Raw genomic sequence first — 53,869 nt, forward strand, 5'->3', positions numbered from 1 at the left:
TGAAAAAGCTACTCGCTCTTTCTACCAAACCGTGGCTTCTTGATGGGCTTATTCAAGGACGAGATTGGCTTGCCCTCATTGTCACATGGCAGCGGCTTTCTCTGGCGAAGTGACCATATGACGCGACCTACCACCACACCGGTTAAGCTCGCAGCTAGGATTGGGAGAAGCGCGTAGCCAGCAGCAACAAGCCAAGCGTAGACCATCATCATGCCGATACCAACGATGATCACCAGAAACTCGACCCAGCCGTTGTCTATCGAGGAAGAATTTGGCCAAACTCCTTGCAGAGAACACTTGTGGGCCCAGAAACACTCAACGAGCATTCTCATACCGACCAGTAAGAGAACGAGCAAAATGAAAGCCGCGACGGCCCGTTTGTTGTACGTTCCACGCGAGCTAGCTCGATAGCCGGTCAGTACAAAAATGCAAAACGCTATAAGCGACGCTATCAAAACCAGCGTGGCAAGTGACTCTTGCATCTGAGACGCTCCCAAACTGAATTCCACGTACGGCGACCAGGGTTGAGTTTACTCTAGTACATAATTCTTAAGGTTGTAGAAAGCCCGCTCTGGGTTGGCAGCCTACGTGGACGGACGACCGGTTCGCCCATGAGCGATCATTGCCACCCCCAGCCGATTTGTTATGTTCCCTCAGCCGGACGTCAGGTCGATAGGTTCAAGAATGCTCTATATTGGCTTGCCGGACGCGGGCGAGATCGAAAAGGTGCTGCGCGCCATCGAAATGCGTGGCCTGTCGTCTCACATGAACGACAGCAAATGGCGGACCCTGTGCACAGCGATCGCTGAGCTTCCGTTCCCGCCAGCTTATCAGGTCAAACTCGTCCTTTCAGACACTCCCGATCCCGAGAAATTCGCCGAATCCCCGTCCTATTATGGTGATTGGGCGACGACGCCTGAAGCTTCCATGGGAATTTTTGTCGAATGGCTCAAAGTAGCACCACGGCACAGCGTTCGGCTTGGACAACTCTCGGCGCCAGGCGTGGGTGATTGCTCGGAGGAGCTTCGCAAGCTATTGAAGCGTTTGCATATTCCATTCAACAGAAAAGACGGCTTTTTCTACATCTATGGGCATACTTCCAGCCCGGAAATTTTCGAATAACCACGGCGGAGGACGGCAGTTTCGTTGGATCGCGTCAATTGGATATCGTCGATCCATTCGGGCCAAGACGCTGAAGCCAGATGCCACGCCCCCCTCACGCGCTCCTCGCCATGTCCCCCGCAAACCCCTCCCCCACAGCCACCCCCACGCACCCGCCACGCGTGCGATTCCGCCCGGCGCTCTTGGCTTCATACAGCAGCTTGTCCGCCCGCTCGTAGATCGCCGCGAAGTCCTCGCTGCCGGCGAGGTCAGTGAGGCCCATGCTGGCGGTGACCGGGCGGCCGAGGCCGGGGACGGTGTGGGCGACGATGGCGGGGATGGCCTGGCGGCGCAGTTCGGCTTGCGTTTCGGCATCCTCGCCGCGCAGCAGGAGGACGAATTCCTCGCCGCCGAGGCGGTAGGCGCGGGCGTGCGGGCCGGGCTGGAGGGCGCGGGCCACGGCTTTGAGCACCTCGTCGCCGGTGCTGTGGCCGTTGACGTCGTTGATCGCCTTGAAATGATCGATGTCGATGACGGCGAGTGCGCAAAAGCCTTCGGCGCGCAGCTCTTCGAACTGGCGCTCGATGGCGCGGCGGTTCAGGAGGGCGGTGAGCGCATCGGTCTCGGAGAGGCGTTCGAGCAGCTCGGCTTCGTTGCGGGCGCGGTCGCGCTCGCGCTTCATAGTGACGAAGCGTTCGGCAACGCCGAGCGTGGTGAAGACGACTTCGCAGACGCAGCCGGCATAGAAGAGCAGCGTCGCATCGGTGCTGTGCAGCCAGGGCACGAGGCCGGTTACAAGCCGGATCAGGCCGACCGCGACCATCGGCGCGTAGCCGATCGCCTGGTAGCGCGCGGCGCGGCTTCCGCGGCGCCAGGCATCGATCATCGACAGCATGAAGATGGCAAGGACCGGGGCGAAGGCGGCCGTATAGGCGCTCGACTGGATGGGGCGGGCGACGAAGGGGAAGGCCGCGTGAAAGACGCTCAGGAAGATCGCCCAGGCGGCGCACCAGGGCAGCACGCGCCTCAGCAGCGGATGCATGAGGCCGGGTTCGACGAAGCTGTAGGTGAACATTGCGCCTGAGGCGACCGTCATGCCGAAGATCACCGTCGTCATCCAGCTCAGCGTCATCGCCGGCGGATCGAAGAGCAGGACCGACAGGCCGGAGGTGACCAGAATGGTGGCCAGCAGCGAGAAGGTGAGCGCCGTGTGCCAGAGAACGAAGGTTTCGCGCAGCGCCCGGTAAAAGGCGGCGTTGAAGATCAGCGGCATGACCAGCATGCCGGCGAGCCCCGCCAGAAGCAGCGCGAAGCGCATGTCGCTGACATCGCCGGCGGCATCGACCGGGGCGAGATAGGCGCGCTCCAGCGTCATCTTGTGGCTCGGCAGGTCGATGGCGGCGACGATCCGGCGGGTTTCGGCCGTGACCTCAGGCAGATGCGCCTTGAAATAGCCGCCGGCCATGGAACTCCGGAGTGCGGCGGCGGGGATGGTATCCTGACGGATCGCGCCATCGCGGTCGATCGCAAGGAGATGGACGGCGTCGAGCGCTGCGCGGCGCGAGAGGAAATAGCGGGGAAGCGGCTCGCCGGGGGTGATCTCGAAGCGCAGCAAGACACGCTCGGCATCGATCGAGAATTCGCGGGTATCGCAGGACCATCGCTTCTCGTCGCCGGCCACAGTGGCGATGTCTTCCGAGAGGCTGGCGGGGGCCCAGCAGGAGCTTGGAATCCCTGATGGCTCCGCTTCGCCAGCCGATGCGGCGGCGAAGGGCAGCAGCATCATCAGAAGCAGAAGGGCCAGCGAAAGCAGGTTTCGAAGTCCACTCGTAGTCATGACTTTCCCTTACGGCAAAAAGCTTTTGATGCCGTTAATCGCGGCCCCAAGAAGCTGCTATCACCGGTGTCATGCGGCAGCGCCGCAGGGGCGGCAAATGGCCTCGCAGGGATCGCCGGATAGTGTCACAATCCTGTTCGATTTGATGTTTAGAGCGCAGAAAAACGGCACAGAGGATCGTCGGATGGCAGAAGAAAAGCCCCTTGAATTCGCAGGCGGCATCGTGGATTTCGATGCCGGGCACGGCGAGGCCGCCACCGTCGAGATGAAGGACTACAGCGACAGCCTGGCGCAGGCCAAGGCGAAGTCGGTGCGCCTCGTCGATGCGATCACGGGTGCTGCGCTGAAGAAGAAGGACGCCATCCACTTCGACGACCTGCGCCCTGCCCTTGCCGACTTCATGCGCCAGAAGCATCCGGGCCTGCGCTCGGACGACTATATCAACCGCAAGGTCGTGGACGACTATCGCGGCCAGTATATCGCCGAGCTGCTGCGCGACGAGCGCGGCGAACTGTCCAACCTCGAGGACGAGGTCGTCGAAAGCCTCAGAAGCCACGATACGCTGGCCGAAAACATCGAAGAGGATTACGAGGAGCGCCGCTCGATCGGCGACCGCGTCGCCGATGTCGTCGCCACCTTCGGCGGCAGCTGGACCTTCATCATCTCCTTCTGCCTGTTCCTCGCCGTGTGGATGGGCATCAACTTCCTGATGGGCGAGCAGCGGGCCTTCGACGCCTATCCCTTCATCCTGCTGAACCTCATCCTCTCGACCATCGCCGCGCTGCAGGCGCCGATCATCATGATGAGCCAGCGCCGCCAGGAATCGAAGGACCGGCTGCGGGCGCTCAACGACTACAAGGTCAACCTCAAGGCCGAACTGGAAATCCGCCACCTGCACGAAAAGGTCGACCACCTCCTGAACCGGCAATGGGAGCGGCTGACCGAGATCCAGCAGATCCAGATCGAGATGATGCTGGAACAGGCCAAGGCCGCCAACCGCGCCCTGAAGCTCAGCAAAGCGCAGAAGACCAAGACCAGCGCGCTGAAGAACCTGTTCAACGCCTCGAAGGCGGACGAGACGGATAGCTAATTGCAGGGCACTCAGGCGGCGACGCGGATGACCTCGGCGGCGCGGCCGTATCGTGCCACTGATGCCGCGTGAAACTTGATGAAATCGGCCGCCGTCAGCGGCTTCGAAAACAGCCATCCCTGTCCGAAGGTCACGCCGTGTTCGCGCAGGTAGCTCGCCTGCTCCTCGGTTTCCACGCCCTCGGCGACGGTGAACAGCCCAAGCTCCTTTGCCATCTCGATGATATGGGAGGTGACGGCGCTCGTTGCGGTGCCCTTGCCGATCGTGTCGACAAAGGACTTGTCGATCTTCAAGGCGTCCATCGGCAGCCCCTGGAGATATTGCAGGCTGGAATAGCCGGTGCCGAAATCGTCGATCGCGACGGAATGCCCGGCTGTCCTGGCGCGATCGAGGCTGATGCGGGCCGCATCGATATCGATGAAGCCCCGCTCGGTGGCCTCGAACCAGATCTGCTCGTTGCGGATGCCGGTCTTCTTGAGTTTCAGCGACACCATGTCGAGGAAGCGGCCGGTCTTGATGTCATCGGCGGAGATGTTGATCGCGACGTGCAGCGAGCGGTCCTGCTCCAGCGTGCGCCCGAGATCGCTGATGACGCCATCGACGACCTGATCGGTGATCGCGGTGATCAGGCCGGTTTCCTCGGCGAGCGGGATGAAGAGGTCCGGGCGCACCATCGTGCCGCTCGGCCATTTCCAACGCACCAGCGCCTCGGCGCCGACGCAGACCCCGGTCGAAAGCTCGACGATCGGCTGGTAATGCACGAGGAATTCGCGCTTGTGGATGCCGATCTCGAGCTCGCCGCGCGGCGAGAGCCTGCGGCGCGAAAAGTAGACGACGATGCCGACGATGAAGGCGGCGATGAACAGGCCGGCCGGGAGCAGCAGAAGCAGCTCGCCGCGCAGCCGCGAATAGACCTTGGTGACGGGCTCGGTGACCACGGCGGCAAGGCCGCCATCGGCAACGGTGGCGAACATGTCGCTGCCGTCGATGCCATCGGCCTTTTGTTCGAGGTGGCGGCGCGCGAAGGCGACATCGGGGCTGTTCTTACCATCGATCAACAGCCCGGTGGAATTCGTGAGCGCGAGCGAGACATCCGGCGGCAGGCCGACATCGACGAAGCGAGACGGCGTCACCAGCACATTGTGGCTTCCCAGATGCAGGGCGACCATCGGCTTTGCATGGGTCACGGCCGGCTGGATGCGAAGCGTCACTTCCACCCCATCAGGGGTGACGTAATCGACGCGAGCCTTGCCGATATCGCCTTCGGTCAGGCCCCAGGATGTGCATTTGAGCTTGCCGTTGTCGAAATAACCGATCTCCTCGACGGAGGGCGTATTGATCGTCAGCGTGCGCATCAGCGCGAGATGGGCGGGAGAGCAGCGGGCGGCGCCGGAGGCTTCCATATCGACCAGCGCCTTGCGGGCATCGGCAAAGGTGAAGTGCGCGCGGGCTATCGCGTCATTGCCGGCTGCGTCGAGAACCCGGAGTTCCTTGTTGATCGCCAGCTTCCAGGAGGCATAGCCCATGACCGCGAGAGGGATGAGCGCGCCGACGGTTGCCAGCAAGACGCTTAGTACGATGACCCTTGAACGCCTTGCCTGCATGCGGACGACCCTCCACAGAGCCCCATTCAGCCACAAATCGCTTAACGCAGGTCTTAGACCGGGATTGCAATTTTAAGTATTTTATCGGGTCGAATTCGCGCGCACTGCGGTTTGCCTCAGCGCTCCGCCTTCTGGAAGATGTGGGCGGCCGATATGCGGGTCGTGAGGATGACCGGGCCGAGAAGCGCGTGAAGGTTTCCGGTCAGCGCCTCGGCGACACGTTCCTGCCGTTCCGGGGCGAGCGCCAGGAAGGGTGAGAGGCTGCGATGCAGGGCGACGAAGCGCTCGATGCCGTAGTCTTCGCCAAGCTCGACATGGCAAAAGAGCCTCTCTTCGAAAGCCTCTGTCTGCAAGGGCCCGGCAAGCCCGCGGAACACCGCGGCGACATCATCCCGCGATTGTCTCGCAATCGGCTGCTTATAGCCGGAGCGCCGGAAGGCCTCCTCCACCGCCTCCGCCTGCCCGGCCACCGGCTGGGGCTCCTTGTTCCACAGCAGCACGGCAAATCCAGCCGGCGCCAGCACTTCGCCGATGCGCCGGACGCCTCTTTGCTGATCGATCCAGTGGAAGGAGGATGCGGCAAGAACGATATCGAACGGGACCGGGAGATCGGCCTGCTCCAGCGTGCTCGTCTGGAAGGAGACATCCGGAAAAGGGGCGAGGATTTCACGCGCAAGCGCCACGAAATCGGCATTCGGCTCGACGCAGGTAAAGCGGCCGCCGAGCGCGGCGAAATCCTGCGTGGCGGTGCCCGGGCCGCTGCCGATCTCCAGAATACGGCTGTCCGGCCGCCACCCCGCGACGGCTGCGGCTGCGGCTATCAGCGCAGCCGGATAACGCGACCGTCCCTCCACGTAAAACCGTGCACCGCTGGAATACCAGCGCGCCTTTTCATCATCGGTTTTTTCGTCGTAGACCGGCAAGCGTGATCCTCCGTGATGCCGCTTCCTACTAACGGCGACATGTGCCGCGAAACTGCGAAAGCAAGGTCCACCTTGATTTGGCTTTCCGGCTGCGCATCTCTGCGGTTAGGCTAGCCCGGAATAGCCCCGCTTATGGAGATGAAACATGTTCACCCACGTTATGATCGGCAGCAACGACCTGGAGCGGTCGCGCCGCTTCTATGACGCCACCTTCACGGCCCTGGGCGGCAAGCCCGGCGAGATGGATGCGCGAGGCAGGCTGATCTATGACCATGAGGGCGGCCGGCTGATGATCACCACGCCGATCGACGGCAAGCCGGCGACCGCCGCCAATGGCGGAACGATCGGCATGGGTGCCGCAAGCGAGGCCCATGTTCTCGCCTGGCATTCCGCCGGTGCCGCGCATGGCGGCACGGCAATCGAGACCCCGCCCACGGAACGCCCGAACGGCGCCTTCGTCGCCTATCTCCGCGATCCCGACGGCAACAAGCTGACGGCGCGCACCAAGGCGGTGAGGTGACGGTTGGCGGGGCGCGATACGCGCCCGCACTATCTCTTTTGGGTGAGCCATGCGTTTCGAGCCAGCTGAAGCAATGCCAGAACCGAAAGAGTGAGACACATGCTTGTCAGCGCGCCGCCGAGATAGAACGCGAAAAACAGCGAATTTTCGGAGCCGAAGAGCGCGTGGCTGTCGACGCATTTCATCGTGCTGTAGCTGCCGTACCCGTCAGAACAGGTCGGCTTCGGGCCGATGAAATAGTTCATCACATTCAAAAAAACCAACACCAGAAGGCTGCCCCTGGCGCTGCCGCGCAGCCTTTCCAGGTCTTTGGGGTCGAGGCGAACGGGAGACCAAATCGGAGCCCAAGTCTGTCGCTTCCTGAGAACGAAGAGGACGACGGTCAGGACGGACGCGATCAATTGTACAGCAACAAACGATGCGACGTAGGAATACCCGTCGAAATATCTCGCCCCTATCGCGGCAGTCGTGAAAATGCCGAGCTGAAATGAACTTGCTCCAAGTGCTATCGGCCTATCTCGACGTGTGAACAGGCAGAAAAGATAGACCGGAGCAGAAACGACTGTCAGAGCGATTGGGACCGGGCCTATTTCCCAAGGTGTTGACATCAGGAGCCTTCGTTATTTCTGCAAGGAAGTAGTGGTGTTCGGTGGTGTTCCCGAATTCTTGTTGGTCTAGCTCTTCGCGATGCTGACGGGAACAAGCTGACACTGCGGACGCAGGCGGCGAAGTGAAGCAGGGCAACTGCGAGCGCAGATATCATCGCGGATGAGCGCTAGGCCAACGCCTTACAACGCATTGATCCGGCTTCTCCGGATTGACCAGGAGAATGATTTTCCGCCCCACGACGAAATCGTTAGTGACGCCAAAAGTGTTGAGACCGATCTTTTGCTGCGTTCCGCGAAATTCATAGGAGAGGTGAAGCAAGACCTGATCCTCCCCGCGAGAGCGGCATAGTAGCACTTCAGCAGGCGTCTCGACCCAAGTCCGGGCCTTCCGCGCATAGAGAGTATTATCAAGGACAAAGAGGAATATGATCCCCGCCACAAACAGATCTGGCCAAAGTGTATTCTGTCCCATCTGTCCAGCGTGATACGGGCTTTCCGCCCGGTCAACGGCCCTGCGAGCGACATCTAGCCACACGCCGCATGCAGGGGCGACACGGCACGGCGATCGAGCCCCTCCCTCGGAGTGCCCGAACGGCGCCTTCGTCGCCTATCTGCGGGATCCCGACGGCAACAAGCTGACGGCGCGCACCAAGGCGACGAAGTGAGATGGAGTGCGGCCCCACCTGGCCGCCTTCCCTCATGCGCGATAGCCGAGGCCCTCCCGGTCGCGGCGCGCGTCCTCGCGGGGGCGCCCCAGCAGGAGGCGACCGCTATTCTGTTTTTGCTCACGAAATCTCGGAATCAAGGAAGCGCATCATATAGACCGACGATCTGAGTTCACCCCACGGATCGACAAAATGTCTCGGCACCACGCCGATCGCCTGCCAGCCGAGGCGGCCATAAAGACGCTCGGCCGGGCCACCTTGAACGGTATCGAGAAGAAGTAGCGTTCGCGCACGGTTCCGCGCCTCAACCTCAACCGCTTTCATCAGCGCCTCGCCAATGCCTCGATTCCTAAATGTCGGGTGGACCAGAAGCTTGTAGACCTCGCCCCGATGCGGAGCATTTGGCTCCGGTGAAAGGTAAAGCTGTACCGTTCCCACGATCTCGCCGTCTACCGTCGCGCAAATCAGCAGACGTTCTCCAACGCCAACGGAGGCAAAAACGCCCTCCCAATAGGAAGCTACGGCGGCGGCATTCACCGGGATTACGTGGCCAACAAGAGCGCCGCCTTCAACGCTGTCGATCAGGATGTCCGAAAATCGAGGAAGGTGCCGGGCGGCCGTGTCAGCATCAAAGATGTCGATCGATGTTGTGGGCATTCAAAGCCGCCTCCGGCACGGCGGCCAGATTAATCGCACAAACATACCACAAAATGAACAGTTCGGAGATCGAGCAATCTTCGCGATTGGTTATAGTTGCGCACGCCGGAACCGCGTAGATCATGCCGACACGACGTTCGAAGGCCACTCTTGCCCTTCGCCTTCGCTACGAGCAGAAGACGCCCACGGAATAGGCGGCAGCGAGCGAACCGCCCGGCCCCTCTTCCGTCCCGACCGTGTCACGATGGACCGCCAAGCCATGTATCGCCATGGAGGAGTTATGCCACAATTCCCCTGCGCTGCACAGATGAGGGCGGCGGCGCGCTCAGCCGCCCTGATCGCGATCCATCTTGATCTGCCGCAGCATGCTGTGGCCGGAGACGAGGAGCTCGAGCAGGAAGGCGGCCAGCGAGGCCATCAGCGAAACGATGGCGCCGCCGAAGAACCACACCAGATTTTCTGGCCTGAGACGCACGGCAAGCGCGCCCGAGAGAAGATTGAGGATTGCGCAACAAGTACAGATACCGGCGAAGACACCAAGGATGACGGCGGCCTCAAGGATGAGGGTCCGGCTGCGGAGATAGACGAGCTGGCGCGAGCGGTTTTCGCGCGGCAGGTGGGTGTCCGTCACCTCGTTCAGCCTGTCCGAGACGCGCCCCAGGCGGGTGACGTAGATCCCGACAAAGGCCGGTGCCGGCGAGCAGGAAAACCGGGGCAAGCGAGGTCTGGATGACCTCTGCATAGTCGACAATGATCGGAGGGGTGTCCATCCGGATTCCCTGACGGTTCGATGCAGCAAGAGCATATCAGGATATGACGGGGGCTTCCACGGAGGCAATGTGAAAGGTGGAGGCTCAGCCAGAGGGGACGTTGGCGCAGCTTGGCTCGCCGGCTAGAAGGACAGGAACAAACGAGGGAGGATTGCGATGACGGACGTGCTCGACGAGGGACCTTTCTTTCATGGCACAGTCGCAGCGCTGCGCGCGGGTGATCTGCTGACCGCGGGGTACAGGTCGAATTACCATCCTGATGTCGTCATGAACCACATCTATTTCACAAGCCTTGTGGACGGCGCCGGGCTTGCCGCCGAAATTGCGGCCGAACTCATCAAAGGCGGCAGCATTCCGCATGTCTACGCTGTGGAACCGACAGGGCCATTCGAGAACGACCCGAATGTGACAGACAAGAAATTCCCCGGAAACCCGACCCGGTCCTACCGCAGCCGCGCACCGCTCAAGGTCATCGGCGAAATCACGCAGTGGACCAGATTGACGCCTGAAGCGCTGCAGGCGTGGAGAGAACGGCTCGCCGTGCTGCTTTCAGATGAACGGGCCGAGATTATCAATTGATGCGGGGTGACGCGGAGGTGTGGGGCGTCAACGGCTGTCGCCAGAGCGCTACGTCGTGCTGTGCGGCCGCCTTCGCGTAAGCGGCAAAAGAGTCGTTTCAGCCCAAGGACTTGGGCTGACTGGATTCCTGTGACGTCCCGTGGGCGCAGCCCTAAGGCAACAGGAATGAGGGAGGTGGGTTGCTCTCCAGGCACAGGGCGGTGGGTAAGCGTCGGGCCCCGCATCTTGGCTCCCGTTTCAACCTTCAGGTGCCCGTCAGGTTCGATCACTAGGTGCCAGCTGCTGGGCTCAACCGAGGAGATTCGTTCGTATGTTCCGATACAAAAGCATTTTTGTCGCGCTTGGTGTGCTGTGCTTGGCAACTCCAACGCTCGCCGCCACAACGATCAAGGTGACTGAAGATGGTGAGGGCGGCGGCCCTATGACCCTGACTGTTGATCAGCCGACAGTGAAGGCAGGCGACGTCGTATTCATGGTCCACAATGACGCAATGACCGAAGAACACGAGATGGTTCTGGTCAAACTCAAGGCATCGAACCAACAGGTTTCCGTTGCGGAAGGCAAACACCGAGTCGACGAGAAGCAACTCAAAAGCTTGGGAGAGGTTTCCGACCTCAAACCAGGTGCCGATGGTACGCTGAAGGCTAAGCTTGCACCGGGCTCCTATCTTCTCCTCTGCAACATCAAGGGTCATTTCGAAGCAGGGATGCATGCCGCGCTAACTGTGGTCAAATGATATCGGTCCGGCGGCGTCTTTGCCGCCGGAATTTCCAAGCCTCCGTGGGCGATCCCCCCACCGCCCCATCTTCCAATGGTCTTCAGGCATTTGCCGGCCCACAACCGCACCAACGCCCTCAATCCCGATACCCCGACCCCTCCCGATCCAGCACCCGGCGCACACTTTCCAGATGCATCCGCGCGCTTTCCGGGTCGCCCTCGCGCATCTGCCTCGCCGCAGCCGCCGCCACCTCGGGCGCAACCGGCAGCAGGCGGCGGCCGGTGCTCATGGCCTTGAGCTGCACTTCAGCGGCGCGTTCGAGGTAGTAGAGATCGTCCCAGGCCTCGGCGATATTGGGGGCGCAGACCATGACGCCGTGGTTCTTCATGAACAGGATGTCGTTGCCGCCGAGGACGGCGGCGATGCGGTCGCCTTCGCGTTCGTCGAGCGCCAGGCCGTTGTAATTCTCGTCGACGGCAACGCGACCATAGAATTTCAGGGCGGTCTGGCCGGCGAAGATCAGCGGCTCGCCCTCGACCATGCTGAGCGCCGTGGCATTCGGCATGTGGGTGTGGAAGGCGGCGCCGACGCGGGGCGACATCTTGTGCAGGCGGGCGTGGATATAGAAGGCGGTCGCCTCCGGCACGCCGTCACCGGCGACGACATTGCCGTCGAAATCGCAGATCAGCAGCGAGGAGGCCGTCGCCTCCTGGAAGGCCCAGCCGAGGCGGTTGACGATGAAGAGATCGGGATGGCCGGGGACGATGGCCGAGAAATGGTTGCAGATCCCCTCCTCCAGGCCGAGTTTCGCCGCCATCCTGAGGCAGGCGGCGAGATCGGCGCGCGCCTTCCAGATCTCCTCGGTATCGAGCGAGACATTGCGCAGGAGGGCAGGCCCGCCCTTGGTGATGTTCAGTTCGTGAGCCATGTTTGCCTCCGCAGCAGTGGTTACATCCAGCCGGCGGCAGCGAGCACGCCGGGTACCTTTTCGAGATCGGGGACGACCGCATCGGCGCTGTAATCGCTGAGCGGCTTGCGCCCCGTGCTGCGATCGACCCAGACCGTACGAAAGCCCAATCTGCGGGCGGCGGCAAGGTCAAGATGCGGGCTTGCGCATATATGGACGAGATCATTCATGCCGATGCCGAGTTGTTTCCAGGCATGATGGAAGATTTGGGTGGTGGGCTTGTAGGCGCCGGCCTGCTCGGCGGTGATGACGCGGTCGACATGGCCGCCGAGCTGGGCGACGTTGCCGGCAATGATCGCATCGTCGGTATTGGAGATGATGGCGAGGCGGAAGCCCGCCGCCTTCAGGCGCCCCAGCGTCTCCACCACTTCGGGGAATGGCGGCATCCTGCCGATCGAGGAGGTCAGGATTTCGGCATCGTCAGGGGTGAAGGCGAGGCCGAATTCACCCATCGCCCGCTCCAACGCGATGGCGCTGACCCCTTTGAACGAGCGGTGCGGACGCTCTTCCTCCAGCGCGTGCTCGTGGCGGTCATAGGTGGCGATGAAGGCGGGCTGGTCGATGTCGCCGCCCTTCGCCGACAGGATCCTGTCCATGGCGGCGAGCAGGCCCTCGTCCCATTGGATGAGGGTCCCGTAGCAATCGAAGGTCAGCCAGCTTGGGCGGTTTCCGGGAAGGGTCATATCCGTCGTCTCCTTGTGTGGGGGCAGATTGACAAAGGCCGGCGCCATTGAGAAATTAAATAAGAAAATTTCCCTCAGTGAAAAATCAAATGAGCTACGGTTTCGATCTCGATCTCCTCAAGACCTTCGCCGCCGTCGTCGATACCGGCGGCTTCACCCGGGCGGCCGAGCGGGTGCATCTGACGCAATCGACGGTGAGCCAGCAGGTGAAGAAGCTGGAGACCAATATCGGCCATGCGCTGCTGTTGCGCGACACGACGGGCGGGGTGCAGACGACGGAGGCGGGCGAGCTGCTGCTCAGCTATGCCCGGCGGCTGCTTTCGACCGCCGAGGAAGCGGCCGAGGCGATGCGCAGGCCGGCGGCGCCGCGCACGGTGCGGCTCGGCGTGCCCGAGGATTTCGCCGGGCGGCGGCTGATCGGGCTGCTCTCGGGCTTTTCGGCCGCCTCCCCGCATATAAGGCTCGATACGGTGAGCGGCTGGAGCACGGAGCTGCGCCGGCTGCTGGAAGCCGGCGAGATCGACCTGGCGCTGATCAAGCGGGAGCCGGGCGATGGCCCAGCACTCGCAAGCTGGAAGGAAGAGCTGATCTGGGTGGAGGGTGAAACGCGGGCGGCGGAGAGCGATCCGGTGCCGCTGGCGGTCTTCCCGGTCGGCTGCATCTACCGCGAGCGGGCAATCCGCGCCATCGAGCGCAGCGGACGGCGCTGGCGGATCGCCTATACCAGCCAGGGGCTGATGGGCGTGCAGGCGGCCGTCGCCTCCGGGCTCGGCATCAGCCTGCTGCCATCGGATGCGGTGCTGCCAGAGCACCGGCCGCTTTCGGCCGCCGATGGCTTCGAGCCGCAACCGGCATCGGAGCTGGCGCTGGTGAAAGGACGGCCGCGGCTTTCGGCGGAAGCGAAATCGCTCGGCGAATTCCTGACCGGCAATCTGGCGCCCTAGGGCCGATTGGCCCGGAAATGCGGCAGGGGCGAGCGTGGCGCCCGCCCCTCAGCCGGTGTCTCAGCCGAACTTTTCCGTCGTATCGGCCTTGCCCTTCACCCAATAGCCGGAGGCCTTGATCCAGGCGAGCGGATAACCGCGCTCCTCGGTGAGATAGGCGCGGATGGCGCGCACGACCGAGGCCTCGGCGGCGACCCAGACGAGGGTCTGCGGGGCGATGTCGATGCCGCTCAGCGCGGCGATCAGCGGCGCGGCATCGGTTGCGGCATCGAGCGGGCGGTGGACCCAGCGGGTGGTGAGCTCAGCCGTTGTCTCGAAGCTCTGCTGCTCCTGCGGCCCGGCGACGGCGCCGAGCACGGTGATGACGGTGCCCTCGCCACTTTCCTCGACGCGCCGGCCGATTGCCGGAAGCGCGGTCTCGTCGCCGACCAGCAGCCAGCGCCTGACCTTGTCGGAGATCACCGCCGAGCCGCGCGGGCCGCCGATTTCGAGCATGGTACCCGGTTTCGCATCGATCGCCCATTGGGTGACCGGGCCGGCCTCGTGCAGGGCGAAATCGATGGTCAGGCTGCGGGCGGCGTTGTCATAGCGGCGCGGGGTATAGTCGCGGCGCTCTTCCTCTCCATCGGCGCCTGAAACGATGACCTTGATATGGTCATCCGGCGCGAGGCTGACGAAATCGGCGAGGTCTTCGCCACGGAGCACGACGCGGCGCATGCCGGGCGTGATGTCGGTGACGCTTTCGGCGACCAGCGAGCGGCGGCGCAGCTCATGCCTGACACGTTCGATTTCGGGGGCGGAAATATCTTTGGCGTTGGTATCCATCTTGTCCTTCAGGGGCTCATAAAGCTCGATCCGCAGGACACAGTCGCGCAGATCGAAGCCGCAGAGCCGTTCGATCATACGCGTTGAGTGACGTTAACGCTTACGTGGCCGGGCAGACGCCCGGACAGTGACGAACCGGCTTAAACCGACAGTGCCCCCCGGCGCAAGAGGCCGCGCGGCGGATATATCCAATGTTGCTAAGATTTAACTTATGCAAGGCGGGTGGGTCCGATGGTCGTCTGAATGGCAATATAGGATGCGATGGCGGATCAAAAAAGATGATGGCTTCAGGTATTTGAGCCGCCCGCTTCCAGCCGATCGCGATAGGCGGCAATCAGCTTGGCGGCGACGAAGACTTCCGTTCCGGCAAGGCCGGCGGAGCAGAACAGGGTCGTTTCGTCCTCTCCCACAGGTCTTGCGGATGAATTTCCGGCAAGCGCGCTCAGATCGGCAAGCGGCACGGCAGCAGCAGCCTTGGAGAGAAAGAACGGTGCGTCATAGGCTGTCGTCTGCTCGATGGAATCGGTGGCGACCATCGCCGCCTTGAGGGCGATATCGAGGTCGAGCTCGTGGCCATCCACCGTCTTGGGGCCGACGGAATTGACATGCGCGCCGGGTTTCAGCCAGGCGGCCTCGATAACGGGAACCCTGCTGTCCGTGGCGCAAATGACGATGTCAGCATCGGCTACGGCCTCGCGCGCCGAACTCTCGGGCAAGACGGGCAGCTTCAACCGGGCTTCCATCCCGGCAGCGAAAGCGCGGCATCTTTCGCTGTTGCGGCTGAAGACGCGGACCTGCCGGAGAGGCCGGACGATCGATGCGGCTTCGAGCTGTGTCCGGGCCTGCAGACCGCTGCCGATCACGGCAACGTTCGCCGCGCTCCCGGAGGACATGCGACGGATGGCGATGCCGCCGATCGCACCGGTTCTGATCGCGCCGAGCTGTTCGCCCACGACGACGCCTTCCAGCCTGGCGGTCGCGATCGACCAGACGGCGACGACCTGATCCTGCCTGCTCCCGGCGAAGGTCTCGTAGGCGCGGAAACCGGCCAGAGCCCGCTCCCCATCGACCCTCCGACGGTGAAGACGAGGCTTCCCGCCCCCGCAAAGGGAACCGCATGCCGTGGGCGCGCGATGAGGAGACCGGCGGCCTTTGCCGCCAGGGCCTCCTCGACCACCTCTATCGCCAATGCCATTGCCGGCATCGCCGCCAGCTGCTCGTCACCAAGAACAATCATTTCCACCTCCGCGCCGATCGGCGCAAGCCTGGCATCTCAACCTAGGTTGAGGTCAAGCGGGCCAGGTCTCCATCCCCGGCCTGTATCCCTCCTCGCCCCAATGCTGCATCCGCGCGCTGCGGCGCGGCGGGTTGTAGTGGCGGGCGAGTGCCAGGAGGGCGGTGCGGAGCATCAGCTTGGCGGAGCGCACCGGCCATTGGCGTTCGCGCTCCACGGTTTCCAGGCCCTTCATGAAGCAGCAGATATCGAGGGCTGCGCCTGCAAGCTCCGGCCCCATCGCCTCGATGGCGCGGTTGACGGCGATGCGGGCGGCGATGGCGCTGTCGGCGAGATCGGCCATGCCGCCGCGCTCGCCTCTGGTGCGGCCGGAGAGGCGCGGCTGCCAGGAGGCGGTGACGCGGGGCTGCAGCTGGGCGCGGGTGAAATCGGCATGCAGGCGCTCGCCGGCGGCCAATGCTTCGGCGGGGAGGAAGGGCTCACCGCCCTTGTCCTTCAGACGGGCGAGCGCTGCGAGCGGCGATTCCGCCTCGTTGACGCGCAGGGTCTGCGGCGTGCCGTCGATCTCGCGGACCGCCGTGGCGATCTCGCCATGCTGTTCGAGGAAGGCCTCCTCGCGGGCGGCGAGCGCGCGCCGCAGATAGGTGCGGGCCGGGGGTGCGAGGCTGAGGCGGGACTGGGTCTCGGTGACGAGGCCGCGGGAGATCGCCTCGGCAAGCACTGCGGCCGGAAGCGCGTGGCGGCTGCCGGCACGGTGGATCACCGGTACCGGCGTCCCCTGCCCCTCCACCTTCGCCTCGCCCCCGGACAGGAAGCGCAGGAGCTTCAGCATCGCCTTGTTATTGGCAGCGTCACTCATGGGCCGAGACCTCCGGAAAGCGGAAGACCGAGACGACGGTGCGCTCGATCGCCGAGACGAAATCGTCGAAGGCGGCATCATCGCGGCGCTGCTCGACGACCATGCAGGCATGCGCCACCGTCGACCGGTGCCGCCCGAAGCCGCCGGCGATGTCCTGTTGCGTGAGCTGCAGCGCGGTGTGGCAGGCATACATGGCGATCTGGCGGACATGGCAGAGCATGCGCCGCCGGTCGCGCCGCTCCAGCATGCGGCTGCCTGTGATCATCACCATCTCGGCGGTGATCTTCTGGGCGATGCGGCAGACGGTGCGGATGGGGAGCGAGACCGATGGCGGGCGCGGCGGCGGAGGCGGCGCCGGCGGCTCGTCGTCGATCAGCGGACGAAGCGCGGTTTCGAGACGGTGGCGGGGTAAAGGGATTTGATTGAGCGGCATCTGAAAACTCCTGGGTAATAGGAATTAATTCATATACCGTAGCTGAAGAATGATGAGGCGGGAAGAGTGGGGTGGGAGAGGATTGGTGGATTTTGGGTTGATTGTGACATAACGTGTTGAAATAGATTGTGGATTATTTTCCTATATTATGGATCGACCGCAAAGCGCCGAGCGTGGAGCCCCCTCATCCGGCCCTACGGGCCACCTTCTCCCCGCTGGGGAGAAGGGGAGTTTCGGCGGTCTCCGGTTTTCCCTTCTCCCCCCCCCGGGGAGAAGGTGCCCGTAGGGCGGATGAGGGGGCGCGGGTGAGACGCTCAATCGGTCGACCTACAACCCCGCTTCAGCCATCCAGATCTCCGCATCCGCCCCACCGGGAATGCGCAGCGGTGCGGCGGGATCGGTGGCGGCGCGCCAGATGGCTTGCGCGACATCCGGCGCATGGGTCACCGGGCCGGTATCATCCTGCACGCTTTTCACGAATTGCTGGAGCAGCGGCGCGTAATCGGGATCGTCGGCGCCGCGCAGATGCGGGCGGGCGTTCTGGCCGAAGCGGGTTTCGGGCGAGCGGCCGGGCAGGACGATATGGACGCGCACACCGAAGGGCGCGACCTCGACGGCGAGGGATTCGCTCAGCGCGTTCACCGCCGCCTTGCTCGCACGGTAGACGCCGATGACCGGCAGCGTCTTGGCCGTCACCGTCGAGGTGACATTGACGATGACGCCCGCCCGGCGCTGGCGCATCTGCGGCAGCACCGCCTGGATCATAGCCAGCGTGCCGATCACATTGGTCTGGAACAGCGACTGCGCCGTTTCGGGGTCGGTCAGCTCGATCGGCGCCGGAGCGCCGAAGCCGGCATTGTTGACCAGCACGTCGACCGGCCCGGCGCTGGCGACCGCCGCCGCGATGCTTGCGGGACCGGTAACATCGAGCGCCAGGACGCGCAGGCGCTCGGACGCCGGGAGCAGGCTGGCCGCGGGCGTGCGCATCGTCGCGATGACGTCCCAGCCGCGTTCGAGAAAGAGTTTCGCGGTCTCCAGGCCGAAGCCGGACGAGCAACCGGTGATCAAAATCGTAGGCATAATCGTCTCCATGTGAAAAGGAATGCCGCAATGCTAGTGACCGTGATCAAGACTTACTATAGGCTGAAGTCTCCATTTCTTTAGCGTTAGTCCTGATCATGACCATCGATCCGCTTGCCGAAATCGTCACCCTGCTGCAGCCGGCGGCGCGCTTTTCCAAGCTGGTGGAATGCGCCGGCGCCTGGCGCATCCGGCGCGAGGCCACCGGCGAGCCGTTCTATTGCGCCATCCTGGAAGGCGCCTGCCGCGTCAGGTTCGGGGACGATCCGCCGTTCATCCTGGAGGCCGGCGACTTCGTGCTGGTGCCGGCGATGCGCGAGCTGGTGAACGAGAGCCTCGAGGGAACAGCCGATCTGCTGGATACGATCCCGGCGCAGCTGAGCGACGGCCGCTTTCGCGCCGGGCGCCCGGAAGGGCCGGCGGATCTGCGCATGCGGATCGGCCATTGCAGCTTCGGCGCGCCGGATGCGGCGCTGCTGGTGTCGCTGTTGCCTGACGTCGTGATCGTTCGCGGTGAGCCGCGGCTGGCGACGCTGATGCAGCTGGTCGGCGAGGAAACCCGGGAGCGGCGGCCGGCCCGCGAACTGGTGCTGGAGCGGCTGCTCGAAGTGTTGCTGATCGAGGCCCTGCGATCCGGCACGGAGACGGCGGATGCCCCCGGCCTCAGCCGCGGCCTTGCCGACGAGCGCCTGGCCGCCGCCCTCCACGCGCTGCATGCGCGCCCGGCCCATCCCTGGACGGTGGCCGATCTGGCGGCGGAAGCCGCGCTGTCGCGCTCCGCCTTCTTCGCCCGCTTCAACCGCGTCGTCGGACTGCCGCCGATGGAATATCTGCTCGCCTGGCGGATGGCGCTGGCCAAACAGCTGCTGCGCAGGCGGGAGATGGGGATGGACGAGGTGGCGGAGCGGGTCGGCTACGGCTCGGCGAGCACGTTCAGCGTTGCCTTCGCGCGCTATGCGGGGTGCCTCCGGCGCGGTATGCGCGGGGTGGGTGAGGTTGAGTGAGACGGGAAGGATACCGTCGTGAGACAGGTGTTGGGTGTGGCCCCCTCATCCGCCTGCCGGCACCTTCTCCCCGCTGGGGAGAAGGGACGTTTCCATCTACTGCCTCAACAGCTCAACAGGAGCATCCGTCGCGACGTCCCCTTCTCCCAGCGGGGAGAAGGTGCCCGAAGGTTTCAGGTGCAACTCGTTGCACCGGGGATGAGGGGGCTCCGGGTGATGGGCTACGGGCGAGGCGTCGCATAGGCTATCGACTCGATCAGGCACCGCCATCCGGACATCGCAACAAAGACCCGAGATAGAGATCTCTCATCTCTCATCTCTCATCTCTCATCTCTCATCTCTCATCTCTCACCCCCTCCCCCTCACCCACCCTCCCTGTCATCAAACCGATACACTTCACTTGCTAATGATTTGCAATTGCAGATCGGATAGCATTTATGACCGAAGACCATACCGAGACCAGTATTCTCCTTCCCCTCGCCGTTCTCTCCATCGCCCAGCTGATCGGCTGGGGCGCGGTCGGCTTTCCGGCTGTCGCAGCGCCGCAGATGGCGGCGGATCTTCAGATCGGGATGCCTGAAGTCTTTGCCGGGACGACGGTGTTTTACGTGGTGATGGGGGCGTGTTCGCCGTTGTTGTCGCGGGTGTTTGCGCGCCTTGGGGCGCGGGCCGTGATGATTGCCGGGACAGCCGGGTCGGCGGCCGGGCTTCTTCTCCTGTCGCTGGCGCATTCGCCGGCCGGCTATTTCCTGGGATGGCTGATCGTCGGCGCCGCAGGGAGCGCCAGCCTGACCATGCCGGCGCATATCCTGCTCAACGAGATTGCCGGGCGCAAGGCGGCGCGGGCGATCGGTACGCTGATGCTGGTGACCGGCCTGTCGAGCACGATCTTCTGGCCGCTCACCTCGTTTCTGCAGGCGGAGATCGGCTGGCGGGGCGCCTGCGCGGTCTATGCGCTTGTCACGGCTCTCGTCTGCCTGCCGCTCTATGTCTTCGGCCTGCCGCGCAGACGCATCGAGGCGGCCCCTTCAGGCGTGGCGGCGGCGCCCGTTGCGGCGCGCAGCCATGACCGGACTTTCGTGCTGATCGTGGCGGCGATCGTCTTCAATGCCTTCATCACCTATGGCTTCAGCTCGGTGCTGATCGAGCTCTTGAAAGGCGAAGGCCTCAGTGCCGCGCAGGCGCTGACCTTCGGTTCGGCGCTCGGCATCATCCAGATCGCCGCGCGCGGCGTGAATTTCGTCGCCGATAACAAATGGGATGGGGTGGCAATCGGCATCGGCTCGTCGGCGATGCTTTGCCTGTCGCTGTTGATCCTGCTTGCGGTGCAGGGTTCACCGGTCGCGGTCGGCATCTTCCTCGTGCTTTACGGCACGAGCAGCGGTGCGCTGGCAGTGGCACGCTCGACGATCCCGCTGGTGTTTTACGACAAGGGTGAATTTGCCAGGGCGTTGTCGCGGATCGCCCTGCCGCTCAACTGGATTTCGGCCGCCTCGCCGCCGGTTCTCATCTGGCTGATGAGCAATTACGGCAATGGCGCGGTGCTGTCACTCTGCCTGTTCTGCTCGCTCTCGGCCATCGTCATGCTCTGCCTGCTGCGCGGGCGGCGGCCGGCTGAAGCGGCGCTTGCGGCATAGCGGCATCCGGAAACGAAAAAAGCCGGGCGGGAGCCCGGCTCTTGGCATCGACAGCGCGCTGATATCAGCCGCGGCCGCGCTTGCGGCGCTGGCCGAGACCCATTTCCTTGGCGAGGCGCGAGCGCGCTTCGGCATAGGCGGGAGCGACCATCGGATAGTCGGCGGGAAGATCCCACTTTTCGCGGTATTCTTCCGGCGAAAGGCTGTGATGGGTCATCAGGTGGCGCTTCAGGGACTTGAAGTTGCCACCGCATTCCAGGCAGGTGATCTGCTCGTCCTGAACGGACTTGCGGACAGAAACAGCAGGCTTCTGCTTTTCTACGATCGCTGCGGCGGGTTGAGGCACGGACGTGTTGCTAAGGGCGGAATGCACGTCGGAAATCAGATTGGCCAAGTCGGTGACCGGGACTACATGATTGCTGACATAGGCCGCTACGATATCGGCCGTCAGCTCTACCAGCAATTCCGGCCCAGTGCCGGTCGCGGTATCCGTCATATTTTGTTTCTCCTGTTCGCATGCATGGATGATCTATGCTTCGAGAAGCAAAAAGATCGCCTTCGTAGAGGCTAACAGCAGAAGTCCAGCCTAAGGCAGCATGTCCTAAAACGCGAATCCACCCCTAGATTCTTGCCGCCGAATTCTGTCCCAATACTGCCTGAATCCGAATCATACCGTCGCACTCTTCGACCGCAGCCCTAATTAGACATTGGATATCAATGTTAAGGATGGAAAAGCGAAACGATTCTAATTCGAAATCAGAACTCTACTTACAATTCAATTATCATCGTTTTACCGAAAGTCCAATTCTTATTTGCGTGATTTCTACGTAAAAAATCGACGCACATTAAGATTTTGCAAGCAAGCACCCGACTTTAGTCCATAAGCGAAGGCAAAATTTGCGTAAAACTGCTTAACGCCCTGTATTTTATACTCTCATCGTTTGCGCATCTCATCACGTACGGAACCGTCCCACAATTTGTGCCCGGTCGCATGCGCGGCCTTCGCCAGGAGGTGCGCGGCAACCGGAGCGGTCAGTAGAAGGAAGACGATGCCGGCTAGCGCTCGCGCAAAGATTGCAAATTCCCCGGAATAGGTGCCGGCCGCCAGAAGCAGCAGTCCGGAACCGACTGTGCCAGCCTTGGACGCCGCGTGCATACGCGAATAGAGATCAGGCAGACGCAGCACGCCGATCGCCGCAGCGAGCGCGAAAAAGGCGCCGCCGAGCATCAGAAGCGAGACGAGGATCGCGATCGCATATTCCATCAGCTTGCCCTCCCCGGCTTGGCGGCCTTGCGCTTCGGCTTGCCCTTGGGCTTGGACTTTTTGACGGCGGGCGGCGCCTGCTGCTCGCCGCGCGACAGCACGAAGCGGGCGAAGGCGACGGTGGCCAGAAAGCCGACGAGGCCGAGCGAGATGGCGATGTCGATATAGAGCGTGAAGCCGGTCTTGACCGCGACGACGGCGATGAAGCCGATGGCGATGCCGGTCAGCATATCCAGGCCGACCACCCGGTCCGATATCGTCGGCCCGGCGATGATGCGCCAGGCGGTCAAGAGCAGCGCCAGGCCGAGGACGGCGAGCGCGATATTGGCGGCGAGCGCGACGATGGCTGACGGTTCCATCAACGGAAGGCCTCCATGATCTTGCGCTCGAAGCCCTCGGCGATCGCCTTGCGGGCGGCCTGCGGGTTGGAGCAGTCGAGCGCGTGGACATAGAGCGTGCGGCGGTCGTCGCTGACATCGACGGAGAGCGTGCCGGGCGTCAGCGTGATGAGATTGGCGAGCAGCGTGATCTCGAAATCGCGGTCGACGGTGAGCGGAAAGGCGAAGATGCCGGGCTTGATATCCATCCTCGGCTTGAGGACGGTGAGCGCCACCGTCCAGGCCGAGAGCGCCAGTTCCTTCAGGAAGAGCAGCGCCAGAGACAGGATGCGGCCGGCGCGGAAGACATAGGCGCCGCGGCCGATCGACTGGCGCACGATCGCGAGCGCGATGGCGCCAAGCACGAAGCCGAGCAGCAGATTGTGCGGCGAGGCGCTGCCGGAGACGGCGGCCCAGGCGATGGCGAGCAGCAGATTGAAGAGGAAGGCGATCATGGCACGCCTCCGGGGAAGACGGAGTGGATATAGGCGGAGGGATCGGCGAGGCTTTCGGCCGCTGACTGGGTGAGCGACAGGAGCTGTTCCGGCAGGATGCCGAAGGCAACGACGAGTGCGGTCAGGAGCAGCAGCGGCACGGTCATGGTCCAGCCGATTGCGGCGGGTGCGGCCGCCTCGCCGGCCGGGCGCCAATAGGCGAGCAGGAAGACGCGGCCGAAGCAGATGGTGGTGAGGAAGCCGCCCACCAGCAGCGATGCCGCCAGCCACCAGGCGCCGACATCGAGCGAGGCCTTGACCAGCATCAGCTTCGGCCAGAAGCCGGAAAACGGCGGCAGGCCGGAGGCGGCGAAGAACAGGATGAGCGAGACGGCGGCAAACCAGCCGCGCGCCCGGTAAAGGCCGCCGAGCGACGCCAGCGAGAAGCTGCCGCCGAGGCGACCGGCAATGCCGGCGGCGAAATAGAGCGCCACCATCAGCACGATCGAATGCAGCGCATAGAAGATCGCGCCGCTGACGCCGCCCGGCGTGCCGATCGATATGCCGACCAGCATGTTGCCGATGCCTGAAATCACGACATAGCCGAGCAGGCGGCGGATATCGGTCTGCGCCAGCGCGCCGAGCGCACCGGAGAGCGTCGTTGCTGCGCCGAGCACGGCGATTAGCAGGCTGAGTTCTTCCCGCTCGACCGGCATCAGCATGACCATGACGCGGATCAGCGCGTAGATGCCGACCTTGGTGAGCAGGCCGGCGAACAGCGCGGAAACGACGATGCGCGGCGTATGATAGGAGGCGGGCAGCCAGAAATTCACCGGGAAAGCGGCGGCCTTCATGGCGAAGGCGAAGAGGAAGAGTGCGGCGAGCGTCACCAGCGGCGCGCTGTCGCGAAGGCTTGCGGCCTTCTGCGCCACGTCCGCCATGTTGAGCGTGCCGAAGATGGCGTAGAGATAGCCGACGGCCGTCAGAAACAGCGTCGTGGCGATCAGATTCAGCACCGCATATTTCATCGCGCCGTCGATCTGCCGGCGCTCGGAGCCGAGGATCAGCAGGCCGAAGGACGAGATCAAGAGCACCTCGAACCAGACATAGAGATTGAAGACGTCTCCTGTCAAGAAGGCGCCGCTGACACCGGCCATCAGGAGAAGCAGCAGCGGGAAGAAGCCGAAACGGCGATGCCCGGCATCGGTATCGGCAAGCGCATAGAGGCTGCCTGCCAGTGCTGCGATCGCCGCCGCAAGCGCCATCAGCGCCCCAAAAAGATCGGCGGTGAAGGCAATGCCGAACGGCGGCAGCCAGCGGCCCATCACCATGGTGACCGGCCCTTCGGCGATGACCTTCTGCAGCAGGAGCGCGTCGATGACGACGAGGGCCGCGAGGCCGATCACGGCGATCGGGGCGTGGAGGCGGACATGGGCACGCAGCGTCAGCAGCAGGGCGCCGAGGACGATGCAGAGCGCGACGGGCAGAATGACGAGCCAATGGCCCGCCGGAACGGGGGCGGTGAGCATGGCGGTGGAGAGGTCGATTGCAGTGGTGGGGGTCGCCATCAGTGCGCCTCTCGCGGCGTTGTGGCCGGGAAAAAGGCCCTCTCTGCCCTGCCGGGCATCTCCCCCACAAGGGGGGAGAAACGCTGGACGCGTCCGCTCGCCCGGCAGTCATCCGGAAGCGTGAAGCCGCCGCCCTGCTTGATAAGGGAGTGGTGAGCCTGCCACGAGTCGTCTCCCCCCTTGTGGGGAGATGCCCGGCAGGGCAGAGAGGGCCTTCGATCCACACAACGCCCATCATCAATACCCCACCGGCGGAACCGGCTCGTCGCGCGGCTCGGCAAGCCGCATCTCGTCGGTATTGTCGGTGCCGATATCCTGATAGGCGCGGTAGGTCAGCACCAGCAGGAAGGCCAGGAAGGAGAAGGAGATGACGATCGCCGTCAGGATCAGGGCCTGCGGCAGCGGATTGGCAGCGCCCTGCGGCAGCGTGTCGAGACCGGCGGGGATGATCGGCGGCACTTCGCGGGTCAGGCGGCCAGCGGTGAACAGCAGCAGGTTGACGCCGTTTCCGAGGATGGCGATCCCTAGCATGATGCGGATCGAGAATTTCGACAGCATCAGATAGATGGCGGCGGTGAAGAACAGCCCGGAGAGAATGGCAAGCAACGGCTCCATCATTCCACCTCCCTTTCCTCGAGCGTCAGGGCAATGGCGGTGATGGCGCCGAGTACGACGAAATAGACGCCGAAATCGAACAGCATCACCGAAGAGAGCGGCACCTCGACGCCGAGGATCACAGGGTAGATCCAGAGCCCGGTCATGAAGGGCACGGCGGCGAAGATGGAAATCAGGCCGGCAACCGAGGACATTAAGAGCCCTGCTCCGGCGATGGCGAGCGGGTGGAACCGGATGGCGCGGCGCACCGCCGGGACACCATTGGCGATACCATAGATCGCGAGCGCCGAAGCTGCGATCAACCCGCCGATGAAGCCGCCGCCCGGCTCGTTATGCCCGCGCAGCAGGATGAAAACGGAGAAGAGCAGCATCAGGGCCGTGAGGAACGGGGCGATGGTGCGAAAGATCAGCGTGTTCATGGGCGAGCCTCCCTGTTGCCTTCCCTTCTCCCCTCGGGAGAAGGTGGCCCGCAGGGTCGGATGAGGGGGCCATGCGGTAAAACGGTTGTGGACGAGATGGTGCGCGCCGAGCCAGCGGCCCCCTCATCCGCCCTATCGGGCACCTTCTCCCCGCTGGGGAGAAGGGAGAAACTAGCCTCACCATCACGTACCCCTCCCCGGTTGTTTCGGATCCGGCGGCGCCAGTTTGCGTTCGGTGCCGGCGCGCATGCGGATGAGGGCGATGATGGCAAGGGCGGCGATGGCGACGACGGCGATTTCGCCCAGCGTATCGGTGCCGCGGAAGTCGACGATGATGACGTTCACGACATTGGTGCCGTGGGCGATGGTCTTCGAATAGGTATTGAAGAAATCCGAGAGCGCCGTGTCGAAGCGGCCGGAGGTGGCGCGGAGCAGGAGCAGCGTCAGGCCGAGGCCGCAGGCGAGCGCGATCGCGGCATCGAGGAGCCGCTGGCCGCGCGGGCGGCGGTCGGTGGGCGACAGGCGCAGCCGCGTCATCACGAGGGCGAGGATCACGACCGCGAGCGTCTCGACCATGAACTGGGTGAAGGCGAGATCGGGGGCGCCGAACATCAGGAAGATCAGCGCGACCGAGAGCCCCTGAATGCCGAGCGCGGCGATCGCCGTCAGCCGGTCGCGGGCGGTCAGCACGGCGGCAAGGCCGATCACCGCCAGCAGCAGCACCGCCCATTCATGCAGCCGGACATGATCCGGCCAGGCGATGCCGGTGGGCAGTTCGCCATAGAGATAGAGCGGCACGAGCAGGATGGCGGCAAGCAGGATGAAGGTCGCCGTCACATAGATTTCCAGGCGCCCAGGCTGCAGGATGCCGGTAATGCGGTGCGCCAGGCGCACGAGGCCGGAGATGAAGATGTCGAAACCCGTATCCGGGCCGGGACCGGCAGCGCGGAAGAAGGCATCGGCGAGACGGCGGCTGCGATCGAGCTGGAAGTAGATGACGATGCCGAGCGCGATGGTCAGCACCGACAGCAGCAGCGGCACGCCGACATGCGGCATCAGCGAAATGGTGATCTCCACCGGCCGGTGCTCGACGGCCGAGGCCATCGGCGTCGAAATATAGCGGTGGGCGGAGGCGGAGAAGATGGCGGCGACAAAGCCGAGCAGCGCCAGCAGAGCCGGGCCGATCCACAGGAGAACCGGCGCCTCATGCGGCGGCTTCGGGGTTTCCGAGCGTTTACCGATGAAAGGCTTCAGGCCGACGGCGAAGGCGATCGCGAACATCAGCGCGTTGCCGAAGACGGCGACCGATGTGAAGACGATCGAGCGCAGGTCGCCGATCGCCAGCGCCGCATAGATCTCCTCCTTGGCTAAGAAGCCGAAGAAGGGCGGCAGACCGGCCATCGAGAAGGCGGCGGCCAGGGCGGCGGCGCAGGTGAGCGGCATGGCGGAGGCGAGACCGCTCAGCCGGGTGATATCGCGCGTGCCGGTCTCGTGATCGAGAATGCCGGCGACCATGAAGAGCGCACCCTTGAAGAGCGAATGGGCGACGAGATAGAGCACCGCCGCCTCGATGGCATATTCCGAGCCGAAACCGGTGAGCAGCACCAGCAGGCCGAGCGAGGAGACGGTCGTATAGGCGAGCTTCAGTTTCAGGTCGGTCTGGCGGATGGCGAGCGCGGCACCGGTTGCCAGCGTCATGCCGCCGAAGAAGGGCAGCAGGATTTCCCAGGCCGGCGTTTCGCCGAGCAGCGGATGAAGGCGCAGGAGCAAGTAGACGCCTGCCTTCACCATGGTCGCCGAATGCAGATAGGCGGAGACCGGCGTCGGCGCTTCCATGGCGTTCGGCAGCCAGAAGTGAAACGGGAACTGCGCCGACTTGGTGAAGGCGCCGCCGAGGACGAGGAGCAGTGTGGCCAGATAGAACGGGCTCTCGCGCATCAGATCGCCCGCTTCCATGATCAGCGACAGCTGGGTGACGCCTGTTATGTTCCAGATGAACAGCAGGCCGGCGAGCAGGCAGAGCCCGCCGCCACCCGTGACGACGAGCGCCTGCAGCGCTGCCCTTCGCGCCGCCTCGCGCTCGTGATCGAAGCCGATCAGCAGGAAGGAGGTGATCGAGGTCAGCTCCCAGAAGATGAAGAGCATCAGGAAGCTGTCGGACACGACCAGCCCCAGCATCGAGCCCATGAACAGGAAGATGAAGGAGAAGAAGCGGCCGTGATCCCTGTGCCCCTTCAGGTATCCCCCGGCATAGAGCACGATCAGCGTGCCTATGCCCGTAATCAGCAACGCGAAGGTGAGCGACAGCCCATCGAGAAACCAGGAGAAGCTGAGATTGTAGCTGGGCACCCAGACATAGCCGCCGGTCGCGACTTCACCGGCAGCGATCTCCGGCAGGAAACCGAGGAAATGCAGAAAAGAGAGCAGCGGGAACAGCGCGAGAAGCCAGGCGGCATTGGCGCCGAACAGCCTGACGGCAAAGGGTGCGGCAAGGGCGCCGATGAACGGCAGGCACAGGGCAAGAAATGTCAGACCCGTGACACCGGCCATATGCTCTCCTTGATGGAAACCCCTCGGAAATCCGGAAAACCGGATGCGTTTCCAAGACCTAGGTCAATCGGCGCCGGGCCTCAAGCCTTTTCGGGATGGGTGCACAGGCAAAGCGCGGGCCGAGCGCGGCATGCACCAATGGCGCGAGGAGGATCAGCGGCCAGACGATGCAGGCGGCAAGGCCGGCGATCCGCGATGGCGTGTAGCGATCATGCTCCGCCCAGCCCTCCAGAAAGGTGATCAGAAAACAGGCGGCCGAGATGGCGGCGTAGATTGCGAAAGCGAGGATGGTCAGCACGTCGAAGTCCCCCCTGGTACTCCCCGTTGCAAGGAGAATACCGGAGAAGCGCCAACGCCCGCAAACCGGCAAAACGGACTAAAGCTTTCAGGCTATAGACGCATCACTCTTGATACCGCCCAATTTCCGCTCCACATTCGCGGCGTCGGAAAATCTGTCTTCTTTGGCGCCGAAGGAGCAAGCCCCCATGCCCGATATCGACATTGCGAAGTTTCACAGGACCGATGACGAGTGGAAAGCTCAGCTGACACCCGAGCAATACCGCATCACCCGCCATCACGGCACCGAGCGGGCCTTTACCGGGCCTTATTGGGATAGTTTCGAGACGGGGCTCTACAGCTGCGTCTGCTGCAACGAGCCGCTGTTCCGCTCCGATACCAAATTCGATGCCGGATGCGGCTGGCCGAGCTATTTCGAGGCCGTATCGCCCGAGGCGATCACCGAGCACCGCGACACCACCTATGGCATGGTGCGCACCGAGATCCGCTGTGCCAATTGCGATGCGCATCTCGGCCACGTCTTCCCCGACGGACCACCGCCGACAGGGCTGCGCTACTGCATCAACGGGCACGCGATGGTGTTCGAGGCGGGGCGGTAGAAGCTCAATCCGCGCGCAAGCGCTGGAGAACGATCGCCGCGGCCTCGGCGATCGGCAGGTTCGACGTATCGAGGATTTCGCAGCCCGCGCTTGTCGCCTCGCGGCGTAGGAAGGCGGCCCAGTTCATCATGTCGTCATTGGCGAGTTCGGGCTGGTCGCGATCCGAGGTCAGGCGCTTGCGCCGGGTCGCATCGTCGCAATCGACGAGGATGATATGGCAGGCAAGGCCCATGGCGGCGGCGGCATCGACGACGAAGCCGATGCGCATCTGGCCTTCGAACAGGACCGGGCGGCCGGGCTGCATCGTTCCGGCGAGCCGCGCCATCCATTCCGCCGTCATCGCCTGCTGCCAGCCGGCCGGCGAGCCGAACAGCGCGTTCATTTCCTCGACGGGCGGCACGCCGATCGAATCGAAGAAGCGGATGTCGATGTCCGCGCCATGCTCGGCGGCGATCAGATCGGAGATCGCGGTCTTGCCTGCGCCCGAGGCGCCTGTGAGGACGACGAGGGTCAATTCGGCACCCTCAGTTCCATGAAGGTCAGGTCCAGCCAGCGGCCGAACTTCTTGCCAACTTCGAAGAAGGTGCCGCCATTGCGGAAGCCGAGCTTTTCGTGGAGGGCGATCGATGCCGCATTGTTGGCCTCGATGCCGGCGATCATGACGTGGATGCCGTTTTCGCCGGCGCGCTTGATCAGCGCCTGCATCAGCAGCTTGCCGATGCCGGCACCCTGATTTTCCTTCTCGACATAGACGGAATGCTCGACCGTGTGGCGGAAGCCGTCGAAGGCGCGCCAGTCGCCATAGGAGGCGTAGCCGGCGATCGCGCCATTGCGCTCGGCGACCAGAACCGGAAAGCCCCTCGCCTGCCGCGCCCTGAACCACTCGACCCGGTTGTCGAGATCGACGACCGTCTCGTTCCAGATCGCCGTCGTGTGCTCGACGGCGTGGTTGTAGATATCGCGGATCGCGGCAAGGTCGGCTTCGGTGGCGTCGCGGATGGTGACGGCGTCGGTCATGTCTTCTTCCATTTCGGCAAAATACAGGGCAGCGATACGCTGGCGTCCAGGCGATGTAAACCCGATAGATTTGCCGCGACCGGCGGCGCGGTTTGCGCTAGTTTCCGACGCCTGACCGGAGGATCCGATGCGCCTGTCCCTTGCTCTGCTGCTGCTTCTTGCCGCCTCGCCTGCGCTTGCCGCCGACTGGAAGCCCTATGCCAATCCGCGCTTCGGCTATGTCATCGACCTGCCCAGCGATTTCGCCACCGTCAGCGCGGCCGACAATGGCGACGGCATGACGCTGCAATCGAAGGACGGCAAGGCGAAGCTTCTGGTCTTCGGCGCCAATCTCACCGAAGAGAATTTCGCTGCCGATACAGCCAAGCGCAAGCAATCCGACAAGGATGCCGGCTGGGCGATCTCCTATGACAAATCGGCCAAGGGCTGGGCCAGCTATTCCGGCACGCGCAAGGACCGCATCCTGTATGTGCGCGCGGTTTCGCTCTGCCAGGATGCCGGCGGCTATTTCGTTCTGGATTATCCGAAGGCCGATGCGAAGCTCTACGATCCCATCGTCGCGCATCTCGTCAAGACGCTCGCAGGGCCGCCGCACTGCCGCTGACTAGAGCGCGCTCATGCTGAAGCAGGTCAGCACCGCCGAATAATGGACGGCGGCGGCGGCAACGACGAAGCCGTGCCAGATGGCATTTTGGAAGCGCAGCTTTTCCCAGACATGGAAGATGACGCCGGCCGAATAGATGAGGCCGCCGATGACGATCAGCAGCATCGAGGCGAAGGGAATGCGCGAGGCGACGGGCTCGGCCACCAGGACGCCGCTCCAGCCCATGGCGAGATAGAGCAGGATCGCCAACTTGTCGTAACGCCCGGGAAAGACGCATTTCAGGAGAATGCCGACGATCGCCACGACCCAGATGCCGATCAGCATCGAAAACAGCAGCGGATCGTCGGAGCCCCTTTCGAGGAACGGCGTGTAGGTTGCGGCGATCAGGATGAAGATCGAGGAATGGTCGAGCCGCCGCAGGAACCATTTGGTGCGCGAAACCGGCCAGGCATTGTAGGTGAAGGAAATGCCAATCGTCATGACGAGCCCGATGCCATAGACCCAGGCCGCGGCCAGCTCGCCATGCGAACTCCAGACGGTGGCATAGAAGATCAGCACCGTGGCACCGACCAGCGCCAGCGCCAGCCCGACACCATGAACGATGCCGTCAGCGATCAACTCGTATTTGTCATAAGCCCAGCGGATCCCGTTGAACTCTGCCATTGCGCACACCCGTTTCTGTTGATGCCAATGCTGGCATCGAATGTGTATCGGCGCAACCGGTACCAAGGTGTTAGGTGGCTTGAACTCGGGCGGAGCGAATATGGCAGGACAGCGGCGATGGCAGCCGCTATACGAGCGGCATCAGGACGCATCGCGATCCCTCGCCGGCCGGAATAGAATTCCTTCATCGAAATTATAGAAACTCGTCTCCCATGATCCGTATTGTTCTTGCTTCCGCGCTGCTTGCAGCCTCGCTTTCCGCTGCTTCTGCGGCGGAGCCTCCCGCTCCGGCGCCTGCCGCTCCCGCTGCCGCGAAGCCGGCGCCGAAGGTGAAGGGGCCGAAGCTGGTGGAGCCGGAACTGCATGTGGTGCGCTCGGGTGTTCCCGGCCGTCCGCGCGTGGCACTGACCTTCGATGCCTGCATGGGCAAGGCCGACGAGCGGATCATTTCGACGCTGGTGTCCGAGCGCATTCCGGCGACGATCTTCGTCACGGCGCGCTGGCTGAAGCGCAATCCGGAGGCGCTGGCGGTGTTCCTGAAGAACCCCGATTTATTCGAGCTCGAGAACCACGGGCAGAACCATATTCCGGCGGTCGACAAGCCGGCGCTGATCTATGGCATTGCGGCGGCCGGTTCGCCCGAGGCGGTGCATCAGGAGGTCCAGGGCGGCGCCGATGCGATGCTGGCGGCGGGGATTGCCGCGCCCCACTGGTTCCGCGGCTCGACGGCGAAATACGACCTTCCGGCAATCGCCCAGATCCGCGCCATGGGCTACAAGATCGCCGGTTATTCGGTGAATGGTGATGGTGGATCCCTGCTCGGGGCTGCGGTGACCGAGAAGCGCATCGGCTCGGCCAGGGATGGCGATGTGGTGATCTCGCATATCAACCAGCCGACGCATGCTGCGGGTGCCGGGGTTGCCAAGGCGATTGTGGATCTGAAGGCTCGCGGGGTGGAGTTTGTCAGGTTGCAGGATGCTGAGGATCTGGGGGATGATCAGACGACGAATTGAGGGTTTTGGGGTCGGTTGTGCCGTGTAAGCCCCCCTCTGCCCTGCCGGGCTACCGGCCTCGAGCCACGTGTCTCTCCGCGCTCTTCGAGCCCCCACAGGTGGGGAGATTTGCTGGGCGCACCCGCTCGCTCCAACATTCTTTGATTGATGAGACGCCCACCCCAAGCCGATCTCCCCCTTGTGGGGGAGATGCCCGGCAGGGCAGAGGGGGGTGGCCCCGGGTGAAACGCCACGCGAAGAACTACCGCAACACCGTCTCCACCCCATATTCCCCAGCCCGAAAGCTCCTGAACCCCGGCCCGTCGCGGTCGAGCGCGTAGTCGTCGAACCAGTCGCGGTGGACGCCTGCCACCATCGCGCCGATCATCTGGGCGGCGAGGAAGGAGAAGGTGATGCCGTTGCCGCCGTAGCCGTAGGCGGCGTAGACGTTGGGCAGGTGCGGGACCGGGCCGATCTGGGGCAGGCCGTCGGCTGTTTCGCCGAAGGTGCCGCACCAGGCGGTGGCGATTTCGGTGTTGGCCTGCGGCCAGAGGCGCTGCAGCTTGTCGCGGATGATGCTTGCCTTGCCGGCGAGCTCGGCATCGCGCCGGTCGGGGTCGACTGTGGCGTCGTCCTCGCCGCCGGCGATGATCCGGTGGTCGGGGTAGTGCGCACGTAGAGATAGGGATGGGCGTCCTCCCAGATCAGCACCCGGTCGCGCCAGAGCGTTGCCGGATCCTGCGGCACGGTGGCGATCGCGAAGCTGGAGCTCACCTTGTGCAGCTTCGGCATGTCGATCTCCGGCATCGAATAGCCTGTGGCGAGCACGGCGGTATCGGCCTCGATGACGAAGGGACCGTCGAGCTCGGCGGTGACCTTGCCGCCCTCGCTGTGCAGCCGCTTCACGGTGGCGCGTACCGGCATGGCGCCGCGGGCGATGGCGATTTCGAGCAGGCCCCAGGCGAGCAGCAGCGGATCGGCCTCGGCCGAACCGGGCGACAGGATGCCGGCATCGCGGTCGAGCTCGAACTGGGTGAAGAGATCGCAATGTTCGAGATAGACGCCCGGCAGACCGGCGCGGCGGCGCAGCTGGCGCTCTTCGAACAGATCGCGGGCGCCCTCATGGTTCTGGGCGAGATAGAGTGTCTGCCGCGGTTGGAAAGCGCAGGGCAGCGCATGGGCGGCGATCAGCTTGGCAAGGCCGGAGACGGCGGCGGCGCTGCGCCTGTACATGCCTGCCGCCCGCTCGAAGCCGTAATAATGCTCGAGCTCGGTCAGCGTGCTGTCGATTTCCCATTGCAACATGGCGGTGCTGGCGGCGGTCGAGCCGAGGCCCGGCTCTTCCTTGTCGATGACGATCACCGAGAGGCCGCGGGCCGTCAGGTGTTCGGCGGCGAGCGCACCGGTGATCCCGCCGCCGATAACCAGTGCGTCGGTCTTGTAGCTTTGCGTCAGCGGCTCGTAGGCCGGGCCGCGGGCGCCGCGCCCCCAGGGACTGGCGCCGCTGCGCAACGCGTCCTGGCTTTCAGGGTTGAATTCGACGCCATCGGCCATGGTCACATCACTTCGGCAGCTGCGGCTGGACGCGCTCTTCGAGGAACAGCTCGTCGACGATGGTCATGACGATCAGCGACAGCGGCAGCGCCAGCATGGCGCCGACAGCACCCCACATCCAGGTCCAGAAGATGATGGCGAGGAAGACAACGAAGGGATTGATCTCCAGGCGGCGGCCCATGACGGCCGGGAAGATCAGGTTTTCCATCAAGAGGTGGACGACGAAGAAGCAGGCGGCCGGCAGCAGGCCGATGACGATGCCATCATGGGTGAGAATGCCAGCGACGGCGACGGCGAAAGTCATCATGGTGATGCCGAGATAGGGAATGAAGCTCGAGAGAAAGGCGAAGAAGCCCCAGAGCACGGGCGCCGAGAGCCCGCCGGCCCAGGCGATCAGCGTCATGATCACGCCGAGCCCGGCATAGATGATCGACGCCGTAGCGAAATAGAAGCCGAGCACCTGCTCGACCGAGCTGATGACGCGGATCGCGGCGAGGCGCTGCGGCCGCTCGCGGAAGGTCATGATGATCGTCTTGCGGAGATTGACCCGGCCGATCAGGAAGAGCAGCAGTGCGGCAAAGAAGATCAGCCCCTGCACCAGCGCCGGCGTCAGGTTGGCGGTGACGAGATGCAAGACGTTACCGGTGTTTTCGAGCAGCTTGTCGGCCGACATCGGCCCGCTCTGGAAGGTCTCGGGCGTAATGTGCAGCCAGCGGATCTTTTCGAGATAGGGCATCAGCCGGTCGGTGGTCTTCTCGATGAAGGCCGGCCCTTCATTGAGCAGCGTCGTCACCGGCCCGGCCAGCGCATTGGAAACCAGGAAGATGACCAGCGCCACGGAGCTCGACAGGATCACCGCATTGGTGATGCGCGGCACGCCCATGCGCGACAGCTTCTCGGCAAGCATGCCGAGGATCATGCCGACGACGATCGCCAGTGTCAGCGGTATCAGGATCAGCGACATCTGATAGACCGCGGCCAGCCCGAGAATCCCGAAAATGCCGATGATCGCCCAGGCCATCGAAATATCGAGCCCGTCCTTCTCGACCCGGCGAACCGGCGCCTGCGGCATCTGTTCGGTGGCTGCCGAAAGCGTCTCGGCCCAGGCGCTCTTGTGCGAGCCGCCGATCGCGATCTTCCTTGCCTGCTTGCGGATGCCGTTGGCTATGCCCATGTCGATCTGTCCCCGGAAACCCCATTGCTTCGCCACGGAAACGCAAAGCGGCGGATTCGGTTCCGCAGCGGTTTCAGGGCGATCGAAGGTGTGGCGCGGAGACCACGAAAGACGGTGGACAGCCTATGCGGCAGGACGTGGTCCGGCGCCTCAACGGCCCCGGTCATGGCGCACCGGCTCCTCCGGCATCAGCCTGCGCCGCGTGTGCTCCAGCGTTTCGATGCGCCGGCATTCGCGGGCAACGGTTGCGGCGGTGACGTCCGTCCAGGGGCCGCCGTCGCTTTCCGATGCGATCACCCGGCCGCCGGATTCGATGAATTCGCAGAAGAGGCGCCGCGATCTGATCTCGCCCGAGAGTTCGGCGATGCGTGCCAGCCTGTCCATCCGCGTCTCCTTCATCTAGGGGCAAAGGAGGGTTCGCCACGCGCGACGACGGCGAACCCTCGAACCTCGTCGTGCGATAGATTGGTCGCCAGCGCGCACAAGGTCTGCTGATGAGATAGGGCTTTCGAAACGCGCCGGTATCGGACCGAAGTCCTACCTCTGCCGCCTCTCCCGGCCGCCGCCGCGCGCTATCCGACCAAAGTCCGATATGCGGAACAAACTCGCCGCCGCGGCTTTTCCCACCCCACCAGACAGAAGGAGATTTGGTCATGAAAACAGTTCTTATCGCAGCAGCAATGACGTGTTTCGCAGCTTCCGCCTATGCCGACGGCGCCGTCACCGGCATGGTCGGCGGTGCAGCCACGGGTGCCATCGTCGGCGGCCCTGTCGGCGCCGGCGTCGGTGCTGTGGTCGGCGGCATTGCCGGCGGCGTCATTGATCCGCCGCCGCGCGAAGTCGTCACCTATGTCCAGCAGGCCCCGGTTCCGCAGCAGACCGTCGTGGTGCAGCAGCCGGTCCAGGTGGGCGCGGCCCTGCCCGCCGATGTCGTGGTGACGCCGGTGCCTGAGAACCCCAAATACGGCTATGTGGTGATGGGCCAGGAGCGGGTCATCGTCGAGCCGCAGACCCGCAAGGTGGTCCAGGTCATCCAGTAATATCCCAGTAGTGCATCCGCCCTGGTTCCAGAGTGAAAACTCCCTGCGGATGCGCGATGCAGGCGTTGGCTTCGGTCAACGCCTGTTTCGTTTTGCGCGCTATTTTGCGACGTTCGCGAACACCTTCCCCAGCCGCGCCGTCGCCACGTCCGCCTCGGCAGCCGTCAAACCGGAGAAGCCGAGCAGCAGGCGCGGCTCGCGTGAGGCCGAGACATGCATCGGCGAGACCGGGATGACGACCACGCCGCCTTTCAGCGCCGCTTCGGCGAACGCGCGGTCGTCCGTCCATGTGCCGGTGCTTTTGACGGTGTAGTGGATGCCCTGTTCGGGGACAGGGGCGATCAGGTGTTCGGAGAGCCGGTCTTTCAACTGGAGAGCGAGATTGTCGCGGGCCGCCCGGTGGCTTTCGCGCAGGCGCCGCAGATGGGCGGGGAAATAGCCCTCGTTGAGGAAATCGGCGACGATGAGCTGGTGGAGCGGTGCCGGGAAGCGGTCGATGATCGGGCGGACGGCGCGGAAGGCGGCGACGAGATCGTCTGGCACGATCAGATAGCCGACGCGGAAGCCCGGCAGCAGCGCCTTGCTGAAGGTGCCGGCATAGATGACGCGGCGCGTCGCATCGAGGCCCTGCAGCGAGGCGATCGGATGGCCCTCGTAGCGGAATTCGCTGTCGTAGTCGTCCTCGATGATCCAGCTGCCGCGGGCCTGCGCGAAGGCGAGAAGCTCCAGCCGCCGTGCCAGCGGCAGGGCCGAACCCGAGGGATATTGATGCGACGGGGTGACGTAGATCGCCGCCGGTGCGGGGCCGTCGTAGAGCGACAGATGCTCGGTGATCAGGCCTTCGCCATCGACAGGCAGGCCGGTGATCGCGGCACCGTTCAGTAGGAAGGCGAGCCGCGCCGGCGGGTAGCAGGGATCCTCGATCATCACGGTTTCGCCGGGCGAGACGAGCACGCGGATGGCGAAATCCAGCGCCTGCTGCGTGCCAGAAGTGATGAAGATCTGGCCGGGATCGCAGCGCACCCCGCGCGAGGCCGCAAGATGGGCGGCCACCGCCTGGCGCAGCGAAAGCTCGCCCTGCGGATCGCGGTAGCGGTCGCTGGCATAATCGATATGGCGGTGGGCAAGCCGCTTCAAGAGCCCGGCGGTGCGCTCGTCATGGATCACCCGGCCGGTGGCGAAGGCGACCTGGGCGGGCGGCGCAAGATCGGTGCGCATCGCCAGCCGTGCCGCCGTCGATATGCCGCGCCGCGCGCTGTTATCGGCCGCCTCGCGTGCGCCGGTGCTTCCTGATGGCATCGGCGGCAGGCCGGAGGCGACATAGGTGCCGGAGCCATGCCGCCCTTCCGCGTATCCCTCGGCGATCAGCATCTCATAAGCTTCGGCGATCAGCCCGCGCGACAGCGACCATTCCGATGATGCCGTGCGCGTCGAGGGCAGCCGGTGGTCCGGCTGCAGCACGCCCGCAACGATGCCGTCGCGCAGCTGCAGATAGAGCTGGCGCACGGCGGGAACGGAGGAGGATGCGTCGATATCCGGCAGGAAGCCGGCGGCGGCGCTTTCGCGGCGCAGGGTGCGGGCGCTGGTCTTCGGGGCACCGGTCTTGCGGGGTGAAGTGGCTTGCATGGCTGGCTCAAAGTGGCTCTGGATATATCATCGATTATTCACTTTTATCGAACCACTTTCAACCACTCCTCGGAAATGCCCATGCGCCCGTCTGCTGCACCCTTTCTCTTCACCGGCACCATGCTTGCTGCGGCAGGCTACGGCGCCACCTTCCTGTTTTCGGCCTATTACCGCGCCCATGGCGGCAGCGATGTCGATACCGGGCTGACGCTCGCCGCCGCCATGGCCGGGACTTTTACCGGCGTGCCGCTGGTCGGCTGGCTTTCGGGGCGGATCGATGCGGCGCGCATGAGCGCGATGGCGAGTGCTGCCGTGGCGCTCGGCTTCCTGCTGCTCGCTTTTGCCGCGGGCGGCGGTCTCGGCCTGCCGCTGGTCTCCGGCTTCCTGATCGGGCTCGGCTGGGGAATGTTTTATATCGGCGCGCCGATGGCGCTCTCGGAGCGCGTCACCGATGCCGATCGCGGCTTCTGGTTCACCCGCTTCGGCGCCTTCCAGATGGCCGGCATCGGCGGCGGTCCGGTCATTCTCAACCTGGTGCTGAGCGAGGCCGGGCTCTCGGTCGAGGCGACCTTCATGCTGGTCGGCGCCGCCTGCCTTGCGGCGTCGCTGCTGCTCTGGATCTTCGGCTCGATGGCGCCGGGCGGTGAGCGAACATCGGCGCTGCGTCCCTGGGTGCGGGATATCGGCGTCATTGCCCGCAGCGCCTCGATCCGGCCGATCCTGATGGTGGCGCTCGGCGCCTGCGTCTTCTCCGGCCTGCTGACCTTCCAGTCCTCGCTGGTCGCGGGCACGGGTGCGACCGCCGCAACCTTCTTCGCCGTCTATGCCGTCACCGTCGTTGCCGCCCGGCTGCTGCTTGCCCGCTTCCTGGCGACCCTGCCGCAGACGCAGCTTGCCTCGGCTCTCCTGACCTCGATGTGCCTCGGCGTCGCCGCCATGTTCGGCGTCGGCCTCCATCCGGCCTTCCAGATCGTCTCGGCGATCCTGACCGGCATCGGCTACGGTCTCGTCTATTCGGTGATCCAGACCTGGGCCGTCAACAATACCGAACCGCGCTATCGCCACGCGGCGCTGACCTGGTTCGTGATGTCCTATTTCGTCGGGATCTTCGGCTTCCCGGCCGTCGGCGGATGGGTGCTCGTCCATCTCGGCCGGGAAGTCTTTCTCTCGATCCTGCTTGCCGCAGCGCTGGCCGAGCTCGCCATTGCCGCCAGCATCGGCCTGCGCCGGGTGCAGGCCGCGTGAGCCCTATTCCGCAGGGCTGGCGCAGGCGGTCTCTGCCGTCTCCGCCGGCCGGCGACCGAGAAAGGCGATGACGATGACCGCGGTGAAGACCGTGACGCCTGCAAGCAGCATCAACAGCGAGCTGAAGGCCTGGGCATAGGTTGCGGCAAGCGCCTCGCCGGTCATGCCGGGGATCAATGCGCCAGCGGCCCGGAGATCGCCGGTCACCAGCCGCTGGGCTGCGGCTGCGGCACCATTGCCGCTGAGCCTCGTGCCCATCAGGGCCGAGAGCACGGCGCTGACAACAGCCAGCGCCACGCCTTCGCCGGCAACGCGCGTGGTGCTGAAGATACCGGTCGCCATGCCGGCCCGCTCCTTCGGCACAACGCTGACGGCGAGCCCGTCCATCAGGCCCCAGGGCAGGCTGATGCCGGTGCCGATCATCATCAGCGGCGCGATCAGCAGCGCCGGATCGGAGGATGGCGTCGCCGACAGCCAGAACAGACCGCCTGCCGAAATCAGCAAGCCGCCGCTGCAGATGACCGCCGCCGAGAACCAGCGGGTCAGCATGCCCGCGACGACGGGCAGCACCAGCAGCGGCCCTGAAAGCGCGACCATCATCTGGCCGGCCTGAACCTCGCTCATGCCGTCGATACCGACGAAGCGCACCGGCAGCAGGATCAGCAGCACCACGAAGGCATAGGCAGGCGCGGCCGCCAGCAGCTGGACGCCGACGAAGCGCGGGTAGCGGAACAGCGAGAGGTCGAGCATCGGGCGGGCGACGCTGCGCTCGATCCGCCAGAAGGCGACGAGAAGCGCTGCGGCACCTGCAAGCAGCGCTGCAACCGGCGCACTGGTCCAGCCCTGCTCCGGCGCCAGGAGCACGCCGTAGGTCAGGAGTGCCAGCGCCAGGGTGAAGCTTGCGGCGCCCGGCCAGTCGAGACCGGCGGCATCGGGATCGCGGGTTTCGTGCAGGAAGTTTGCGCCGAGCACGAAGGCGATCAAGCCGAGGGCCGCGACCAGCGCAAAGATCGACCGCCAGCCGAAACTCTCGGCCATCAGCCCGGAGGCGATCGGCCCGAAAGCGAGGCCGACGCCGAAGCTGGCGCCGACGATGCTGAAGGCCCGCATCCGCGCATTGCCCTCGAATTCCTGCGCCAATGCGGCCATGCCGCTCGAGAAGGTCGCGGCCGCCCCCAGCCCCTGCAACGCCCGCAGGACATCGAACCAGAGGATATCGGGGGCGAAGGCGAGCATGACGGAAAAGATGAGGAAGGCCGTGAGCCCGCTGAGGAACAGCCGCTTGCGGCCATAGGTGTCGGCCAGCGTTCCCGCCGCCATCAGGCTGCTGCCGAAGGTCAGCATGAAGGCATTGGTCACCCAGTTCAGCGCGATCGGGCTGCCGCCGAGCGAATGGGCGATCGCCGGAAGCGCCACTGCCGGGCCGGTGAAGGTGAGCGGCATTGCCGCCGCCGCAGAGCAGATGCCGGCGAGCGCCAGGATCCGCTTGGACATGTCAGGTTTGGTCATGAGCTTTCCGCCTGTTCGAAAGAGAGGGCGTGCCGCCTTGAGGTGGGAGGTCTATCGGCGGCAACACAAACAGGATAAATTCGCTTCAATTATGCGATAAGCGCGCTTTCTCTCCTGGCATAATGGAAAGATTCGCTCGAATGGATGAAATGAGATGGATCAGCTGAGCGGGCTTTCGGCCTTTGTCAGAACCGCCGATCTCGGCAGTTTCGTTGCCGCGGGCCGGGTGCTCGGCCTGTCGGCATCCGCAGTCGGCAAGGCGGTGACGACGCTGGAGAAGCAGCTTGGCGTGCGCCTCTTCCAGCGCTCGACGCGCAGTATCCGGCTGACGGAGGAAGGCCGGCTGTTCCACGAGCGCTGCCGCCGCGTGCTCGACGATCTCGAGGATGCGCAGGCCTCGCTTGCGGCAGCGGTGGCGACGCCGCGCGGCCGGTTGCGGCTCAGCGCGCCGCTGGTCAGCTACCATCTGCTGCTGCCGGTGCTGCCGGAATTCATCCGCCGCTATCCCGAAGTCGAGCTCGATCTCGATTTCAACGACCGGATCGTCGATCTGATCGACGAAGGCGTCGACGTGGCGATCCGTAGCGGCGATTTGCAGGATTCGAGGCTCATGTCGCGGGCGCTCAGGCCATTCCAGATGCTGCTCTGCGCCGCACCAAGCTATCTCGAAAAGCACGGCACGCCGGAGGTCCCGCAGGACCTGGCAGGTCATCTCGCTATCCGCTTCCGCTTTCCAAACAGCGGCAAGATCCAGGACTGGCCGCTGATGGAGGCAGGCGGCGCGGCCCTGGCGCCACCCGGCCTGATGACCTGCAACAATATGGAAGCGCTGCGCGGCGCCGTGCTTGCCGGTCTCGGCATCGGCTGCATGCCGGATTTTCTGGCCCGGCGGCCGCTGGCCGACGGAACGCTGCGCAGCGTGCTCGGCGAGCATATCGATGGCCCCGGCCAGTTCCATGTGATCTGGCCGTCGAACCGGCACCTGTCGCCCAAGGTTCGGGTGCTGGTCGACTACCTGATCGACACGCTGTTTGCCGAGCGCTGCGACGAACCCGCAGCGCCCGGCCTTTCCGTTAGCGGTCGACCGTCGGCATAATCCAGGAAGCGTAGCGGTCGCCGGAGACCTTTTCCGGGGCCAGCGCGGCGTCGAGGCTCTTCATGTCGGCGGCGGTAAGCGAGATGGCTGCGGCGCCGACATTTTCTTCCAGATAGCTCTGGCGCTTGGTGCCGGGGATCGGCACGACGTCGTCGCCCTTGTGCAGCAGCCAGGCGAGCGCGATCTGCGCCGGGGTCGCCTGCTTGTCGCGGGCGATCGCGTGAACCACTTCGGACGCCTTGACGTTTTCGTCGAAGTTTTCGCCCTGGTAGCGCGGGTCGTTATGGCGGTGATCGTTTTCCGGATATTCCTCGGCGCGCATCACCTTGCCGGTGAGGAAGCCGCGGCCGAGCGGCGAGAAGGGCACGAGGCCGATGCCGAGTTCGCGCAGGACCGGGATGATCTCCGGCTCGAGATTGCGCTCCCACAGCGAATATTCGCTCTGCAGCGCCGAGACGGGGAAGACCGCGTGGGCCTTGCGGATATTGGCGATACCGGCTTCCGAGAGGCCGAAATACTTGACCTTGCCTTCCTTGACGAGCTCGCTGACGGTGCCCGCCACGTCCTCGATCGGCACGGTGCGGTCGACGCGGTGCTGGTAGAGGAGATCGATATGATCGGTCTGCAGCCGCTTCAGCGAACCCTCGACCGCCCTGCGGATATTGTCGGGATGGCTGGTCACTTCGCCGGGCACCTGCTTGCCGTCGACGATCTTGAAGCCGAACTTGGTGGCGATCGTCACCTCGCCGCGGCGGCCCTTGAAGGCGCGGCCGAGCAGGTCTTCATTGGTGTGCGGTCCATAGACTTCGGCGGTGTCGAAGAAGGTGCAGCCGAGATCGATCGACCGGTGCAGCGCGCGGATCGCCTCGTCCTGATCGGCCGGGCCATAGGACTGGCTCATCGGCATGCAGCCGAGGCCGATTTCCGAGACTTCCAGACCCTGGCTGCCGAGTTTGCGCTTCTTGAGGCTCATGATGCATTCTCCATTCGTGATTGCGCCTGGAGACTGCGCCCAGGCGGCCGAATTTCAAATACTTGTAAATTCCGATTACATGCGCGAAAATTCGAGAATGTCGAACGATCCCTTTTCAGACCTGCTGACGCTCACCAATGCGCAATCCGTCATCTCCGGCGGCTTCAAGATCGGCGGTGCCTGGTCGCTGCAGTTCCGGCCGCAGCAGATCAAGTTCTATGCGCTGCTGAAGGGCAGCTGCTGGCTGGATGTCGAGGGCGGCGCCGGGCCGGTGCGGCTGGAGGCCGGCGATACGTTCCTGGTCACCACCCGCGACTTCGTGCTCTCGACCGATCTGTCGCTCACGCCAGTCGAGGCGAAGCCGCTGTTTGCCACCTTCGAAGGCCGCGTCAAGCAGATCACCGAAGAGACTGACGTCGAAATCATGGGCGGCCATGCCGGGCTCGATCCGGAGCGCGGCGCGCTGCTGACCGACGTCATGCCGCCCTTCATCCATGCGAAGGCCGGATCGCCGCAGGCAGCCGTGCTGCAATGGGTGGTGGCGCAGATCGTTTCGGAACAGACGGCGGACCTGCCGGGCGGGTCGGTCGCCTCGGCGCAGCTGGCGCAACTGCTGTTCGTGCAGCTGCTGCGCGCCCATCTCGATCACGCCGGTTCGCTCGCCGCCGGCCTGCTGCGCGCCGTCAGCGACCGACGTATTGCGCCGGCTTTGCGGCTGATGCATGCCGAGCCCGGCCGCGCCTGGCAGCTGGAAGAGCTCGCGGCCGCCGCCGCCATGTCGCGCACCACCTTCGCCGTCTATTTCAAGCAGGTCGCCGGCATCGCCCCGCTCGCCTATCTGACGGAATGGCGCATGCGGCTTGCCGAGCGCTCGCTGCGCGAAGACGACGTGCAGGTGGCGACGCTTGCCCGCACGCTCGGCTACACCTCCGAAAGCGCCTTCTCCAACGCCTTCAAGCGGGTGACCGGCCGCGCCCCGAAGTTTTACCGGAACGATACGCGCGCCATGGCGGTGGCGGCGGAATAGGCTGACGGTGCGATCCGCGCATGATAGGGCTGCGGCAGTCAAACATGGATGCCGCGATGCCTGCCGAAATCTCCTTCCGCCACCCCACCCCTGACGATGCCGCGCGATGCTTCGAGATCGAGACGTCGGCCTATGAGGGCGACGAGGCCGCGACGCTGGAGAAGATCGCGACGCGGATCGCGCTCTATCCCGAGGGCTTCGTCATTCTCGAAGCGGACGGCAAGATTGCCGGTTTCATCAATAGCGGCTGCGCCTTCGAGGTCGTCATGTCGGACGAGGCGTTCAAGGAGCTGGTCGGGCATGATCCCGCGGCGCCCAACGCCGTCATCATGTCCGTGGTCGTCGATCCCGCCGAACAGGGCAAAGGCTATTCGAAGCTCCTGATGCAGCATTTCATCGCGCGGATGAAGGCGATGGACAAGAAGACCATCCATCTGATGTGCAAGGAGGCGCATGTGCCGCTCTATGCCCGGATGGGCTATCGCTACACCCGGCCCTCAGCCTCCGATCACGGCGGCATGGCCTGGCATGAGATGGCCATGGAGCTCTGATCAGATTGCCGGGCCAAGCCTTGTCGGGCTGCCGTCGGAGAAGCGCGCGAAGCGGAAGCGGTCGAGCTTGTGGCCGGTGTCGTTGCCCTGGATCAGATCCGACATGACGCGGCCGATGCCCGGGCCGATACCGAAGCCGTGGCCGCTCATGCCGGTGGCGACGAAGAGGCCGCCGACGGCGCTGACGCGATCGACGACAGGCACGACGTCGGGCATGGCATCGATCATCCCCGCCCAGGCCGTCTTCAGGCGCAAGTCTTTGAATTGCGGGAAGAGCGTGGTGAAGCCGCGCCTGATCGAGGCGAGATCGGACGCTCCGGGCGCCGGATTGAGGACGCGCATGCGCTCGAAGGGGCTCTTGCTGTCAGGCGTCCAGTCGCGCGGCGTCGACCAGCTGTCGGGAAAGCCCGCGGGGGCGGCAGGGAGATAGCGCGTGCCGAAGGGATGGTCGAGCAGCGCCGGGAGATATTTGGTGGCGTTGCGGAAGGCATCGGGGCCGACGAAGAGCAGGTTGCTGCCGCCCGGTGCCAGCGTATAGCCGCCATCCTGCCTGCGCCGGAAGGCGATGTCGTCCTCGATCGCCGCGCCTGCATGAAATTCCGGCAGCGGTTCCGTCGCGGCCACCGTGGCGCGGACGCTGAGCTGCGGGATCGAGACGCCGTGTTTCCTCAGGAACAGCGACGACCAGGCGCCGCCTGCAACCAATACCGTCGATGTGGAAATTCTGCCGCTTTCGGTCCAGACGCCGGTGATGCGGCCGCCAGCGGTATCGAGCGCCCTGACGGCGCAGTTTTCGATGATCCTGACACCCTTGCGGGCGGCAAGCCGCGCCAGCGCCGGGACGGCGAGCCAGGGCTCGGCGCGCATATCCGACGGCGTCGTCATCGCACCGGCATAGCGGCGCGCCATGCCGCCGATCCCTGACGCGACGTCGGCGCCATTGAGAAGGCGGGTATCGAGATCATGGGCGGCGGCGATCTGCATGAACTTGGCGAACTTCGCCATGTCCTTGCCGGTGCGCGCCAGATAGGTGACGCCGGTCTGCCGGAGGCCGATATCCTCGCCGCATTCGTCCGCAAGCTGCTGCCAGAGACGGCAGGCTTCGATGACGATCGGCAATTCGTCGGGATCGCGCCCCTGCTTGCGGATCCAGCCCCAGTTGCGCGACGACTGCTCGGCGGCGATGCGGCCCTTTTCCAGAAGCGTCACCTGGACATTGCGCGCAGCAAGGAAGAGCGCGGTGCTGACGCCGATCACCCCGCCACCGACGATGACCACCTCCGAGCTTTCAGGGAGAGGGCTGGAGTGGCTAATAGGGTCGGCTTCGGAGAAGGGAAACATCAGGGAGGATCTTGCTGCATGAGGAGTATCAGCCGATCCCTAGCCTTCCGTTAGCATCCGTTCAAGCATGGTTATGCTGCGTTTTGGCAGTGCCCGGAATGATCTTTGCGGAGCATTGCTTTCCTCAGGCGAAACGCAGCGCCGAGCGCGCTTTTGCCTTGGCGGCTTCTTCCTCGCGGTCGCGCGGCGGCTGCGAGGTTTCCAGCGAGTCCAGCAATTCGGCGGCGCATCTGGCGATCGACTGCACGGCATGCTCGAAGGCGGCTTCGTTGCGCTTCGAGGGCTTGTTGCTGCCGCTCAGCTTGCGCACGAATTGCAGCGCCGCATCATGGATCTCCGCCTCCGTTGCCGGCGGATCGAAATTGAACAGCGGTTTGATATTCCGGCACATGGCCCGCATCCTCCTCGTCTCGGCGCCGCGAAAGACGCGCGGCACAAGGGGAAAGCTAGCGGTATCGGTGGCAATTGCAACGGATCGGGTGTGTTTCCGCCCTCACGCCGTCAGCGTCAGGCCGATCCCCCAGGGGTCCCTCAGGAACACGCCGCCATCGCGGGCTTCGGTCTTGATCTCGAGCTTGTCGAGTGCCGTCTTGGCGGTGTCGAGGGCGGTTTTGTCGTTGAAGTGCAGCGAGTAGTCGGCAAGGCCGGTCATCTTCTCGCTGCGGGTGCCGGCGCCGCGGCTGTTCCAGATGTTGGCGGCGACATGGTGGTGGTAGCCGCCGGTGGCGAAGAAGCTGGCGCCGGGATAGCGGGCCATGATCTTCAGGCCGAGGACGTCGCGATAGAAGGCGTCGGCTTCCGGGATATTGCCGACCTGCAGATGGATATGGCCGATCGCCGTGCCGTCGGCCATGCCGTTCCAGCGATCATCAGGGGCGCTCTCATAGAGCGCCTGGAGGTCGAGGCGGTTGGTGGCCATTTCGACCTGGCCGTCCTGATGGAATTTCCAGACGTCGTGCGGGCGGTCGGCATAGATCTCGATGCCGTTGCCTTCAGGGTCGGAGAGGTAGATCGCCTCGCTGACGAGATGGTCGGACGCGCCGTCGAGTACGACATTGTTGTGCGCGGCATGGCGCAGCCAGCGCGCAAGCTCGGTGCGGTCAGGCATCAGGAAGGCGGTGTGGAAGAGGCCGGCGGCGTTGCGCGGCGCGGTCTGCGCGTTGCTATCCGTCGTCAGCGTCAGAAGCGGCAGGCCGGCGACGCCGAGCACCTCGCCGCTCGCGGTCTTTTCGATCACCTTGAGGCCGAGCATCGACTGGTAGAAGCCGGAAACGGCGGCCAGGTCCTTCACGACCAGATGCGAATGGCCGACATGGGCAGGGCGCGTCAACGCGTAGGAAGTCTCAGATGTCATCGGTCTCTCTCCCGCCATCAGTTGCGAAGGTGTACCGGCGGTGGCGGCGAAGGCGCCGCCTGTGGCAAGCTCGAGGAATGTTCGCCGGTTCATGATCTCATGGTCCCCTCGGCCGCTGTACTTGCATCCTATATGGCGCATTCCGATTGTTCGCAGAAGACGGGTTTTTGCGGATAAATCGTTCAACATCTGTTGACGCAGTGGGCGCCGCCGCTTGATCCGTATCAAAGCGCCTTATCTATCCTCCGGTAGAGTGGATGCAGTTCATACCGGAGCAGATCATGTACAAGAAAATCCTCGTTCCCATCGAAATCGGCAGTATCGACCGCGGCGAGAAATCGCTGCGCAAGGCGGCGACGCTGCTCGACGAAGGCGGCGAGATCATTCTGCTGAATGTCGTCGAGGACGTGCCGACCTATGTGGCGATCGACCTTCCGGCCGAACTCGTCGAAAACGCCATGAAGGACGGCCGGGCGCGGCTGGAAACCCTGCGGCTGAAGACCGGCATCCCAGCCAGCATCGAGATCGGCCGCGGCCCGCCCGCCAACGGCATTCTGGTGGCCGCCGAAACCCACGGCGCCGACCTGATCATCGTCGCCTCGCATATCCCCGATTTCTCCAACTATTTCATCGGCGCCACCGCCGACCGCGTGGTGCGGCATGCGAAATGCTCGGTGCTGGTGGATAGGTAGGAACCCGTTCTTCCCGAACAGGAGAAAAGGGGCAGTCACCCCCTGCCCTTTTCTCCATCCTCCTGGAAATAGAGCCGCTGAATGATGGCCATGATCAGGGCTGTGGCCCAGCCGAAGATGATCCAGCCGTTGACCGCTTCGAAGACCGAGACCTGGCGCCAGTCCTGGCCGAGGACGATGTCGCCGTAGCCGACGGTGGTGAAGGTGGTGGTGGAGAAATAGACGGCATCCTCGAAGCTCGGCAGCGCGCCGATGAGATAATAGACCAGCGCCCAGAGGCAGATGTCGAGGATGATCGGCACCAGCAGGTAGCTGACCCAGACGACGGTCGCCAAAGTGGCGTGGCGGGTCAGATAATGGGGGTCGATGCGCCGGAAGACCCTGAGGCCGGCAGCCATGAAGATTGCCTGGATGGCGACCGTGGCGGCAATCAGCGCCGTCGCGAGGAGAAGCTTGGCGAACACTGTGCCTCCCGGGATGGATGCGGCCCGCATGAAGCGGCCTTCGCTTCACGATAACAGCTCTGCCGGAGGCTGCATTGAAGAGGATCAATCACCCCGCCCTGCAAAGACTGAAAATCCGCCACCGGCATCGCGAGGCTTGATCGCGGTCAATGCATGCAGGCCGCCTGCGCCGTAGCGTGGGACGTTTCGAAATATGGCGGAGGCGGCTGTGCAGAACGTTCAGCAGACGGGTGGACATTCGCGGCCCTCGGGCATCCTGGCTGCCGCGATCGCCGAGCTTCGCGCCATGCCGCTGCTCGCCCTCCTCGTCTTCGTGCCGGTGGTGATCCTGACGGAGATGGCTGCACCCGAGGCGCATACGCTGCTCTTCATACTCTCGGTGCTGGCGATCGTGCCGTTGGCCGCACTTCTGAGCCGGGCGACGGAAGCGGTTTCGGCGCGCACGGGTGACGCGGTCGGCGGGCTGCTGAACGCGACCCTCGGCAATCTCACCGAACTGGTGATCGCGCTCGCCGCATTGCAGGCGGGCGAATATCTGCTGGTCAAGGCGTCGATTGCCGGCGCGATCGTCACCAATACGCTGTTCATGCTCGGCGGTTCGTTCCTGCTCGGGGGATTGAAGCATCATGTGCAGGAGTTCAATCGCGTCAGCGCCCGGTTCCAGGCCTGCCTGTTGTTTCTGGCGACCGTCGCCGTGCTCGTGCCGTCGCTGATCGGCAATAACGGGCAAAAGCCGGAGACGCTGCATCAACTCAGCCTCGGCCTCGCGATCATCCTGATTGCCGTCTATGCGATGGGCATGCTGTTTTCGCTGAAGACCCATCGCGAGCTCTTCGCCAGTGTCGGCGAGGCGGCGGAGGAGCATGGCGGTTGGCGGCTTTCGACCAGCATCACCGTGCTTGTCGTCGTGACGCTGTTCGTGGCGCTGATCAGCGAGGTCTTCGTCGGCTCGGTGCAGGCGGCGGCCGAGAGCATGGGCATGAGCCCGGCCTTTGTCGGCTTCATCGTCGTGGCGCTGGTCGGCGCTGCCGCCGAGATGGCGGCGGCCTTTTCCGCGGCGCGCGCCAACCGACTCGATCTCAGCGTCGGCATCGCGCTCGGCAGCGCCTCGCAGATCGCCCTCTTCGTCGCCCCCGTCCTCGTCATCCTCAGCTATTTCATCGGTCCCGAGCCGATGTCGCTGGAATTCTGGCCGGGCGCCGTCGCCATGATCTTCATCTCGACGATGGCGGCGAGCCTGCTTTCGAATGGCGGACGCGGCGCCTGGTATGTGGGCGTGCTGGCGCTCGCCGTCTATTCGGTCTTCGGGCTGACGCTGTTCCTGCTGCCGCCCGCCTCTCCCTGAGATTCAGGCATCCAGCTGCTTGAGGAAGGCGATCATCCGCTCCGAGACCTCGGCAGCGCGTTCCTGCTGCAACCAGTGACCGGCGCCGGGGAGGATGTGGGAGGCGCTGAGCTGCGGCACCAGCGCCGGCATTGCGGCGATGATTTCGGCCATGCCGGGGATGGCGAGGCCGGGGTCTCGTTCGCCGGTCATGAACAGCGCGGGGATCGCGACGCGCTGGCCGGCATTGGCCTGCTGGAGCTCCCAGTTGCGGTCGAGATTGCGGTAATAGTTGAGGCCGCCGGTGAAGCCCGACGCCTTGAAATCCGCGACCAGTCTTTCGAAGTCGGCGGAGGGTAGCCAGGCGGGAAGCTCTGCGGGATCGGGCAGAGCGGCGAGCAGGCCGGCGTTGCGGCTGACCATCGAGAAGGGATTGGGCGTGGTATCGCCGGGCTTTCTCGGACCCGCCTCGCCGCTTGCAGCATGAAGGATCCTGCGCAGCGTCAGCGCGGGGTCGCGGTTGAACTCGGCTTCGGCGAGACCCGGCTCCTGGAAATAGAGCGTGTAGAACAGCGCCTCGTCATTCTGCGGAAAGATCTTCGAGGGCGGCACCGGCGGCAGGCCCATCATCGGCACGCTCAGCGCAATGACGGCCTTGAACCTGTCGGGCCGCAGGAGGGCGGCCTGCCAGGCGATCGTCGCGCCCCAATCGTGACCGGCGATCACCGCCTTCTCCTCGCCGAGCGCATCCATGAGCGCGATGAGATCGCCGACGGCGTGGAAGACGGTGTATTGATCGACGCGTTCGGGCGCCGCCGTCTTGCCGTAGCCGCGCATATCCGGCGCCACGGCGCGATAGCCGACCCTGGCAAGGGCGGCCACTTGATGGCGCCAGGCATGTCTGGTTTCCGGAAAGCCGTGGCAGAGCAGCACGAGCGGCCCGGAGCCCGCCTGCAGGATGCCCGTCCTGATCGTTCTGGTGTCGATGACTTTCTCGTTCATGATGGGCTCTTTCATGATGGGCTCCTGATTTGTTGCCTTGGCGCCGGAAACTGAGATAACCAAGGCCGGTGCGGCGAGTAGAAACTGGCGGCGCAGCATGGGTGCTCCTTTTATCCGTAACAATATCTGTTACAGATAGGCGGAGCCGTCAAGATAACGTAACAATAATTGTTGCGGAAAGGTTCGCGATGAAGACCGATGGCCGGCTTTCCCGGATGCTGCATGTGCTGGTGCATATGGGCCTACTCGGCGGCAGGGAGACGTCGGAACGGATCAGCCAGATGCTGAACACCAATCCCGTCGTCGTGCGCCGGACGCTGGGGGCGCTGCGCGAACATGGGATCGTGGAATCGGAAGGCGGGCGCGGCGGCGGCTGGAAGCTCGTGCGGACGCTGGACGAAGTGACGGTGCTGGATGTGCAGCGGGCGCTGAACGAGGGAGCGATCCTGCCGGCGCCGCTTTCACGCGATCACCCCTCCTGCCCTGTCGAGCGCGCCTCGAATTCCGTGCTGCAGATGGCGCATGCGGCGGCCGAGAAAGAGCTGCTGGCGCGCTACGCGGCGACGACGCTCAGGGAGATCGCCGACATGGCGATCGTCGATCAGGGCAAGGTGCCGCCGAAGCTTGCGTGATCCGTAAAATCAGGCCGATGGGCCGATTGCCTCAATCGTAGAGGTAATACTTGGTCCAGGTATCCTTCGGCACTTTTTCGCCGATCTGGTATTCGAGCTCGCGGACATTGATGTGTTGCGGGCCGGTGATGCAGGTGTAGGAGAGATGGTACCAATCGCCCTTGCTGCGGAAGACGGCGCCGGGGGCGACGAGGCGGTCGTCGCTGGGGACCGGGTCCTTGAAGGTGTAGGCGATCACCTTGTCCGGCTTGAAGCCGGTCTTGTCGCTGTTGATGCGGCTCATCGCTTCGGTATCGCAGCTCTGTTCGAGGCGGGTCGCGGGATCGAGCTTTTCAAGCTGCTTCTTGATGGCGGGATCGACGGCGAAGGCGGACGAGGCAAGGCTGAGAAGCGATACGGACAGGACCAGGCATTTCGGCATTTAGGAATAATCCCTCTATCTGCTCAATCCGGAACGAGTCTCCGCCAGACGCCCCCGTCATCTCCGTCTGGCCAAGCGCAGGTCCCGCGCGATGGTAGCGGACTTTCTTAAACAATGTGGTGACATCAAGGCAACGTGAGGAAGACTTCGATTTAGCAGGAGCTTATCCACCGATGCTTGCGCGGCGCTTGATTGCATCCCGCAGCACCTCTATCTCTTCCCCACCGCAATACCGATCCGGAGCTTTTCATTTGTCCGTTTTCAAGAACCTGCCGAACCCGCCCGCTGCCGCCAAGAAGCCGCTTTCCGATACGCGCCACGGCATCACCAGGACAGACGATTATGCCTGGCTGCGCGCCGATAACTGGCAGGCGATGTTCAAGGATCCTTCGATTCTCGACCCCGAGATCCGCAAGCATCTGGAAGCCGAAAACACCTATATGAACGCGGCGATGGAAGACACCAAGCCGCTGCAGAAGGTGCTGTTTTCCGAGATGCGCGGGCGCATCAAGGAAGACGACTCCTCGGTGCCGATGAAGGATGGCGCCTATGCCTATGGCACGTTCTTCGTTACCGGCGGCGAACAGCCGCACTATTTCCGCATCCCGCGCGACGGTGACACCAAGGACGAGACGATCCGCGCCGTGCTGCTCGACGGCGACAAGGAAGCGGCGGGCAAGAGCTATTTCCGCCTCGGCGGCCTCGACCATTCCACCGATCACAGCCGCGGCATCTGGGGCTATGACGACAAGGGCTCGGAATTCTTCACGCTGAAGGTGCGCGATCTCGCGACCGGCGAAGATCTCGCAGATGTGATCGAGAATACCGGCGGCGGCGGCATCTGGGCACCGGATGGCAAGAGCTTCTTCTACTCGGCGCTCGACGAGAACCACCGCCCCTCGAAGGTGTTCCACCATATTCTCGGCACGCCGCAAAGCGACGACCGGCTGGTCTACGAGGAAAAGGATCCGGGCTTCTTCATGGGCGTCGGCGGCTCGCTGCTCGACGATTTCATCTATATCGACATCCACGACCACGAGACCTCGGAATACCGGCTGCTCTCGACCAAGGATCTGACGGCCGAACCGAAGATCGTCGCCGAGCGCGAGGAAGGCATCGAATATACGCTGACCGAGGGCGGCGACGTCTTTTACATCCTCACCAATGACGGCGATGCCAAGGATTTCAAGATCGTGGAGGCGCCGGTCAATGCACCGGGCAAAGAAAACTGGCGCGAAATCGTGCCGCACAAGCCGGGCACGCTGATCATCAACCACATGGCCTTTGCCCGCCACCTGCTGTGGCTGGAGCGCAAGGACGGCCTGCCACAGATCATGATCCGCGATCGGGCGACCGGCGAGGAACATGCGATCGCCTTCGCCGAGGAGGCCTATTCGCTGGGTCTGTCAGGGGCCGCAGAATACGACACCGACGTCATCCGCTTCTCCTATTCATCGATGACGACGCCCTCCCAGCTCTACGACTACAACATGGTGACGCGCGAGCGGACGCTGCTGAAGACGCAGGAAGTGCCGTCCGGCCATAACCCGGACCACTACGTCACCCGCCGTGTCTTCGCGCCCGCCTGGGACGGCGAGACCGTGCCGGTCACCCTGCTCTACCGCAAGGACACCGCGCTCGACGGCTCGGCGCCCTGCCTACTCTACGGCTACGGCGCCTATGGCATCACCATTCCGGCCGGGTTCAACACCAACTGCCTGTCGCTCGCCGACCGCGGCTTCGTCTATGCCATCGCCCATATCCGCGGCGGCAAGGACAAGGGTTTTGCCTGGTACGAAAACGGCAAGATGGAATTCAAGACCAATACGTTCAAGGACTTCATCGCCGCGGCTGACTATTTGAATCAGCAGAAGTTCACCTCCTATGCTGGTATCATCGCCGAGGGCGGATCGGCCGGCGGCATGCTGATGGGGGCGATCGCCAACATGGCGCCGGAGAAATTCGCCGGCATCATCGCCGCCGTTCCCTTCGTCGATGTGCTGAACACCATGCTCGACGACACCCTGCCGCTGACTCCGCCGGAATGGCCCGAATGGGGCAACCCGATCGAGAGCCGGGAAGAATACGAACAGATCGCCGCCTACTCGCCCTACGACAATGTCGGCGCCAAGGCCTATCCGCCGCTGCTGGCGCTCGGCGGCCTGACCGACCCGCGCGTGACCTATTGGGAACCGGCGAAATGGGTGGCGAAGCTGCGTGAGAAGACGACCGGCGAGGCACCGATCCTGCTGAAGACGAATATGGATGCGGGGCATGGCGGAGCATCCGGGCGCTTCCAGCGGCTGGAGGAGATTGCGTTCGAGTATGCGTTTGCGATCAAGGTTGCGGGGAAGATGTAAGAATTAGCGTAAAATTCACGCTTAAAGTTTACAATCCAGGCATACCGCAATCATGAGGGGTGAGCCTTGCGGAATAGCTGGATTGCATTCTTTTTAGCTCTGCATATCGCCACTGGGTTTTTCTTTGGGGAATCCTAAGAGATTTCCATTTTGTTGATCCTTCTCTGTTGGCGGATGTCAACTCTGAAGAGAAAGCCAATGTTCTTAATCTAGCTGTCCAGATTGGCCGGCTAGATTTTGTTTCCGCAATACTCGCGATGTTTGGCATACTCGTAGGACTTGCGGCGATATTCGGCATTGTGGAAGTGCGCAACCGTGCCGAAGAGCGAGCCCGCCTCACCGCAAAG

The 53,869-nt window shown here is 64.0% G+C and carries 58 protein-coding genes and 5 pseudogenes (1 of these 63 running past the window's edge); 23 read left to right on the forward strand and 40 right to left on the reverse strand.

Features of this window, described 5'->3' with window-relative positions; all coding sequences use genetic code 11:
* Nucleotides 1-8: 8 nt before the first annotated feature.
* Nucleotides 9-482 (reverse strand): hypothetical protein, encoded by a 474-nt coding sequence (locus F2982_RS04125; protein WP_203429315.1) that lies wholly within the window; start codon nucleotides 480-482, stop codon nucleotides 9-11.
* A 202-nt stretch (nucleotides 483-684) separates the two neighbouring features.
* Between F2982_RS04125 and F2982_RS04130 the strand changes: the two genes are divergently transcribed.
* Nucleotides 685-1,122, forward strand: coding sequence for a DUF6678 family protein (locus tag F2982_RS04130; protein WP_203429316.1), 438 nt, complete (start codon nucleotides 685-687; stop codon nucleotides 1,120-1,122).
* Between the two features lie 94 nt (nucleotides 1,123-1,216).
* Here the strand turns inward: F2982_RS04130 and F2982_RS04135 are convergent, their stop codons facing one another.
* Nucleotides 1,217-2,938, reverse strand: a complete 1,722-nt coding sequence (locus F2982_RS04135; protein WP_203429317.1) for a diguanylate cyclase — start codon at nucleotides 2,936-2,938, stop codon at nucleotides 1,217-1,219.
* A 184-nt stretch (nucleotides 2,939-3,122) separates the two neighbouring features.
* Here F2982_RS04135 and F2982_RS04140 point away from each other — a divergent pair, with 184 nt between their 5' ends.
* Nucleotides 3,123-4,028: a DUF1003 domain-containing protein gene (locus tag F2982_RS04140; protein ID WP_203429318.1), complete on the forward strand. Its 906-nt coding sequence runs from the start codon at nucleotides 3,123-3,125 to the stop codon at nucleotides 4,026-4,028.
* A gap of 11 nt (nucleotides 4,029-4,039) precedes the next feature.
* Here the strand turns inward: F2982_RS04140 and F2982_RS04145 are convergent, their stop codons facing one another.
* Nucleotides 4,040-5,632, reverse strand: coding sequence for an EAL domain-containing protein (locus tag F2982_RS04145; protein WP_203429319.1), 1,593 nt, complete (start codon nucleotides 5,630-5,632; stop codon nucleotides 4,040-4,042).
* A 116-nt stretch (nucleotides 5,633-5,748) separates the two neighbouring features.
* Nucleotides 5,749-6,555 (reverse strand): class I SAM-dependent methyltransferase, encoded by an 807-nt coding sequence (locus F2982_RS04150; RefSeq protein ID WP_203429320.1) that lies wholly within the window; start codon nucleotides 6,553-6,555, stop codon nucleotides 5,749-5,751.
* Nucleotides 6,556-6,700: 145 nt separating this feature from the next.
* On the opposite strand from F2982_RS04150, the gene F2982_RS04155 reads away from it, so the two are divergent.
* A complete protein-coding gene (locus F2982_RS04155) occupies nucleotides 6,701-7,075 on the forward strand; it encodes a VOC family protein (RefSeq protein ID WP_203429321.1) in 375 nt (124 codons plus the stop codon).
* Nucleotides 7,076-7,104: 29 nt separating this feature from the next.
* Here the strand turns inward: F2982_RS04155 and F2982_RS04160 are convergent, their stop codons facing one another.
* Complete coding sequence (locus F2982_RS04160; RefSeq protein WP_203429322.1) at nucleotides 7,105-7,683, reverse strand: hypothetical protein; 579 nt, start codon at nucleotides 7,681-7,683, stop codon at nucleotides 7,105-7,107.
* A 569-nt stretch (nucleotides 7,684-8,252) separates the two neighbouring features.
* On the opposite strand from F2982_RS04160, the pseudogene F2982_RS31485 reads away from it, so the two are divergent.
* A pseudogene (locus F2982_RS31485) lies at nucleotides 8,253-8,348 on the forward strand (VOC family protein); the annotation flags it as partial.
* A gap of 120 nt (nucleotides 8,349-8,468) precedes the next feature.
* Here the strand turns inward: F2982_RS31485 and F2982_RS04165 are convergent.
* The 4 genes and pseudogenes from F2982_RS04165 to F2982_RS04175 form a co-directional block, all read right to left on the reverse strand.
* A complete protein-coding gene (locus tag F2982_RS04165) occupies nucleotides 8,469-9,005 on the reverse strand; it encodes a GNAT family N-acetyltransferase (RefSeq protein WP_203429323.1) in 537 nt (178 codons plus the stop codon).
* Nucleotides 8,977-9,153 carry a hypothetical protein gene (locus F2982_RS04170; RefSeq protein ID WP_203429324.1) on the reverse strand — a complete coding sequence of 59 codons (177 nt, stop codon included), beginning with the start codon at nucleotides 9,151-9,153 and terminating at the stop codon, nucleotides 8,977-8,979. The genes F2982_RS04165 and F2982_RS04170 overlap by 29 nt, the downstream gene beginning before the upstream one ends.
* A 24-nt stretch (nucleotides 9,154-9,177) precedes the next feature.
* Nucleotides 9,178-9,276: pseudogene (locus tag F2982_RS31490) on the reverse strand (EamA family transporter); the annotation flags it as partial.
* Nucleotides 9,277-9,330: 54 nt separating this feature from the next.
* Nucleotides 9,331-9,775 (reverse strand): annotated as a pseudogene (locus F2982_RS04175) (DUF2721 domain-containing protein).
* Between the two features lie 156 nt (nucleotides 9,776-9,931).
* On the opposite strand from F2982_RS04175, the gene arr reads away from it, so the two are divergent.
* Together arr and F2982_RS04185 are read left to right on the forward strand one after the other, a co-directional pair.
* Complete coding sequence (gene arr, locus F2982_RS04180) at nucleotides 9,932-10,354, forward strand: NAD(+)--rifampin ADP-ribosyltransferase (protein WP_203429325.1); 423 nt, start codon at nucleotides 9,932-9,934, stop codon at nucleotides 10,352-10,354.
* 310 nt (nucleotides 10,355-10,664) lie between these two features.
* The gene (locus tag F2982_RS04185) at nucleotides 10,665-11,090 is read left to right on the forward strand and encodes a sulfocyanin-like copper-binding protein (RefSeq protein ID WP_203429326.1); all 426 of its coding nucleotides are present in this window, start codon (nucleotides 10,665-10,667) and stop codon (nucleotides 11,088-11,090) included.
* A gap of 118 nt (nucleotides 11,091-11,208) precedes the next feature.
* Here F2982_RS04185 and F2982_RS04190 read toward each other — a convergent pair whose 3' ends face one another.
* Together F2982_RS04190 and F2982_RS04195 are read right to left on the reverse strand one after the other, a co-directional pair.
* A complete protein-coding gene (locus tag F2982_RS04190) occupies nucleotides 11,209-12,000 on the reverse strand; it encodes an aldolase (RefSeq protein WP_203429327.1) in 792 nt (263 codons plus the stop codon).
* 20 nt (nucleotides 12,001-12,020) lie between these two features.
* A complete protein-coding gene (locus tag F2982_RS04195) occupies nucleotides 12,021-12,722 on the reverse strand; it encodes a haloacid dehalogenase type II (RefSeq protein ID WP_203429328.1) in 702 nt (233 codons plus the stop codon).
* A gap of 89 nt (nucleotides 12,723-12,811) precedes the next feature.
* Between F2982_RS04195 and F2982_RS04200 the strand changes: the two genes are divergently transcribed.
* Nucleotides 12,812-13,666, forward strand: a complete 855-nt coding sequence (locus tag F2982_RS04200) for a LysR family transcriptional regulator (RefSeq protein WP_203429329.1) — start codon at nucleotides 12,812-12,814, stop codon at nucleotides 13,664-13,666.
* A 60-nt stretch (nucleotides 13,667-13,726) separates the two neighbouring features.
* Here F2982_RS04200 and F2982_RS04205 read toward each other — a convergent pair whose 3' ends face one another.
* A complete protein-coding gene (locus tag F2982_RS04205) occupies nucleotides 13,727-14,491 on the reverse strand; it encodes a siderophore-interacting protein (RefSeq protein WP_203430010.1) in 765 nt (254 codons plus the stop codon).
* 287 nt (nucleotides 14,492-14,778) lie between these two features.
* Nucleotides 14,779-15,444, reverse strand: a complete 666-nt coding sequence (locus tag F2982_RS04210) for a hypothetical protein (RefSeq protein ID WP_348652512.1) — start codon at nucleotides 15,442-15,444, stop codon at nucleotides 14,779-14,781.
* A 164-nt stretch (nucleotides 15,445-15,608) separates the two neighbouring features.
* Here F2982_RS04210 and F2982_RS31495 point away from each other — a divergent pair, with 164 nt between their 5' ends.
* Entirely contained in the window at nucleotides 15,609-15,773 is a 165-nt protein-coding gene (locus F2982_RS31495; protein ID WP_246777576.1) for a hypothetical protein, read from the forward strand.
* Nucleotides 15,774-15,780: 7 nt separating this feature from the next.
* Here the strand turns inward: F2982_RS31495 and F2982_RS04215 are convergent, their stop codons facing one another.
* The 3 genes from F2982_RS04215 to F2982_RS04225 form a co-directional block, all read right to left on the reverse strand.
* The gene (locus tag F2982_RS04215) at nucleotides 15,781-16,584 is read right to left on the reverse strand and encodes a DUF6456 domain-containing protein (RefSeq protein ID WP_203429330.1); all 804 of its coding nucleotides are present in this window, start codon (nucleotides 16,582-16,584) and stop codon (nucleotides 15,781-15,783) included.
* Nucleotides 16,577-17,017, reverse strand: a complete 441-nt coding sequence (locus F2982_RS31500) for a helix-turn-helix domain-containing protein (RefSeq protein WP_246777509.1) — start codon at nucleotides 17,015-17,017, stop codon at nucleotides 16,577-16,579. The genes F2982_RS04215 and F2982_RS31500 overlap by 8 nt, the downstream gene beginning before the upstream one ends.
* 327 nt (nucleotides 17,018-17,344) lie before the next feature.
* Nucleotides 17,345-18,097: an SDR family oxidoreductase gene (locus tag F2982_RS04225; RefSeq protein ID WP_203429331.1), complete on the reverse strand. Its 753-nt coding sequence runs from the start codon at nucleotides 18,095-18,097 to the stop codon at nucleotides 17,345-17,347.
* A 98-nt stretch (nucleotides 18,098-18,195) separates the two neighbouring features.
* Here F2982_RS04225 and F2982_RS04230 point away from each other — a divergent pair.
* Nucleotides 18,196-19,091 (forward strand): annotated as a pseudogene (locus F2982_RS04230) (AraC family transcriptional regulator).
* Nucleotides 19,092-19,538: 447 nt separating this feature from the next.
* Nucleotides 19,539-20,738: an MFS transporter gene (locus F2982_RS04235; protein ID WP_203429332.1), complete on the forward strand. Its 1,200-nt coding sequence runs from the start codon at nucleotides 19,539-19,541 to the stop codon at nucleotides 20,736-20,738.
* Nucleotides 20,739-20,802: 64 nt separating this feature from the next.
* Here the strand turns inward: F2982_RS04235 and F2982_RS04240 are convergent, their stop codons facing one another.
* From F2982_RS04240 to F2982_RS04280, 9 genes are all read right to left on the reverse strand, one after another.
* The gene (locus F2982_RS04240) at nucleotides 20,803-21,234 is read right to left on the reverse strand and encodes a MucR family transcriptional regulator (protein ID WP_112389884.1); all 432 of its coding nucleotides are present in this window, start codon (nucleotides 21,232-21,234) and stop codon (nucleotides 20,803-20,805) included.
* Between the two features lie 438 nt (nucleotides 21,235-21,672).
* Complete coding sequence (gene mnhG, locus F2982_RS04245; RefSeq protein WP_199626812.1) at nucleotides 21,673-22,005, reverse strand: monovalent cation/H(+) antiporter subunit G; 333 nt, start codon at nucleotides 22,003-22,005, stop codon at nucleotides 21,673-21,675.
* Nucleotides 22,002-22,364 (reverse strand): cation:proton antiporter, encoded by a 363-nt coding sequence (locus tag F2982_RS04250; RefSeq protein ID WP_203429333.1) that lies wholly within the window; start codon nucleotides 22,362-22,364, stop codon nucleotides 22,002-22,004. The genes mnhG and F2982_RS04250 overlap by 4 nt, the downstream gene beginning before the upstream one ends.
* Nucleotides 22,361-22,834, reverse strand: coding sequence for a Na+/H+ antiporter subunit E (locus F2982_RS04255; RefSeq protein WP_112719168.1), 474 nt, complete (start codon nucleotides 22,832-22,834; stop codon nucleotides 22,361-22,363). Before F2982_RS04255 ends, F2982_RS04250 begins: the two co-directional genes overlap by 4 nt.
* Entirely contained in the window at nucleotides 22,831-24,381 is a 1,551-nt protein-coding gene (locus F2982_RS04260) for a Na+/H+ antiporter subunit D (RefSeq protein ID WP_203429334.1), read from the reverse strand. The genes F2982_RS04255 and F2982_RS04260 overlap by 4 nt, the downstream gene beginning before the upstream one ends.
* A gap of 237 nt (nucleotides 24,382-24,618) precedes the next feature.
* Nucleotides 24,619-24,996, reverse strand: coding sequence for a Na+/H+ antiporter subunit C (locus tag F2982_RS04265; protein WP_112719170.1), 378 nt, complete (start codon nucleotides 24,994-24,996; stop codon nucleotides 24,619-24,621).
* Complete coding sequence (locus F2982_RS04270; protein WP_130278746.1) at nucleotides 24,996-25,415, reverse strand: Na+/H+ antiporter subunit B; 420 nt, start codon at nucleotides 25,413-25,415, stop codon at nucleotides 24,996-24,998. The genes F2982_RS04265 and F2982_RS04270 overlap by 1 nt, the downstream gene beginning before the upstream one ends.
* Before the next feature lie 183 nt (nucleotides 25,416-25,598).
* Nucleotides 25,599-27,965, reverse strand: coding sequence for a putative monovalent cation/H+ antiporter subunit A (locus F2982_RS04275; protein ID WP_203429335.1), 2,367 nt, complete (start codon nucleotides 27,963-27,965; stop codon nucleotides 25,599-25,601).
* A gap of 58 nt (nucleotides 27,966-28,023) precedes the next feature.
* The gene (locus tag F2982_RS04280; RefSeq protein ID WP_130278748.1) at nucleotides 28,024-28,263 is read right to left on the reverse strand and encodes a hypothetical protein; all 240 of its coding nucleotides are present in this window, start codon (nucleotides 28,261-28,263) and stop codon (nucleotides 28,024-28,026) included.
* Between the two features lie 187 nt (nucleotides 28,264-28,450).
* Between F2982_RS04280 and msrB the strand changes: the two genes are divergently transcribed.
* Nucleotides 28,451-28,861 carry a peptide-methionine (R)-S-oxide reductase MsrB gene (gene msrB, locus F2982_RS04285; RefSeq protein ID WP_112719174.1) on the forward strand — a complete coding sequence of 137 codons (411 nt, stop codon included), beginning with the start codon at nucleotides 28,451-28,453 and terminating at the stop codon, nucleotides 28,859-28,861.
* Nucleotides 28,862-28,865: 4 nt separating this feature from the next.
* Here msrB and F2982_RS04290 read toward each other — a convergent pair whose 3' ends face one another.
* The gene (locus F2982_RS04290) at nucleotides 28,866-29,375 is read right to left on the reverse strand and encodes an AAA family ATPase (RefSeq protein ID WP_203429336.1); all 510 of its coding nucleotides are present in this window, start codon (nucleotides 29,373-29,375) and stop codon (nucleotides 28,866-28,868) included.
* The gene (locus F2982_RS04295; protein ID WP_203429337.1) at nucleotides 29,372-29,878 is read right to left on the reverse strand and encodes a GNAT family N-acetyltransferase; all 507 of its coding nucleotides are present in this window, start codon (nucleotides 29,876-29,878) and stop codon (nucleotides 29,372-29,374) included. The genes F2982_RS04290 and F2982_RS04295 overlap by 4 nt, the downstream gene beginning before the upstream one ends.
* Nucleotides 29,879-30,005: 127 nt before the next feature.
* On the opposite strand from F2982_RS04295, the gene F2982_RS04300 reads away from it, so the two are divergent.
* Nucleotides 30,006-30,482: a hypothetical protein gene (locus F2982_RS04300; RefSeq protein WP_203429338.1), complete on the forward strand. Its 477-nt coding sequence runs from the start codon at nucleotides 30,006-30,008 to the stop codon at nucleotides 30,480-30,482.
* On the opposite strand, the gene F2982_RS04305 is transcribed toward F2982_RS04300, so the two are convergent.
* A complete protein-coding gene (locus F2982_RS04305) occupies nucleotides 30,483-31,145 on the reverse strand; it encodes a hemolysin III family protein (protein WP_112719178.1) in 663 nt (220 codons plus the stop codon).
* A 212-nt stretch (nucleotides 31,146-31,357) separates the two neighbouring features.
* Here F2982_RS04305 and F2982_RS04310 point away from each other — a divergent pair, with 212 nt between their 5' ends.
* Nucleotides 31,358-32,158: a polysaccharide deacetylase family protein gene (locus F2982_RS04310; protein WP_203429339.1), complete on the forward strand. Its 801-nt coding sequence runs from the start codon at nucleotides 31,358-31,360 to the stop codon at nucleotides 32,156-32,158.
* A 241-nt stretch (nucleotides 32,159-32,399) separates the two neighbouring features.
* Here the strand turns inward: F2982_RS04310 and F2982_RS04315 are convergent.
* The 3 genes and pseudogenes from F2982_RS04315 to F2982_RS04325 all read right to left on the reverse strand — a co-directional run bounded on the left by F2982_RS04315 (nucleotide 32,400) and on the right by F2982_RS04325 (nucleotide 35,249).
* Nucleotides 32,400-33,691 (reverse strand): annotated as a pseudogene (locus F2982_RS04315) (FAD-dependent oxidoreductase).
* Between the two features lie 7 nt (nucleotides 33,692-33,698).
* Nucleotides 33,699-34,865, reverse strand: a complete 1,167-nt coding sequence (locus tag F2982_RS04320; RefSeq protein ID WP_130278758.1) for an AI-2E family transporter — start codon at nucleotides 34,863-34,865, stop codon at nucleotides 33,699-33,701.
* Nucleotides 34,866-35,015: 150 nt separating this feature from the next.
* Complete coding sequence (locus tag F2982_RS04325; RefSeq protein WP_203429340.1) at nucleotides 35,016-35,249, reverse strand: hypothetical protein; 234 nt, start codon at nucleotides 35,247-35,249, stop codon at nucleotides 35,016-35,018.
* Nucleotides 35,250-35,518: 269 nt separating this feature from the next.
* Here F2982_RS04325 and F2982_RS04330 point away from each other — a divergent pair, with 269 nt between their 5' ends.
* Complete coding sequence (locus tag F2982_RS04330; protein ID WP_162708749.1) at nucleotides 35,519-35,905, forward strand: DUF1236 domain-containing protein; 387 nt, start codon at nucleotides 35,519-35,521, stop codon at nucleotides 35,903-35,905.
* A 99-nt stretch (nucleotides 35,906-36,004) separates the two neighbouring features.
* Here the strand turns inward: F2982_RS04330 and F2982_RS04335 are convergent, their stop codons facing one another.
* Nucleotides 36,005-37,531 (reverse strand): PLP-dependent aminotransferase family protein, encoded by a 1,527-nt coding sequence (locus tag F2982_RS04335; RefSeq protein WP_203429341.1) that lies wholly within the window; start codon nucleotides 37,529-37,531, stop codon nucleotides 36,005-36,007.
* Nucleotides 37,532-37,612: 81 nt separating this feature from the next.
* On the opposite strand from F2982_RS04335, the gene F2982_RS04340 reads away from it, so the two are divergent.
* Nucleotides 37,613-38,776 carry an MFS transporter gene (locus F2982_RS04340; RefSeq protein WP_203429342.1) on the forward strand — a complete coding sequence of 388 codons (1,164 nt, stop codon included), beginning with the start codon at nucleotides 37,613-37,615 and terminating at the stop codon, nucleotides 38,774-38,776.
* 3 nt (nucleotides 38,777-38,779) lie between these two features.
* Here F2982_RS04340 and F2982_RS04345 read toward each other — a convergent pair whose 3' ends face one another.
* The gene (locus F2982_RS04345) at nucleotides 38,780-40,285 is read right to left on the reverse strand and encodes an MFS transporter (protein WP_203429343.1); all 1,506 of its coding nucleotides are present in this window, start codon (nucleotides 40,283-40,285) and stop codon (nucleotides 38,780-38,782) included.
* 154 nt (nucleotides 40,286-40,439) lie between these two features.
* On the opposite strand from F2982_RS04345, the gene F2982_RS04350 reads away from it, so the two are divergent.
* Nucleotides 40,440-41,381 (forward strand): LysR substrate-binding domain-containing protein, encoded by a 942-nt coding sequence (locus tag F2982_RS04350; RefSeq protein WP_203429344.1) that lies wholly within the window; start codon nucleotides 40,440-40,442, stop codon nucleotides 41,379-41,381.
* Here the strand turns inward: F2982_RS04350 and F2982_RS04355 are convergent.
* Nucleotides 41,359-42,354 (reverse strand): aldo/keto reductase, encoded by a 996-nt coding sequence (locus F2982_RS04355; RefSeq protein ID WP_203429345.1) that lies wholly within the window; start codon nucleotides 42,352-42,354, stop codon nucleotides 41,359-41,361. The genes F2982_RS04350 and F2982_RS04355 overlap by 23 nt on opposite strands.
* Before the next feature lie 97 nt (nucleotides 42,355-42,451).
* Between F2982_RS04355 and F2982_RS04360 the strand changes: the two genes are divergently transcribed.
* Nucleotides 42,452-43,381, forward strand: coding sequence for an AraC family transcriptional regulator (locus F2982_RS04360; protein ID WP_203429346.1), 930 nt, complete (start codon nucleotides 42,452-42,454; stop codon nucleotides 43,379-43,381).
* A 56-nt stretch (nucleotides 43,382-43,437) separates the two neighbouring features.
* Entirely contained in the window at nucleotides 43,438-43,932 is a 495-nt protein-coding gene (locus tag F2982_RS04365; protein WP_203429347.1) for a GNAT family N-acetyltransferase, read from the forward strand.
* Here the strand turns inward: F2982_RS04365 and F2982_RS04370 are convergent, their stop codons facing one another.
* The 3 genes from F2982_RS04370 to F2982_RS04380 form a co-directional block, all read right to left on the reverse strand.
* Nucleotides 43,933-45,273 (reverse strand): FAD-binding oxidoreductase, encoded by a 1,341-nt coding sequence (locus F2982_RS04370; RefSeq protein WP_203429348.1) that lies wholly within the window; start codon nucleotides 45,271-45,273, stop codon nucleotides 43,933-43,935.
* A gap of 124 nt (nucleotides 45,274-45,397) precedes the next feature.
* Entirely contained in the window at nucleotides 45,398-45,664 is a 267-nt protein-coding gene (locus tag F2982_RS04375; protein ID WP_203429349.1) for a DUF2277 domain-containing protein, read from the reverse strand.
* Nucleotides 45,665-45,766: 102 nt separating this feature from the next.
* Nucleotides 45,767-46,627, reverse strand: a complete 861-nt coding sequence (locus F2982_RS04380) for a VOC family protein (protein WP_246777510.1) — start codon at nucleotides 46,625-46,627, stop codon at nucleotides 45,767-45,769.
* A 281-nt stretch (nucleotides 46,628-46,908) separates the two neighbouring features.
* Here F2982_RS04380 and F2982_RS04385 point away from each other — a divergent pair, with 281 nt between their 5' ends.
* The gene (locus F2982_RS04385; protein WP_112719193.1) at nucleotides 46,909-47,319 is read left to right on the forward strand and encodes a universal stress protein; all 411 of its coding nucleotides are present in this window, start codon (nucleotides 46,909-46,911) and stop codon (nucleotides 47,317-47,319) included.
* A gap of 35 nt (nucleotides 47,320-47,354) precedes the next feature.
* On the opposite strand, the gene F2982_RS04390 is transcribed toward F2982_RS04385, so the two are convergent.
* Nucleotides 47,355-47,813: a potassium channel family protein gene (locus F2982_RS04390; protein ID WP_130278770.1), complete on the reverse strand. Its 459-nt coding sequence runs from the start codon at nucleotides 47,811-47,813 to the stop codon at nucleotides 47,355-47,357.
* Nucleotides 47,814-47,991: 178 nt separating this feature from the next.
* On the opposite strand from F2982_RS04390, the gene cax reads away from it, so the two are divergent.
* Nucleotides 47,992-49,128, forward strand: a complete 1,137-nt coding sequence (cax, locus tag F2982_RS04395; protein ID WP_165402621.1) for a calcium/proton exchanger — start codon at nucleotides 47,992-47,994, stop codon at nucleotides 49,126-49,128.
* Nucleotides 49,129-49,131: 3 nt separating this feature from the next.
* On the opposite strand, the gene F2982_RS04400 is transcribed toward cax, so the two are convergent.
* A complete protein-coding gene (locus tag F2982_RS04400; RefSeq protein ID WP_246777541.1) occupies nucleotides 49,132-50,109 on the reverse strand; it encodes an alpha/beta hydrolase in 978 nt (325 codons plus the stop codon).
* A 188-nt stretch (nucleotides 50,110-50,297) separates the two neighbouring features.
* Between F2982_RS04400 and F2982_RS04405 the strand changes: the two genes are divergently transcribed.
* Nucleotides 50,298-50,741: an Rrf2 family transcriptional regulator gene (locus tag F2982_RS04405; RefSeq protein ID WP_203429353.1), complete on the forward strand. Its 444-nt coding sequence runs from the start codon at nucleotides 50,298-50,300 to the stop codon at nucleotides 50,739-50,741.
* Between the two features lie 31 nt (nucleotides 50,742-50,772).
* On the opposite strand, the gene F2982_RS04410 is transcribed toward F2982_RS04405, so the two are convergent.
* A complete protein-coding gene (locus F2982_RS04410) occupies nucleotides 50,773-51,162 on the reverse strand; it encodes a DUF930 domain-containing protein (protein ID WP_112719198.1) in 390 nt (129 codons plus the stop codon).
* Nucleotides 51,163-51,413: 251 nt separating this feature from the next.
* Here F2982_RS04410 and F2982_RS04415 point away from each other — a divergent pair, with 251 nt between their 5' ends.
* Nucleotides 51,414-53,522, forward strand: a complete 2,109-nt coding sequence (locus F2982_RS04415) for a S9 family peptidase (RefSeq protein ID WP_203429354.1) — start codon at nucleotides 51,414-51,416, stop codon at nucleotides 53,520-53,522.
* Nucleotides 53,523-53,689: 167 nt separating this feature from the next.
* A protein-coding gene (locus F2982_RS04420; protein ID WP_203429355.1) for a hypothetical protein crosses the window boundary here: on the forward strand, nucleotides 53,690-53,869 show its 5' portion. Its footprint extends 174 nt past the window's final position; 180 of the gene's 354 nt are visible here — the first part of the coding sequence; its start codon is at nucleotides 53,690-53,692; the stop codon falls past the right edge of the window.

Origin of the sequence: Rhizobium sp. BG4 (assembly GCF_016864575.1) — a bacterium.
In the GTDB taxonomy this organism is placed as follows: domain Bacteria; phylum Pseudomonadota; class Alphaproteobacteria; order Rhizobiales; family Rhizobiaceae; genus Rhizobium.

Excerpts from the sequence above, each read along its gene's own strand:
- F2982_RS04335 (WP_203429341.1), bottom strand. The coding sequence starts at position 37,531 with ATGCAAGCCACTTCACCCCGCAAGACCGGTGCCCCGAAGACCAGCGCC.
- F2982_RS04300 (WP_203429338.1), top strand. The coding sequence starts at position 30,006 with ATGCGCCTGTCCCTTGCTCTGCTGCTGCTTCTTGCCGCCTCGCCTGCG.
- F2982_RS04200 (WP_203429329.1), top strand. The coding sequence starts at position 12,812 with ATGAGCTACGGTTTCGATCTCGATCTCCTCAAGACCTTCGCCGCCGTC.
- F2982_RS31500 (WP_246777509.1), bottom strand. The coding sequence starts at position 17,017 with ATGCCGCTCAATCAAATCCCTTTACCCCGCCACCGTCTCGAAACCGCG.
- F2982_RS04370 (WP_203429348.1), bottom strand. The coding sequence starts at position 45,273 with ATGTTTCCCTTCTCCGAAGCCGACCCTATTAGCCACTCCAGCCCTCTC.
- F2982_RS04390 (WP_130278770.1), bottom strand. The coding sequence starts at position 47,813 with ATGCGGGCCGCATCCATCCCGGGAGGCACAGTGTTCGCCAAGCTTCTC.
- F2982_RS04185 (WP_203429326.1), top strand. The coding sequence starts at position 10,665 with ATGTTCCGATACAAAAGCATTTTTGTCGCGCTTGGTGTGCTGTGCTTG.
- F2982_RS04165 (WP_203429323.1), bottom strand. The coding sequence starts at position 9,005 with ATGCCCACAACATCGATCGACATCTTTGATGCTGACACGGCCGCCCGG.
- F2982_RS04345 (WP_203429343.1), bottom strand. The coding sequence starts at position 40,285 with ATGACCAAACCTGACATGTCCAAGCGGATCCTGGCGCTCGCCGGCATC.
- F2982_RS04340 (WP_203429342.1), top strand. The coding sequence starts at position 37,613 with ATGCGCCCGTCTGCTGCACCCTTTCTCTTCACCGGCACCATGCTTGCT.
- F2982_RS04135 (WP_203429317.1), bottom strand. The coding sequence starts at position 2,938 with ATGACTACGAGTGGACTTCGAAACCTGCTTTCGCTGGCCCTTCTGCTT.
- F2982_RS04330 (WP_162708749.1), top strand. The coding sequence starts at position 35,519 with ATGAAAACAGTTCTTATCGCAGCAGCAATGACGTGTTTCGCAGCTTCC.
- F2982_RS04400 (WP_246777541.1), bottom strand. The coding sequence starts at position 50,109 with ATGAACGAGAAAGTCATCGACACCAGAACGATCAGGACGGGCATCCTG.
- F2982_RS04270 (WP_130278746.1), bottom strand. The coding sequence starts at position 25,415 with ATGAACACGCTGATCTTTCGCACCATCGCCCCGTTCCTCACGGCCCTG.
- F2982_RS04255 (WP_112719168.1), bottom strand. The coding sequence starts at position 22,834 with ATGATCGCCTTCCTCTTCAATCTGCTGCTCGCCATCGCCTGGGCCGCC.
- F2982_RS04410 (WP_112719198.1), bottom strand. The coding sequence starts at position 51,162 with ATGCCGAAATGCCTGGTCCTGTCCGTATCGCTTCTCAGCCTTGCCTCG.
- F2982_RS04320 (WP_130278758.1), bottom strand. The coding sequence starts at position 34,865 with ATGGGCATAGCCAACGGCATCCGCAAGCAGGCAAGGAAGATCGCGATC.
- F2982_RS04215 (WP_203429330.1), bottom strand. The coding sequence starts at position 16,584 with ATGAGTGACGCTGCCAATAACAAGGCGATGCTGAAGCTCCTGCGCTTC.
- F2982_RS04140 (WP_203429318.1), top strand. The coding sequence starts at position 3,123 with ATGGCAGAAGAAAAGCCCCTTGAATTCGCAGGCGGCATCGTGGATTTC.
- F2982_RS04195 (WP_203429328.1), bottom strand. The coding sequence starts at position 12,722 with ATGACCCTTCCCGGAAACCGCCCAAGCTGGCTGACCTTCGATTGCTAC.
- F2982_RS04295 (WP_203429337.1), bottom strand. The coding sequence starts at position 29,878 with ATGACCGACGCCGTCACCATCCGCGACGCCACCGAAGCCGACCTTGCC.
- F2982_RS04360 (WP_203429346.1), top strand. The coding sequence starts at position 42,452 with ATGTCGAACGATCCCTTTTCAGACCTGCTGACGCTCACCAATGCGCAA.
- F2982_RS04265 (WP_112719170.1), bottom strand. The coding sequence starts at position 24,996 with ATGGAGCCGTTGCTTGCCATTCTCTCCGGGCTGTTCTTCACCGCCGCC.
- F2982_RS04350 (WP_203429344.1), top strand. The coding sequence starts at position 40,440 with ATGGATCAGCTGAGCGGGCTTTCGGCCTTTGTCAGAACCGCCGATCTC.
- F2982_RS04235 (WP_203429332.1), top strand. The coding sequence starts at position 19,539 with ATGACCGAAGACCATACCGAGACCAGTATTCTCCTTCCCCTCGCCGTT.
- F2982_RS04125 (WP_203429315.1), bottom strand. The coding sequence starts at position 482 with ATGCAAGAGTCACTTGCCACGCTGGTTTTGATAGCGTCGCTTATAGCG.
- F2982_RS04155 (WP_203429321.1), top strand. The coding sequence starts at position 6,701 with ATGTTCACCCACGTTATGATCGGCAGCAACGACCTGGAGCGGTCGCGC.
- F2982_RS04355 (WP_203429345.1), bottom strand. The coding sequence starts at position 42,354 with ATGAGCCTCAAGAAGCGCAAACTCGGCAGCCAGGGTCTGGAAGTCTCG.
- F2982_RS04130 (WP_203429316.1), top strand. The coding sequence starts at position 685 with ATGCTCTATATTGGCTTGCCGGACGCGGGCGAGATCGAAAAGGTGCTG.
- F2982_RS31495 (WP_246777576.1), top strand. The coding sequence starts at position 15,609 with ATGCCGTGGGCGCGCGATGAGGAGACCGGCGGCCTTTGCCGCCAGGGC.
- F2982_RS04365 (WP_203429347.1), top strand. The coding sequence starts at position 43,438 with ATGCCTGCCGAAATCTCCTTCCGCCACCCCACCCCTGACGATGCCGCG.
- F2982_RS04160 (WP_203429322.1), bottom strand. The coding sequence starts at position 7,683 with ATGTCAACACCTTGGGAAATAGGCCCGGTCCCAATCGCTCTGACAGTC.
- F2982_RS04225 (WP_203429331.1), bottom strand. The coding sequence starts at position 18,097 with ATGCCTACGATTTTGATCACCGGTTGCTCGTCCGGCTTCGGCCTGGAG.
- F2982_RS04275 (WP_203429335.1), bottom strand. The coding sequence starts at position 27,965 with ATGGCCGGTGTCACGGGTCTGACATTTCTTGCCCTGTGCCTGCCGTTC.
- F2982_RS04380 (WP_246777510.1), bottom strand. The coding sequence starts at position 46,627 with ATGACATCTGAGACTTCCTACGCGTTGACGCGCCCTGCCCATGTCGGC.
- F2982_RS04385 (WP_112719193.1), top strand. The coding sequence starts at position 46,909 with ATGTACAAGAAAATCCTCGTTCCCATCGAAATCGGCAGTATCGACCGC.
- F2982_RS04310 (WP_203429339.1), top strand. The coding sequence starts at position 31,358 with ATGATCCGTATTGTTCTTGCTTCCGCGCTGCTTGCAGCCTCGCTTTCC.
- F2982_RS04190 (WP_203429327.1), bottom strand. The coding sequence starts at position 12,000 with ATGGCTCACGAACTGAACATCACCAAGGGCGGGCCTGCCCTCCTGCGC.
- F2982_RS04325 (WP_203429340.1), bottom strand. The coding sequence starts at position 35,249 with ATGGACAGGCTGGCACGCATCGCCGAACTCTCGGGCGAGATCAGATCG.
- F2982_RS04145 (WP_203429319.1), bottom strand. The coding sequence starts at position 5,632 with ATGCAGGCAAGGCGTTCAAGGGTCATCGTACTAAGCGTCTTGCTGGCA.
- F2982_RS04305 (WP_112719178.1), bottom strand. The coding sequence starts at position 31,145 with ATGGCAGAGTTCAACGGGATCCGCTGGGCTTATGACAAATACGAGTTG.
- arr (WP_203429325.1), top strand. The coding sequence starts at position 9,932 with ATGACGGACGTGCTCGACGAGGGACCTTTCTTTCATGGCACAGTCGCA.
- F2982_RS04375 (WP_203429349.1), bottom strand. The coding sequence starts at position 45,664 with ATGTGCCGGAATATCAAACCGCTGTTCAATTTCGATCCGCCGGCAACG.
- msrB (WP_112719174.1), top strand. The coding sequence starts at position 28,451 with ATGCCCGATATCGACATTGCGAAGTTTCACAGGACCGATGACGAGTGG.
- F2982_RS04205 (WP_203430010.1), bottom strand. The coding sequence starts at position 14,491 with ATGGATACCAACGCCAAAGATATTTCCGCCCCCGAAATCGAACGTGTC.
- F2982_RS04405 (WP_203429353.1), top strand. The coding sequence starts at position 50,298 with ATGAAGACCGATGGCCGGCTTTCCCGGATGCTGCATGTGCTGGTGCAT.
- F2982_RS04260 (WP_203429334.1), bottom strand. The coding sequence starts at position 24,381 with ATGGCGACCCCCACCACTGCAATCGACCTCTCCACCGCCATGCTCACC.
- F2982_RS04240 (WP_112389884.1), bottom strand. The coding sequence starts at position 21,234 with ATGACGGATACCGCGACCGGCACTGGGCCGGAATTGCTGGTAGAGCTG.